General features: G+C 40.8%; 45 protein-coding genes and 4 pseudogenes. 24 read left to right on the forward strand and 25 right to left on the reverse strand.

What is annotated here, in order from left to right; translation table 11 throughout:
• Positions 1–475: 475 nt before the first annotated feature.
• The 10 genes from LI241_RS10465 (at position 476) to LI241_RS10510 (ending at position 14,107) form a co-directional block, all read left to right on the forward strand.
• Complete coding sequence (locus tag LI241_RS10465) at positions 476–1,510, forward strand: hypothetical protein (RefSeq protein WP_227151268.1); 1,035 nt, start codon at positions 476–478, stop codon at positions 1,508–1,510.
• A 34-nt stretch (positions 1,511–1,544) separates the two neighbouring features.
• Positions 1,545–2,579 (forward strand): GGDEF domain-containing protein, encoded by a 1,035-nt coding sequence (locus LI241_RS10470; protein ID WP_227151269.1) that lies wholly within the window; start codon positions 1,545–1,547, stop codon positions 2,577–2,579.
• A gap of 58 nt (positions 2,580–2,637) precedes the next feature.
• Positions 2,638–3,198 carry an aminoacyl-tRNA hydrolase gene (gene pth / locus LI241_RS10475; RefSeq protein WP_008690251.1) on the forward strand — a complete coding sequence of 187 codons (561 nt, stop codon included), beginning with the start codon at positions 2,638–2,640 and terminating at the stop codon, positions 3,196–3,198.
• Positions 3,199–3,239: 41 nt separating this feature from the next.
• A complete protein-coding gene (gene mfd, locus LI241_RS10480; protein WP_017144730.1) occupies positions 3,240–6,689 on the forward strand; it encodes a transcription-repair coupling factor in 3,450 nt (1,149 codons plus the stop codon).
• A gap of 181 nt (positions 6,690–6,870) precedes the next feature.
• Complete coding sequence (locus LI241_RS10485) at positions 6,871–7,722, forward strand: hypothetical protein (protein WP_008690253.1); 852 nt, start codon at positions 6,871–6,873, stop codon at positions 7,720–7,722.
• A 268-nt stretch (positions 7,723–7,990) separates the two neighbouring features.
• Complete coding sequence (metK, locus tag LI241_RS10490) at positions 7,991–9,169, forward strand: methionine adenosyltransferase (protein WP_008690254.1); 1,179 nt, start codon at positions 7,991–7,993, stop codon at positions 9,167–9,169.
• A gap of 296 nt (positions 9,170–9,465) precedes the next feature.
• Positions 9,466–10,134, forward strand: a complete 669-nt coding sequence (locus LI241_RS10495; protein WP_026006745.1) for a response regulator transcription factor — start codon at positions 9,466–9,468, stop codon at positions 10,132–10,134.
• The gene (locus tag LI241_RS10500) at positions 10,131–11,090 is read left to right on the forward strand and encodes a HAMP domain-containing sensor histidine kinase (RefSeq protein WP_008690256.1); all 960 of its coding nucleotides are present in this window, start codon (positions 10,131–10,133) and stop codon (positions 11,088–11,090) included. The genes LI241_RS10495 and LI241_RS10500 overlap by 4 nt, the downstream gene beginning before the upstream one ends.
• Before the next feature lie 280 nt (positions 11,091–11,370).
• Positions 11,371–12,138, forward strand: a complete 768-nt coding sequence (locus LI241_RS10505; RefSeq protein WP_008690257.1) for an ABC transporter ATP-binding protein — start codon at positions 11,371–11,373, stop codon at positions 12,136–12,138.
• Complete coding sequence (locus LI241_RS10510; protein ID WP_008690258.1) at positions 12,128–14,107, forward strand: FtsX-like permease family protein; 1,980 nt, start codon at positions 12,128–12,130, stop codon at positions 14,105–14,107. The genes LI241_RS10505 and LI241_RS10510 overlap by 11 nt, the downstream gene beginning before the upstream one ends.
• A gap of 167 nt (positions 14,108–14,274) precedes the next feature.
• Here the strand turns inward: LI241_RS10510 and LI241_RS10515 are convergent.
• From LI241_RS10515 to LI241_RS10525, 3 genes and pseudogenes are all read right to left on the reverse strand, one after another.
• A pseudogene (locus LI241_RS10515) lies at positions 14,275–14,478 on the reverse strand (manganese catalase family protein); the annotation flags it as partial.
• 324 nt (positions 14,479–14,802) lie between these two features.
• The gene (locus tag LI241_RS10520; protein ID WP_008690260.1) at positions 14,803–16,500 is read right to left on the reverse strand and encodes a methyl-accepting chemotaxis protein; all 1,698 of its coding nucleotides are present in this window, start codon (positions 16,498–16,500) and stop codon (positions 14,803–14,805) included.
• Positions 16,501–17,056: 556 nt separating this feature from the next.
• Positions 17,057–18,460 (reverse strand): GntR family transcriptional regulator, encoded by a 1,404-nt coding sequence (locus LI241_RS10525; RefSeq protein ID WP_008690261.1) that lies wholly within the window; start codon positions 18,458–18,460, stop codon positions 17,057–17,059.
• A 497-nt stretch (positions 18,461–18,957) separates the two neighbouring features.
• Between LI241_RS10525 and LI241_RS10530 the strand changes: the two genes are divergently transcribed.
• The 3 genes from LI241_RS10530 to LI241_RS10540 all read left to right on the forward strand — a co-directional run bounded on the left by LI241_RS10530 (position 18,958) and on the right by LI241_RS10540 (position 19,795).
• Complete coding sequence (locus LI241_RS10530) at positions 18,958–19,104, forward strand: hypothetical protein (RefSeq protein WP_008690262.1); 147 nt, start codon at positions 18,958–18,960, stop codon at positions 19,102–19,104.
• Between the two features lie 78 nt (positions 19,105–19,182).
• Positions 19,183–19,440, forward strand: a complete 258-nt coding sequence (locus LI241_RS10535) for a hypothetical protein (protein WP_227151271.1) — start codon at positions 19,183–19,185, stop codon at positions 19,438–19,440.
• Positions 19,424–19,795, forward strand: a complete 372-nt coding sequence (locus tag LI241_RS10540; protein WP_071431004.1) for a TnpV protein — start codon at positions 19,424–19,426, stop codon at positions 19,793–19,795. Before LI241_RS10535 ends, LI241_RS10540 begins: the two co-directional genes overlap by 17 nt.
• Positions 19,796–19,843: 48 nt before the next feature.
• Here LI241_RS10540 and LI241_RS10545 read toward each other — a convergent pair whose 3' ends face one another.
• The 3 genes from LI241_RS10545 to LI241_RS10555 are packed head-to-tail and all read right to left on the reverse strand — an operon-like array spanning position 19,844 to position 22,778.
• On the reverse strand, positions 19,844–20,869 hold the full coding sequence (locus LI241_RS10545; protein WP_071431002.1) for a virulence RhuM family protein: 1,026 nt from the start codon (positions 20,867–20,869) through the stop codon (positions 19,844–19,846).
• 11 nt (positions 20,870–20,880) lie between these two features.
• Entirely contained in the window at positions 20,881–21,789 is a 909-nt protein-coding gene (locus LI241_RS10550; protein WP_071431000.1) for a hypothetical protein, read from the reverse strand.
• A 56-nt stretch (positions 21,790–21,845) separates the two neighbouring features.
• Complete coding sequence (locus LI241_RS10555; RefSeq protein ID WP_071430998.1) at positions 21,846–22,778, reverse strand: hypothetical protein; 933 nt, start codon at positions 22,776–22,778, stop codon at positions 21,846–21,848.
• Positions 22,779–22,932: 154 nt separating this feature from the next.
• Between LI241_RS10555 and LI241_RS10560 the strand changes: the two genes are divergently transcribed.
• From LI241_RS10560 to mobQ, 7 genes are all read left to right on the forward strand, one after another.
• Positions 22,933–23,241: a transposon-encoded TnpW family protein gene (locus tag LI241_RS10560; protein WP_180956844.1), complete on the forward strand. Its 309-nt coding sequence runs from the start codon at positions 22,933–22,935 to the stop codon at positions 23,239–23,241.
• Positions 23,232–25,289: a recombinase family protein gene (locus tag LI241_RS10565; RefSeq protein ID WP_101692893.1), complete on the forward strand. Its 2,058-nt coding sequence runs from the start codon at positions 23,232–23,234 to the stop codon at positions 25,287–25,289. Before LI241_RS10560 ends, LI241_RS10565 begins: the two co-directional genes overlap by 10 nt.
• A gap of 70 nt (positions 25,290–25,359) precedes the next feature.
• Positions 25,360–25,989 (forward strand): CHC2 zinc finger domain-containing protein, encoded by a 630-nt coding sequence (locus LI241_RS10570; protein WP_101693965.1) that lies wholly within the window; start codon positions 25,360–25,362, stop codon positions 25,987–25,989.
• On the forward strand, positions 25,961–27,262 hold the full coding sequence (locus tag LI241_RS10575) for a phage/plasmid primase, P4 family (protein ID WP_227151273.1): 1,302 nt from the start codon (positions 25,961–25,963) through the stop codon (positions 27,260–27,262). Before LI241_RS10570 ends, LI241_RS10575 begins: the two co-directional genes overlap by 29 nt.
• Before the next feature lie 516 nt (positions 27,263–27,778).
• Positions 27,779–27,994 carry a DUF6471 domain-containing protein gene (locus LI241_RS10580; protein ID WP_227151274.1) on the forward strand — a complete coding sequence of 72 codons (216 nt, stop codon included), beginning with the start codon at positions 27,779–27,781 and terminating at the stop codon, positions 27,992–27,994.
• Between the two features lie 12 nt (positions 27,995–28,006).
• On the forward strand, positions 28,007–28,213 hold the full coding sequence (locus LI241_RS10585) for a DUF3847 domain-containing protein (protein WP_227151275.1): 207 nt from the start codon (positions 28,007–28,009) through the stop codon (positions 28,211–28,213).
• Between the two features lie 350 nt (positions 28,214–28,563).
• Positions 28,564–30,258, forward strand: a complete 1,695-nt coding sequence (gene mobQ / locus LI241_RS10590; protein WP_008978057.1) for a MobQ family relaxase — start codon at positions 28,564–28,566, stop codon at positions 30,256–30,258.
• Between the two features lie 270 nt (positions 30,259–30,528).
• Here the strand turns inward: mobQ and LI241_RS10595 are convergent, their stop codons facing one another.
• The 11 genes and pseudogenes from LI241_RS10595 to LI241_RS10645 all read right to left on the reverse strand — a co-directional run bounded on the left by LI241_RS10595 (position 30,529) and on the right by LI241_RS10645 (position 39,451).
• Positions 30,529–30,702, reverse strand: coding sequence for a hypothetical protein (locus LI241_RS10595; RefSeq protein WP_008978056.1), 174 nt, complete (start codon positions 30,700–30,702; stop codon positions 30,529–30,531).
• Between the two features lie 323 nt (positions 30,703–31,025).
• Positions 31,026–32,015 (reverse strand): choloylglycine hydrolase, encoded by a 990-nt coding sequence (gene bsh, locus LI241_RS10600; protein WP_009295645.1) that lies wholly within the window; start codon positions 32,013–32,015, stop codon positions 31,026–31,028.
• A 122-nt stretch (positions 32,016–32,137) separates the two neighbouring features.
• Positions 32,138–32,262: pseudogene (locus tag LI241_RS10605) on the reverse strand (CDP-alcohol phosphatidyltransferase family protein); the annotation flags it as partial.
• Positions 32,252–33,316, reverse strand: coding sequence for an FUSC family protein (locus LI241_RS10610; RefSeq protein ID WP_005946426.1), 1,065 nt, complete (start codon positions 33,314–33,316; stop codon positions 32,252–32,254). The gene LI241_RS10610 and the pseudogene LI241_RS10605, both read right to left, overlap by 11 nt.
• A gap of 33 nt (positions 33,317–33,349) precedes the next feature.
• Positions 33,350–33,799: pseudogene (locus LI241_RS10615) on the reverse strand (sensor histidine kinase); the annotation flags it as partial.
• A 43-nt stretch (positions 33,800–33,842) separates the two neighbouring features.
• Positions 33,843–34,997 carry an AI-2E family transporter gene (locus LI241_RS10620; protein WP_071430986.1) on the reverse strand — a complete coding sequence of 385 codons (1,155 nt, stop codon included), beginning with the start codon at positions 34,995–34,997 and terminating at the stop codon, positions 33,843–33,845.
• Positions 34,998–34,999: 2 nt separating this feature from the next.
• Positions 35,000–35,719 (reverse strand): phosphatase PAP2 family protein, encoded by a 720-nt coding sequence (locus LI241_RS10625; RefSeq protein WP_227151276.1) that lies wholly within the window; start codon positions 35,717–35,719, stop codon positions 35,000–35,002.
• Complete coding sequence (locus tag LI241_RS10630) at positions 35,691–36,809, reverse strand: glycosyltransferase (RefSeq protein ID WP_227151277.1); 1,119 nt, start codon at positions 36,807–36,809, stop codon at positions 35,691–35,693. Before LI241_RS10630 ends, LI241_RS10625 begins: the two co-directional genes overlap by 29 nt.
• A 9-nt stretch (positions 36,810–36,818) precedes the next feature.
• Entirely contained in the window at positions 36,819–37,280 is a 462-nt protein-coding gene (locus tag LI241_RS10635) for a hypothetical protein (protein ID WP_009295644.1), read from the reverse strand.
• A 7-nt stretch (positions 37,281–37,287) separates the two neighbouring features.
• A complete protein-coding gene (gene cls / locus LI241_RS10640) occupies positions 37,288–38,805 on the reverse strand; it encodes a cardiolipin synthase (RefSeq protein ID WP_227151278.1) in 1,518 nt (505 codons plus the stop codon).
• 19 nt (positions 38,806–38,824) lie between these two features.
• Positions 38,825–39,451 (reverse strand): TetR/AcrR family transcriptional regulator, encoded by a 627-nt coding sequence (locus tag LI241_RS10645; protein WP_227160456.1) that lies wholly within the window; start codon positions 39,449–39,451, stop codon positions 38,825–38,827.
• 62 nt (positions 39,452–39,513) lie between these two features.
• On the opposite strand from LI241_RS10645, the gene LI241_RS10650 reads away from it, so the two are divergent.
• Together LI241_RS10650 and LI241_RS10655 are read left to right on the forward strand one after the other, a co-directional pair.
• Positions 39,514–39,762, forward strand: coding sequence for a hypothetical protein (locus tag LI241_RS10650; RefSeq protein ID WP_227151280.1), 249 nt, complete (start codon positions 39,514–39,516; stop codon positions 39,760–39,762).
• A 56-nt stretch (positions 39,763–39,818) separates the two neighbouring features.
• Entirely contained in the window at positions 39,819–41,300 is a 1,482-nt protein-coding gene (locus LI241_RS10655) for a recombinase family protein (protein ID WP_256176670.1), read from the forward strand.
• 73 nt (positions 41,301–41,373) lie between these two features.
• On the opposite strand, the pseudogene LI241_RS10660 reads toward LI241_RS10655, so the two are convergent.
• The 4 genes and pseudogenes from LI241_RS10660 to LI241_RS10675 all read right to left on the reverse strand — a co-directional run.
• A pseudogene (locus LI241_RS10660) lies at positions 41,374–41,790 on the reverse strand (manganese catalase family protein); the annotation flags it as partial.
• Positions 41,791–41,792: 2 nt separating this feature from the next.
• Positions 41,793–42,035 (reverse strand): spore coat protein CotJB, encoded by a 243-nt coding sequence (locus LI241_RS10665; protein WP_008690265.1) that lies wholly within the window; start codon positions 42,033–42,035, stop codon positions 41,793–41,795.
• Positions 42,036–42,054: 19 nt separating this feature from the next.
• Positions 42,055–42,243 carry a spore coat associated protein CotJA gene (locus tag LI241_RS10670; RefSeq protein ID WP_008690267.1) on the reverse strand — a complete coding sequence of 63 codons (189 nt, stop codon included), beginning with the start codon at positions 42,241–42,243 and terminating at the stop codon, positions 42,055–42,057.
• Positions 42,244–42,410: 167 nt separating this feature from the next.
• Positions 42,411–42,653, reverse strand: coding sequence for a helix-turn-helix domain-containing protein (locus tag LI241_RS10675; RefSeq protein WP_008690268.1), 243 nt, complete (start codon positions 42,651–42,653; stop codon positions 42,411–42,413).
• 174 nt (positions 42,654–42,827) lie between these two features.
• Here LI241_RS10675 and LI241_RS10680 point away from each other — a divergent pair, with 174 nt between their 5' ends.
• Positions 42,828–43,322: an AbrB/MazE/SpoVT family DNA-binding domain-containing protein gene (locus LI241_RS10680; RefSeq protein WP_008690269.1), complete on the forward strand. Its 495-nt coding sequence runs from the start codon at positions 42,828–42,830 to the stop codon at positions 43,320–43,322.
• Between the two features lie 32 nt (positions 43,323–43,354).
• Entirely contained in the window at positions 43,355–43,633 is a 279-nt protein-coding gene (locus tag LI241_RS10685) for an RNA-binding S4 domain-containing protein (RefSeq protein WP_008690270.1), read from the forward strand.
• 681 nt (positions 43,634–44,314) lie between these two features.
• Here LI241_RS10685 and LI241_RS10690 read toward each other — a convergent pair.
• From LI241_RS10690 to LI241_RS10705, 4 genes are all read right to left on the reverse strand, one after another.
• Positions 44,315–44,965: an ATP-binding cassette domain-containing protein gene (locus LI241_RS10690; RefSeq protein WP_009243732.1), complete on the reverse strand. Its 651-nt coding sequence runs from the start codon at positions 44,963–44,965 to the stop codon at positions 44,315–44,317.
• A 2-nt stretch (positions 44,966–44,967) separates the two neighbouring features.
• Positions 44,968–46,923: a hypothetical protein gene (locus LI241_RS10695; protein ID WP_227078323.1), complete on the reverse strand. Its 1,956-nt coding sequence runs from the start codon at positions 46,921–46,923 to the stop codon at positions 44,968–44,970.
• Between the two features lie 81 nt (positions 46,924–47,004).
• Positions 47,005–47,376 carry a hypothetical protein gene (locus tag LI241_RS10700; protein WP_227078324.1) on the reverse strand — a complete coding sequence of 124 codons (372 nt, stop codon included), beginning with the start codon at positions 47,374–47,376 and terminating at the stop codon, positions 47,005–47,007.
• Positions 47,377–47,714: 338 nt separating this feature from the next.
• Positions 47,715–48,350 (reverse strand): helix-turn-helix domain-containing protein, encoded by a 636-nt coding sequence (locus LI241_RS10705; protein ID WP_101629280.1) that lies wholly within the window; start codon positions 48,348–48,350, stop codon positions 47,715–47,717.
• Positions 48,351–48,748: the final 398 nt, after the last annotated feature.

The following is a 48,748-nucleotide window of genomic DNA, read 5'->3' on the forward strand; positions in this document are numbered from 1 at the left end:
CTCTATGATAATTTAGAGGTATCGCTTATCCCTACGATAATTTAGATATCCAAAACTATTAGAAAGTCTGTGAAAAGCAGACTTTTCTTTTTGCACAATAAGAAATTCTTGTTAGTAAGATGTCTTCATTTATTTGATATGAAAGGTACATGTTATTTACTGATTAGTTATAGGATGGAGAACCTTTAGCTAATTGTAAATCACGAGTATGTAATGTGCTAGATAATTTTTTATTTAAAATGCTAAATGAATTTCGAAAAAGATATTTGTTAATCTATCGTAAATAGGAAAGTAAGAAGACTGTTTTTATTTATGGTGGTATAAAAAAGAAATTTAAAAAGTTCTAAATAGTGTATATTACGGAAGGTTTATAATTTTTATATCTTATATTTATCACATATAAGTAAATTTTCTAAGATTCCATATACTGCTCAAAATATTTATGCTAAAATAGCGATAAAGGAAGATGAGCACAATGACAGAAACAATCTTTGAAACTTTATTGAAAGAGATGGAAGAACAACAAAAACTACATCATCTGCCAATTGTAGAGAAAAAGGCGAAGCAATTATTAAAATTAGCTGAAAAAGAGCAAAATCATTATTATGAAAGTATTGCCTGGTATTTTATATCTTTATTATCTTTTTATAATGAAGATAAACAAAAAGCTATGAAAGCATGCGGTCAAGGTTTAAAACTATGTGAATCAGCGGATAATGTACGCTATGAAATACGTTTAATGAATCTTGCCGGCATTTTATATGCAGATAGTAGTAATGAATTAACAGCGCTTCATCATTTTATTAATGCTTATTTCCTGTCAAAAGAACATCCGGAATATGGATTCATGCAATTGATTTTAAAAAATATGGGAACATTATTTTTTAGTATCGGTATGTATCAGGAAGCTTTGCAATACTATACAGAAGCATTTGACTATATGTTGCTCGATAAGTTTGAAAAGGGAGATTTACAAATTGTTATTTCTCATATCATGTTTACACTTGCCAGAATGAATGAGCAGGAAGAAGTAAGGATTTGGAAAAAGAAATATGACGAATTAGATAATGAATTAGCTAAAATACCAGAAGAATATGTACTTAGTGAACTATATCTGGATGTCTGTGCGCATACTACATCAAAGGTGCCTGAAAAAATGGAGCAGGTATTAAAAAATTTATATCAGGAAGAGGACTATTCCCATATTAAAAACTGTATGTTTTTTATGCTTGAAATGAGTTTGCATATGAAAAATGATTCGCTGTTTATTAAATTATATCAAACAGCAAAGAAATTATTTAAAGATATGAAAAATCCATATTTTGAAGAAGAACTTTCACAAATCTATATACAATATCTTAAAGAATTTCATAAAGATAATTTAAAAGATGAAATTTATCATCATTACGAAATATATCAGAAAGCTCAATCTTTTAATTTAGAGAATCGTAAGATCAGTATGAAAGTTAAAATGGATTTAGAAAATACGTTGTATAAACAACGTAAATAAACAACGTAAAATCATTGAAAACAATCAGAAACTTATGCAGTACACAGAATTAGATGACTTTACCGGCGTTTTGAAAAAAACAGCTTTCCGCAAACAGACGATAGAAAAACTTCAGCGTCGAAATAAGGATCAGAAAGCATTTTTCTTGATGATGGATATAGATAATTTTAAACATATCAATGACAGTTATGGACATATGATCGGCGATCGTGTCATAAAAGAAATAGTAGCAATCATTAAAAATAATGTTGATCAAAATACCCTTATAGGAAGAGTAGGTGGTGATGAATTTGCCATTTATGCAGATCATATATATGAATTATATAAGATAGAAAATTGTGTAGAAAAGATAAAAAATGATGTACAAGATATTAAAATTAGAAATGTTAAAAAAAGAATAAGTATCAGTATAGGAATATGTGAAGCATCGGATGATGATTCATATGATATTATTTATAAAAAAGCAGATCATGCATTGTATGAGGCAAAATTGAGTGGAAGAAATCAATATGTAGTTTATGAAGAAGATAACGTTCAGGAAGAAAGCTTATTACCAATGCATAGTAATGAATTTTCTAAATTATCGATCTCTGCAGTTCTTCCAAAGGTATTTATGATTTTAAATACGGAAAAGAAAAGCAATACGATTTTAGACAGAGCCATTTGTTATTTAGGGAGAACCTTACATATAGAAGACTTATTTTTACTTTATTTTATAGACCGAAAAAAAGAACAAGGATATTTAAAAGTGTTTAACTTAAATGATAAAAGTATTCGCAGTCAAGCCATTTACCATATAGAGGAAGGGTATTTTAACGAATTTGATGAAACAGGTTTATTTCAAAATCATAATCTGAATCATTGTGATTTTCCATATGAAACAAAGTATAAAGAAAATCATATTATGTCTACCATACAGAAAAAAATTGAATATGATGGTCATTTTTATGGTATTGTGGGTATGAATAAAAAGAGTCGTCAAGTTTGGAATATAAAAGATGTTCTCTTAATTGAAAATATGGCCTGTGCATTTTCTACATATTTTGAAAGTTGGCGAAAACAGGATTGATTTCCTGTTTTTCTATGGAATTTTCATGTATAATAAGAAAGCTGATTGAGGTGATAAAATGAAATTAATAGCCGGTTTAGGAAATCCAGGGAAAGAATATGAAAATACAAGACACAACTCAGGTTTTTGTGTCATGGATGCGATTGCTAAGGAATTGCATGTTGATATCACACAAAAGAAATTTAAATCACTCATTTGTATGACAAGAATACAAGGAGAACAAGTATTATTAATGAAACCGCAAACCTATATGAATAATTCTGGGGAAGCTATTATTGAGGCTGTCAAGTTTTATCATATTGATGTAAAAGACATTTTGATTATTTATGATGATTTAGATTTGCCTGTTGGAAAGATACGATTACGTGAAAAAGGAAGTGCAGGTGGTCAAAATGGTATGAAAAACATTATTGCACATTTGCATACACAAGAGTTTAAAAGAATTCGCGTAGGGATCGGAAAGGATTCACGAGTACCTGTCATTGATTGGGTATTAGGGAAAATCAGAAAAGAAGATCGTGAAGATTATGAAAAAGCAATAGCACTGGCAAAGGATGCAGCTATTTATAGCGTTACGCATACCTTTATGGATACGATGAGCCATTTTAATGTGAAATAAAGCTTTTTCATGATAATACATGCAGAAAATAAGGTGATAAAGTGAAAATACTTCTTCAGGAATTCATGCAGAATGCAGCGGTTACTTCCATTGTTGAAGGTAAAAGTCAGCTGGGTAATTTATCATTAAGTGAAGAAGCCCTGCTGTTAGCAGCGGCATATCGCAAAAAACCGCAAAGTATGTTTATTATTAAGAATAACGCATATACGGCACAAAAACTCTATGATCGCTTAGAATGTCTATTAGAGGATGATGTGCTGCTTTTCAGCGTGGAAGAATCATTACGGGTGGAAGCTATTGCTGCTTCACCGGAAAGCAAAGCAGCACAGATGGAAACAATGGCAAAGCTTTTAGATAAGCATCCTTATATTTGCGTCATGAATGCAGCGGCTGCGATTCGTTTTCAACCATCTGTAGATATTTTTCAACAACACTTTATTCATATTCGGCAAGATGATGTGTTGGATTATGAACAACTGAAACAACTGTTATTTGAAGCTGGCTATGCCTATGTAAATCGTGTTGATCAACCATTATGTTATGCGGCAAGAGGTGGTATCATCGATGTATATTCGATGAATTATGAGCATCCGATTCGTATAGAATTTTTTGATAATCTTGTCGAAAGTGTACGATTTTTCGATATTTCCACGCAAAGAACAATTGAACTGATAAAAGAAGTGACAATCATTCCTGCTAATAATCTTTTGTTTACGGATGAAGAAATCGGTTGTATCGTTGAACGTGCAAACCAAGAATTAGCTATACAGCAGAAACAGTTATCATTATCTTTTCGTGATCAGTTGATATCACAAGTGAATGAAGATTTAGACTTATTGGCAAATCGACATGCAGAAAATCATTTATATCGTTATTATGCGTTTCTTGATCAGGCAAATACGATTTGCGATTATGTGAAAGATGCTAGTATTGTTGTTTCTAGTAAGGAAGAAGTTAACGATACAATCCGTCATCTACAGGAAGAAAATATTGCCTATTTACAAGAATTATTTCAAGAAGGAAGTGCTTTGTATAAGTTTGGTGTATTTGAAGATTTATCCAAAATATTAGGCAAACATAAAGTTATTGAATTTGGCATGTTTGTGGATTATAAAAAACCGATTACATCACAAATCATGAGCATGTCATTAGGTGATATTAATTTAGAACGGACTATCCAGGAAATCATTTCAGCATCGCATCGTCACAGAGTTTTATTATGTTTAGATCATCATGAGATTTCACAAGTCCGTAAACTGCTTGAAGAACAGCATGTAGCTACACGCATCGTTCATGAGGATGATGTATTAACTGAAGGCGTCTCTATTTTAGAGAAGAAAATGGTTGAAGGATTCAGCTGTTTAACAGAAGGAATCAGCGTTTACACGAGCAAGGAATTATTTCATAAATCCCGTAAATCCACGCGTTATTCCAATAAGTTTAAAGAAGCTGAAGTTTTGCATGATTATCAAGAACTGCATATCGGAGATTATGTCGTACATAATCAGCATGGTATTGGTAAATATTTAGGTATCGTCAATAAAGAGGTAGATGGTATCCACAAGGATTTTTTGCATATTGCCTATAAAGGTGATGATGTTTTATTAGTACCATTAGAGCAATTTCAATTGATTCGTAAATTCGTATCAAAAGAAGGAGCAGCTCCTAAACTAAATAAATTAGGCAGTGGTGAATGGGAAAAGACGAAGAAAAAAGTCAGTGCAAAAATAGCAGAATTAGCAGATCGTTTAATTCATTTATATGCCAATCGTGATGAGCATATCGGGCATGCATTCGCAAAAGATACGGCGATGCAAAAAGAATTTGAAGATGATTTTGATTATGAATTAACAATTGATCAGGCAAAAGCAGTAAAAGAGATAAAAAGTGATATGGAATCCAGTAAGCCAATGGATCGATTGTTATGTGGAGATGTCGGATTTGGCAAGACAGAAGTTGCCGCAAGAGCTGCTTTTAAAGCAGTGAGTGATAATAAACAGGTTGCCTTTCTATGTCCGACAACCATTTTATCTTTACAACATTTTAAAACTTTTCAACATCGTTTTCGCAATTTTCCAGTAAATATTGCGGTCGTAAATCGCTTTATTAAACCACAGGATCAAAAACAGATCATCAAAGATCTAAAAGAAGGTAATCTGGATATCCTGATTGGAACACATCGTTTATTATCTAAGGATATACAATTTAAAGATCTTGGATTATTAGTGATTGATGAGGAACAGCGTTTCGGTGTAGAACATAAAGAAAAGATAAAAGAGTTAAAAAACAGTGTTGATGTTTTATCACTTAGTGCTACACCAATTCCAAGAACATTGCAAATGTCTTTGATAGGCATACGTTCACTTTCACAATTAGAGACACCACCATTAAACCGCATGCCGGTACAGACATATGTAATTGAGAAAAATTTTTCAATGATCAAGGAAATTATTCAAAGAGAACTGGCACGCAATGGGCAGGTTTTCTATCTTTATAACAATGTGAAAGAGATTTATAATGTCGCAAGAAAATTACGAGAAGCATTACCGGATGTGGAAATTGGTGTCGCTCATGGACAAATGAGCCGTGATGATATTGAAGATGTCATGATGCAATTTACGGATAATCAATATCAGGTATTGGTTTGCACGACGATTATTGAAACAGGGATTGATATACCAAATGCGAATACCATTCTCATTGAAGATGCTGACCATTTTGGTTTAAGTCAGTTATATCAAATAAAAGGAAGAGTTGGTAGAAGTGATCGTTTGGCATATGCGTATTTGATGTATTCTCCGCAGCGTCAGTTGAGTGAAGTAGCAATGAAACGACTCAAGTCAATCAAAGAATTTACACAACTTGGCAGCGGATATAAGATTGCCATGCGGGATTTAACGATTCGTGGTGCCGGGGATATGTTAGGTCCTCAACAAGCTGGTTTTATTGATACAGTAGGTATTGATATGTATATCGAGATGTTGAATAGTGCGATTATGGAGAAAAAAGGCATTAAAAAAGTTGAAAAGCCAGTTATGAAAAAAGCAAACATAAAAGTAGATGCCTATATACCAGGACAGTTTGCCAATGAGGATTATGAGAAAATTACATTGTATCAGCGTATTGAAAAGATAGAAACGAAACAAGAATTAAAGGCAATGTTAGAAGAGATTAAGGATAATTATGGAAAATTACCTAAGGCGGTTCAGTTATTGTTTGAAAAGAAACGTTTGGATATTCTCATAAATGAACCTTATGTAGAGAATTTTCAGGAACAGCCAAAAAGAATTAGTATGTCATTTACCGAAACCTGGTCAAATGCAATTGATGGTGTGAAATTATTTGAATTCATGACGTGTATTTCTAAGGATATTCAATTACGGTATGTCAATCGTAAAATCACTTTGCAATTTGCAAAGCGAAAAGATTGGTTGATTACGGTTATTGAAATTTTAGAGAGTTGTGAAAAACTTGAAAGAAAAGAAGCTTAATGATACATCCACCTTTGTGATGAAGGTGGGTGTTTTCTTTTTTGAACGTTTTATTGAAACTGTTTATAAAAAAGAAACAAACAATGAAAAATGAAATGGTTTTAAGAAAATTATACACATAAAAATGTAACTTATATCAAAAAGAATGCTATACTTTAAGTAAGAAAAGAGGGATGTTGTTATGAAAAAAACGAGTCGCGTATGCTGTGCAATCTTATGTTTCTTTTTATTAACTGCTTGTTCATCCAATGATAAAACAAAGCAGCCATCAAATGCCACAAAAGTAAAAGAACAAACAACACTCAGTAATGAAACAAAAGAACTATTCACTTATTTGGATGCAACTTTAAAAGCAAAAAGTTTGCATTTGCAATCACAACAAGATTATGAAAGAGATCAACGCTATTATCAAAATAATACGGAAATTAAAAAAGATGGGAATGGTGGAAGTGTGATTTCCACTGGTGATATCGATAATGCAAATCCAAAGCAAGCACATTATATGGTGAAACAAATAACAGAAGATAGTACCGTGGTATATGGTGAAGAAAATGGTTATATGTATAACTATCTGAAACAAGAAAATGGTACCTACAACTTAAGTCAAAAAGAAGCAACGACATCATCAGATATTGAAAATAGTTTTTTATATTATTATTTGAACTATGATTTATTAAAACTTACACAACAAAGTTTTACATGTGTAAAAGATAAGGAAGGTAATGATATCTTATATACATTGACGATAAAAGATCCTGATTCTTACATAAAAATTTATAATCAAAAAAATAAAGAGGATAAAATAGAGAATGCCGATATCTCAAAACTTCATTCTTATAAACTTGTATTCTGTATTCGTGATGATTTGGTTAAATCTATAACAAGTGATATGGATTATGAAATCAGTATTCCACAAAAGGAAGATAATACCGAGTATGATACGTATGTTGAGCAGACAAAATTGCATCATTATACGGAATTCAGTAAAATTAATGAAACAGTGAAGATTCATCTGGAAAATTTCAAAGGTTAAACAGTGTTTTAAGAGAATGTTTGAAATGCCCTTTGTTAATTAGTTGTTCAATTAACGAGGTTTATGTCATTGCATTCTCTTTTTATATATGAATCATGTTATAGTTAACGCTTTTTAACCATAACCAGCTTATCCAATACACTCTTATCTGCATGTGTCAAGATGTAGAGAATCAGCTTTGAAGAAAGATGGAGTAAACCTTGTTTCATAAATAAAAATGCGTTACAATAAAAGAGCTGAAAAAGATAATAAAAAGAGAGGAATACATATGTTAAATAAACAGTTTTTCACTTCTGAATCGGTAACAGAAGGACATCCTGATAAAATCTGTGATCAAATCAGTGACGCGGTGTTAGATGCTATCATTGAACAAGATCCCAATGCGCGTGTAGCATGTGAAACCTGCTGTACGACTGGTATGGTCATGATCATGGGTGAAATTTCGACAAACTGCTATGTCGATATTCCAAGTATTGCACGTAATGTAGTACTGGAAATCGGCTATGACAGAGCAAAATATGGTTTTGATGGTACAACTTGTTCCGTATTAACTTCGATTGATGAGCAATCCAGTGATATCGCTATGGGTGTTGATCATTCTTTAGAAACAAAAGAAGGTAAGGAAGAAGATAATAATGGTGCTGGTGATCAGGGAATGATGTTTGGTTATGCTTGTGATGAAACACCAGAATTGATGCCATTATCAATTTCTTTGGCTCATCGTTTAGCAAAACAACTGACTGCAGTCAGAAAAGATGGTACATTGGATTATCTTCGCCCAGATGGTAAGACGCAGGTTACGATTGAATATGAAAATGATGTTCCGAAACGTGTAGATACAATTGTTATTTCAACGCAACATTCGGATACAGTAGAGTTGGAAACCATTCGCAAGGACCTGAAAAAATATGTTATTGATGTTATTATTGATCCGACAATGATGGATGAAAATACGAAAATTTATATCAATCCAACAGGTCGTTTTGTAATTGGTGGTCCTCAGGGTGATAGTGGGTTGACTGGCCGCAAGATTATTGTAGATACATATGGTGGAATGGCACGTCATGGCGGCGGTGCTTTCTCTGGTAAAGATCCAACGAAGGTAGACCGTAGTGCTGCTTATGCTAGCCGTTATGTGGCAAAAAATATTGTAGCTGCAGGACTTGCAAAACGTTGTGAAGTACAATTGGCATATGCCATCGGTATTGCTCATCCCGTGAGTGTTTTGGTTGATACATTTGGCACTGGTAGATTACCTGATGAAGAAATTGCTGAAATTGTGCAAAAAGAATTTGATTTGCGTCCTACCAGCATCATTAAGACATTAGATTTGCGTAAACCTATTTATCGCAAATTAGCTGCGTACGGGCATATGGGTAGAGAAGATTTGGGTGTGAAATGGGAAGATACGACACCTGCGGAATCATTAAAAAAATATTTGAGATAAAGAAAACGTAGTAATTCAGTTTTCGCAACGCTAGTTTTATAAATCATTCGCCCTTACTATCCTATGGATAGGAGGGCTTTTTTCTGACATCTGTGTAAGGTTAGAGCGTTTTTCGATGAAGTTGTGTATAATTAAGAGGAGAAGAAAACAAGAAGCTTTCACTTGTGCATTAGATGAAATGGATAAAGTACAAATTTATGGTCAGTAGGAAGATAAGCAGTAAGCGAAGATAAATAAAGAAGATACGTTGAGTTAAGATAAGTTAAAAAAGATGGTCTATGTTGGAAGGTGAAGATATGGTAAAAGTTGCGATTGTTGAAGATGATGAAATTATACTTGAAGAGTTAAGTAATTGTTTAAAGGAATGGAATTTTGAGGTCAATAAAGTAGATGTGGCAAAAGATATTTTACAACAGCTCACGACTGTAAATTGTGATATCGTATTGCTGGATGTTCATCTACCCAATATAAACGGTATCAGTGTTTGCCGTCAATTTCGAAAGTTTAGTAATGCACCGGTAATTTTTATATCCAGTGATGCAGATCGTATGAGCATGGTAAGTGCCTATGAATATGGTGGAGATGATTATATCGTTAAACCATTTGATAAGATGGTTCTCATCGCTAAATTGAATGCATTTATCAGAAGGATGCAGCAAGAAGCAGATAAGGAAGTTTTAGTATGGCGTGGTGTTGAATTAAATCTGCGAACCTATCAATTAAAATATCAAGGAAAGATGATGGAAATTACGAAGAATGAGATGAAAATATTAGAATTGTTGATGAGCAATCCACATGTAGTAATATCACGCAGTGATATGATGATGGCTTTGTGGAACAGTGATTGTTATGTAGATGATAACACCTTAAGTGTTAATGTTGGAAGATTGCGGAAAAAACTGGAAGATGTCTTTCGCATAGATGATTTTATTCATACAAAGAAAGGCACAGGTTATTATATATGAAACTACTACATGATTTATCAGGATCTGTATGTTTACTTTTAACGATGGTGATCGTACAAGTCATTTGTTTATGGACATTTGAAATAGAGAAAGAAATCATTGAATACATCTTGTTTATGGAAATCAGTATGTTATTGTGTTATATCGGTATTGCTTGGGTAAAACGAAGAGCTGAAATAAAACAATTACAAGAATGCAATCATGTCTCTTTTTTAGAAAGAAAGGCATTAACTGCTAAAGACAAAGAAATACAGCGTATCATCAAGGAATTGGAAGAGGAATATTATTCACAGAAACAATCTTATCAGAAAGAGAAAAAAGAACGGGAACAGTATTTTCAATTATGGATACATCAAATAAAGACACCCATTTTTGCTATGCATATGTTGAATGAACATATGCAGGATGAAAAAAGAAAAAAACAAATCCGTGCTGAGTTATTCAAGATCGAGCGTTATACGCAGATGGCATTGTCTTATCAGCGTATAGATGATGATTATATTATGGAAAAGTGTTGTTTACATACAATAGTACAAGAAGCATTACGAACTTATAGCACATTGTTTATTGAAAAAGGTTTGTGTCTTGATTTCTCATATGATGAGGATGATGAAATTTATACGGATCGCAAATGGTTGTGTTTTGTCATTGAGCAACTATTAGATAATGCTATAAAATATACCCAACATGGTACCATTCATGTACGTTGTAGTAAGGACGAAGTAAGCATTGAGGATGAGGGTTGCGGTATTGCTAGCGAAGATATTGTATTAATCAAACAAAAGGGATATACTGGTAAACTTGGCAGAGAGAAAAAACAAGCAACCGGCATGGGATTATATTTCGTTAAAGAAATTTGTGAACGTCTGCATATCAAATGGCAAATATCTTCACAATGGCAGCATGGTACTAAGGTATCTTTGTATCCGGTGAAGGAAAGATTAATGGATAGATAATATGGGAGCAATGTTTTTACGTAAAAAATTATGTACGATTTCTTTCTATTAAAATGAGTCTATACTACAAAGACAATGGTTTTTAGCATGATGAAAAGATTGTTAAGCAATACCTAACATGATGTTATAAACAATGATTTTAAGAAAGATTGAACGACAACGAAATCTTTGATAGAAAAGGGTGAAAAGAAAGATGACATAGATGTTAGATATCCGTCATCTTAAGTTAAGGCAGAAAATGGAAATGCTTGTTATACTTTAGATCAAGGAGGAAATATCTATGACAATATTAGCATTAGAAAATGTGCATAAAGTATATACATCTCGTTTAAAAAGTCAACATACGCATGCTTTGGACGGGGTGAGTATGGAATTAGAAAAAGGTGAATTTGTCGCTATCATGGGCGAAAGTGGTTCGGGGAAGAGTACACTGTTAAATCTATTGGCTTGTTTTGATGATACAAGTGAAGGAGCTATCTATATTCAGGATAAAAACATTGTAGCAATGAAGGAAGAAGAAAAGGCATTATATCGTAGAGAACACATCGGTTTTGTGTTTCAAGATTTTTCATTGCTTGACTCTTTAAGTGCAGAAGATAATATTTTATTACCATGCATCCTTTCTCAAAAAGATTTAAAGGAAAAGCGAAAATACTTGCAAAAGCTTTGTCATACTTTGCATATTGAAGATTTATTAAAACGTTTTCCTTATGAGTTAAGTGGAGGTCAGCAACAACGTGTGGCAATAGCAAGAGCCTTGATCAATGAACCAGATATTTTATTGGCAGATGAGCCAAGTGGCGCTTTAGACTCAAAAAGCAGCATGCAGCTATTAGAACTGCTGTGTGCATTACAAAAACAAGGACAATCGATTTTAATGGTGACACATAGCCCACTAGCAGCATCCTATGCACAACGTGTCGCTTTCCTAAAAGATGGCAAAATTATTCAAGAAATCTATAGTGGAGAAGATAATCGTGAAACTTTTTATAATCGTATCGTGCATATGCTGAGTGTTCAAGAAAGCAGGGATCTGCATGAATATTAAATATTATTTCACCTTGGCATGGAGTGATATTCGAAACATGAAGGATATTTATCTTCCTTATGGTGGAATGATGTCCATGTGTTTTTGTTTCTTATATATAATCGCATACTTAGGTACGCATGGTAATTTTTATTCCTTAACAAAAGGTTCCATTATGACGCTAGACTTACTAACATGTGGTGGTGTCATCTTATGTGTATTAATTTTTATCTTATGTTGGACGTTTTCATTGACGATACGCCGTCAGATATCCACGCGTCAGGGATTATATCGTGTGTTGGGTTTTTCCCGAAAGAATTTATTATTACTAAATGCCTGTGTGATGATAATTATCAGTGTGTTAGCACTCATTGGAGGTATGATATTCTGTATTGTATTCGGTAAGTTGCTTATCATGAGTGCAGAACGTTTTGCAAGACAAACACTGATACAAGGAATTACCGTTGATATGCGACTGATGTTATGGATAAGCTTATTTATGCTTTCTGTCGGACTTGTTTTGCTCGTTCGTGATTCAGTATATATTGTTACGCATAACCCTTTAACAATGTTACGTAAAGAAAAAATGCAAGAACAGCCAAAAGCAAAAAAATTGACAACCATATTTGGTATTGTATTTTTAGGCGTTGGTTATGGTATATCTTTATCCGTAAATGATATTGGTGATGATTTAGAAAAAATTGTTTTTGCCATTCTTCTTGTGATTTTTGGCACATATTGTGTTTTTAAAGGAACAGGGATTATGTTGTTGAAGCTGCTGCAACGAAATGAGAAACTATATTATCATAAAAAACATATGATTACCCTATCAAATCTATTATTTCGTTTGCGTAGTTATGCTGTTTCAATGGCAAGTATTACGATCTTACTGACGATGCTGATATTAACTGCATCCATGTGTATATCACTGTATACAGGGGTAGAAGATAGTGTAAAGCAACGCTTTCCTGAGTATAAATTTATCATTAATGGTATAAATGATGATCAACAGCTCCAACAAATAGTAAAGAAACATCATTTAGCAATTCAAAAAGAAGTCCAGATACCAGTAGTTCATGGTGCTATGCAAGTGGTAGTACGCAATGAAGAATTATGGATTGGAAAAGTGAATGAAACGATTAAAGAAAATGATTCGGTTCCAGCATTAACAGCTATCACATTATCTGGATATCAAAATGCGACAAATACACAAGTTCATTTAAAAAAAGATGAAGTTTTATTATTGAATCGTACATCCCATCCTATTCATACAATGAATATACGCATGGAAAATGATGATCATACCATTTCTATTATGAAGAAAAAGGTAAGATCTTCTGATGTCGATTTTGAAGTTTTCCCTACGGATTTAGTCTTAATCGTACCTGATCAACAAGCAGTTGCTTATTTAGATTATCTATTCGGGGAATATGTACACGATGATCCAGGTTATAGTACGACTTTAAGTATGTATCGCAGTATGAATTTCATTGGTAGTGAAGATAATCAAAAGGCATTAGCTGCAGACTTAAACGCAAACGAGGAAATAACAATAGAGGATTATTATACAGTTTTAGATGAAATGATGAGTGCATATGGAAGTTTTCTGTTTTTAGGCATTCTTTTCTCCATTCTCTTCATCTTCTCAATCTTTATGATCTTGTATTATCGTATGCATGAAGATTTACGCGAGCATGAACATGAGTACAGTATTTTATATCGTATTGGATTAACGAAGAGAGAGTTGAGTTTAGAGTCGGCAAGAGAGAACAGATGGCTGATCTTAGCACCTCCTATATTAGCAATCTTACATTGTCTTATGGCTTATCCGGCTTTTCACCTTTTTGCAAGTTTATTTGGTTTTGGAAAGAATGGTTTTTCGTTTATGCTGATGGGTGAAGGATGTTTGGTCGTTTTATTTGTTTTTATTGTTTATATGTTACTGTTGCAGATGTTAATAAAGAAAAAAATTATGACAAGAAAGGTTTAAGTAGAAATTGTTTGTGAGAAGCGTGTTATAAGTAATGATTTTGTTGTAAAGATAGTAATTTAAATATAAAAATAGGAAGCCTTAACATCAGAAAATGCGTTAAGGCTTCCTTTAAAATACTTTATGCAATAAGCAAGAAGGACTTAGGGGTTCTCAGCAGTGTTGTATTATTTGTCAAAAGCAGGATTATAACGATAATAGTTGTCTGAATCTAATTGTTTTTGAACGTAAGCCAAAGCTTCACCAAATCGTTGGAAATGTACGATTTCTCTTTCGCGTAGGAAAACCAAAGGGGCTATGACATCTGGGTCACAGGCTTCCCGGATAAGGTTGTCATACGTTGTTCTGGCTTTTTGTTCTGCTGCAACCTCATAAGAACAACATAGGCCAAAAGCCTTATAAACACGCTGTTTTTTATTGTACAGGCTTTCCCTAGCTGCGATTGCATAAGGACAAAAAGTACATAATCTATATAATATAGAAGATAAAACAAACTATCCTGCAAAAAATTTCATCGTTCAATCGTATGCAATCCAATCCTTAATATATGCCAAACAATATGACAACACGAATCTGCGATACGGTGGTAAAAGAATAAAAGCCAGTGGGGTTGTCTATTTGCAACAATATTTCGTCTGGTAAGCTCGTATTTGCAAGCTCTACATGGTTGAAACAAGCCATCCTCCTTATACTGCCTACCGTTTTTCATACAACTGAAACTGCCCAATCATATGATCCAACATCTGCGTCTGTGTAGAAAGCTCCTCGCTTGCGGCCGCCAGCTCCTCGGATATCGAGGCATTATTCTGCACCACATCCGAAACCTGGCGCACCTCCGCTGTGATATTAGAAATGGATTTATGTTGATTTTCTGTGGCGGAAGCAATCCTATCCACCATAAAAATCACCTGTTTTGTACACTCGATAACCTGCAGCAGCGAATCGGCCGCCGTGTGGGCAACCTTTTCTCCATTTTTTACTGCTGCCACCGATTCCTTGATCAGAGCTGTCGTGTTCTTGGAGGCCATTGCCGTCTTATCCGCTAGACTGCGTATTTCTCGCGCAATCACCGCAAATCCCGTCCCCAGTTCACCGACCCTTGCCGCCTCTACAGAGGCATTTAAGGCTAGTAAATTCGTTTCGAATGCAATATCCTGAATAGTCTTCACTATCTTGTAAATTTCATCGGACCTTTCACTGATGATGTTCATCGCACTAATCATTTCCTGCATCTGCTGGTTGCTCTCAGAAACCTGTGCGCCCGCACGGTCTGTCTGGTTGCGCGCTTTATCCGCGTTCTCCTTTGTTACCCTGACTTGCTCAGATATTTCATTTACAGCTATGGCAAGTTTTTCAATCGAATCGGCCTGTTCCTCCGCCCCGATCGCAAGGATCTGCGCTCCTGAGGATACTTGTTCACTACCATTCGCCACTTGCCTTGCGGACTGGCTGATCCGCCAGAGGGTATCACTTAGTTTATCCCGCAGTCCCCACATCGACACTAGGATGCGGTCATAATGCCCCATGTAGTATTCATTGACATTGGATTGAACTTTAAAATTTCCCTCGGACATATCGCCAAGGATATCGCTGATATCTTCAATAATCGTCTTTTGATAGCTGATTAAATCCCGTATACTATCCGACATCTTTCCCAGTTCATCTCTCGACGTATAGGAAACGCACACGCCGTCTAACTGACCGTTTGCCAACTGCTGGGCGGCATCCTCAATCTCCTTCACAGGCTTGCGGATGCTGTTGGAAATATAAATGCCAAGCAGTGCCGCAGACACGATACTGAATGTCATGATGATCATGATAACAGTGATTGCCGATGCCTGCGCATATTCCCCTTCCTTCACCATATCCTGGGCGTTATGCGCCGCCACATCCGCGATCTGTTGGAGAAGATCCGCCATCTGATTCAGAACCGGAATATAACTGGACTTCATGACCTCGTATGCCTCATCCGTTTTCCCCGTTTCCACCAAAGCGAATACTTTGTCACGGTAGACGATGGCCTCCTGCAGCCGTTTATCCACCCTATCCACCATCGCGATGTCCCCTTTGAAGGAGTTACGGATTACGGGAAATGTAGCGCGCATGTTTCTGAGGCTTTCCTTCGCCTTATCAATGTACTCCGCGGATTCTTCCACATCAGACTCCAATATGGCATTTAAGATATCCCCTCGTGCAGCCTGCATCTCCCTTTTCGCTAGCCATACATTGATCGTCACTGTATAATTATTACGATAAAAAGAGGAAAGATTATCGCCAATTCTATTCAGCATGAATAGAGCGGCAATACTTGCCGACAGACATATTGCGATTACCATTGCATACGATAATAACAACCTAAACTTTAGTTTCATATTTCGTATTTTCTTCAACATAATTTTCTCCCAACGATGATGATTCACATCACTCCTATAACAGTTTTGATATTTTTCTGTAAAGCACACCCACTTCAATCGGCTTCTTAATATGGCTGTTCATTCCTATCGCTTTCCCTTCGATCATGCCATGAGATAATAGAACCAACGCATACGCCTAAGCACTTTGCGGATCCGCTGAATTACCTCGCTTCCATTAAATACGGTATTTTATTAATCATACATTGAATTACCGATCTTCTAATGGATCTTTAACACTGTTTGTATGGCCATAATGGCCTACTTCGTCGTTGCGATGGGCTTGTCAGTCTCCGCCTTTTCAAGCAGCATATACGCATGGGCGCAGAAGCCTTCATCATCCGCGACCAGCATCTTGAGATTCTCCATGATGCCGCTGTCTGCTCAAATGGGATGAAGATATGTTGCTAGAATGTTTACTCATGCCAATCTCGTTATGCTTCCCTTGAAGACGAGCTTGGCTCTTTCATTTTTGACTGGCATTTAGCCCCAAATTCTCTCTTGTTTTACGTTGCACGAACCTTTTACACCACTGTCCTCATATCTGATCCTTAGGGTTTTCCAATGAAAACCTTGTGCGTAAAAAGTCCAGTCTATCCTCAATAAACGCCTGCCAAGATTGTGCACACGCCGTCCAATGCTCCGCCATCATATCTGTTTCCAGCTGAGCGATAAAATCGTTCAAATCCATATGTGGCTGTTCACCAAAGCCTCTTAACACGGCAGAGAAAATATATCCCCATGCCATCAGCTCCCTCAACTTACCATAGCACTCCCTCAAGAATACAGAGGGAACTTCAGTAGAGATAAACTTTAAGAGGACATCAATACACAGAATATCGTTATTTTTACCGTGAAGTTTGCTGATTTCCTGCAATAAAGCTTCTCTCTTTTCCGCGGTAATTGATTCCAAAGTAAAGAGAGTTACGTTATATATTGTCAAAAAGAGAAACTCCATTCCTTCCTTGTGCAGGGTCAAGTTCTCTTGCATTTCCCGCGTGTTAAGTATATACGGATTGATAGGCTCCATACATACCCGGGTCCCGACCCCCATGTAGGCTTTCGTCACCCCCAGTGAATGTAGTACATCCAGGGTCCGACGTACTGTGCTCAATGACACATGATACCGTTCTGCCATTTTAGGCAGGGACGGCAGATAGCTGCCAACGGGATAGACCTCCCAGAAAATCTCTTGAATAATGGTGGAGGCAAGGGTATAGCGCACCTGCGGCCGTTTTCGATACATCGTCCATGTAAACGGAATCTGCGGCACATTTTTCAAGTGATGTTCCTCGGGAATGGAATCGACAAATGCCTTGACTTCCAGAAAGTTCTGATAGTAGTAAGCATCTGTTTCCGCCTTCATGCGGTTGGCTATCTCAACTGACAAAAGACCATCTTCCATATAATTGACCATGCCGTACTCTTTATTGGGATAAAAATAATTGAGATAACGCAAGAATTGCCAGTATAGACTTTCCATTAAGCCATTGTTGAAAGTTCTCAGGACATCATAATACAATTTTGTTGGTTCCTCACTCAATATCCCAGTTGCATTTGTTTTCTTGTATAAACCTGCAGAGATACTCCGTTCTAAGTTTTTTAACCCCATCTCCCAGACCGTAGAAAATAGCAGAGCCCCTTGTTGGTTAATATCTAGCATTCCATCTCTGCGCGGAACAAAATACTTCATAGCATTTTCTATGAAGGTTTTCTCTGTCCCCTGGTACACGATTATGGCCATCTTCCGCTGTTCTGTTTTTATGTACCCAGCTGCCTCCAATTTGTCCAAAGCAGTCTGCACCGTATTTCGCGCCAGACCAAAGGAAGCACAAATCTGTGAAATTGATCTTAACTGGTCGCCATATTGGTACATGCCAAAAAGAATTCGCGATTCATAGTATTCGTAAATCAGCTCGCTAAGTACATTATCATTTGCCATTTCTGTCCTCCAGCAGGGGGACACCTGCTCTTATGTGTTTACCGTTCCTTGGTGATTTTCAGCGAAGCAATAAATTATTAGTTTATTTTTTATCTCTCTGCTCATATTAGGGTAACCCTGTTCATGTTGGTACTAACTTAAGTATAGCACGCTTTCTACGAGCACGCAATGAATATTTCATTTGTATCTGGGACTTTTAAGGGATCTCATTTCTACCTCTGCGAACATAGAGCAGGGACAAAACGCAAATTATACAATTATAAAATTCGCACTTGGAGTTAAAGCATTTCATATGCTGAAAGAAGATTGCGGCTATGTTCTATATATCAGCATACTGATACACTCGTCTAATACGCATCATCCATCACACTGGAAATGGTGAGCGTCCCATGGAGCTTTCTAAAGCCATCTGATTCCTTCATATGAATGGATAACTTATTTCATTATGTACAAGCATTTTTGGATGCTTTTTAAATATAGTGTAGTGAGGTGGTTTCATGGCAAATGATGTTAAAGTAGTTTGCAAGAATGTTTTTAAAAATAGTGATACAGCGGCTCTGCAGAAAGTGTTTACTATGAAATGGATAGAATTGATAAACCAATTTGAAAAAAGTAAGGGGCACTCTACCCCTGCGAGTTGTTAAACAAGCGATTCTGCAAAGTGTTATCATAACATAAGCAGTGATCGTTTGTTTTGCCATCTTTGAAAAGGAGAACAAAACATGATGAATACGTCAAGGGTTGCGATATATTGCCGCTTATCCGAAGAAGATAGAAACAAACAATCAGAAACAGATGACAGTAACAGTATTCAAAATCAAGAGTTAATATGTAAAGGGTGGTTTCTCCCACCTAATACATATGACTGCGGCTCATTTGTGGTGAATGGAACAGCAGTTGTAGGAAAGGAGAAGAAAAGTCCGTATAACCGCTGGAAATCAACACAAAAAGGAGCTAATTTTTATGAAATCTCTATTTGAGGAAATGGGCGGCACTTACCGTCAGGAGGGCGATTATCTCATTCCAAACCTTGCGCTGCCAGAGGAACCGGAATACCAGATTGGCAAGTATGGACATATGCGCCGCAGCTATCTGAAAGAACATCGCCCTATTTTCTACACAAACCTGCTCACAAACGGAACGCTGCATCGGCACCTTGCCGAGATCGACCAAGCCTGCAACGAGCGCATGGAAATCATCGTTTCTGCAATGGTGAAGCAAGAAGGCGTGACCGAAGCACTCAAAGCTGCCGATCAAATGGAATGGGTACGCCGCATGAACAGCATCCGCAGCCGCGCGGAGGAAATCGTTTTGACCGAGCTTGTATATGAATGACAAATGCCCGTTATCGGTTGCGTGGCCGATAACGGGCATTTTTACACTTTAGTTCTTTTGTTCCGTGCTGGCTACCAGACGGTCAAAGTCGCTCTGATACAGATGATCCTGAATGACGCGGTACTGCTCAAACTCGCTTTCGGCAAAGGCTTTTGCAATGGCAGCGGTGACTTTTCCCTTATTTTGCAGAATCTCTGCATCATTGAATTGCAGAAAAGCGTCCAGCTTGGAGGCCCAATCTGCCATGGTCATGGGAATATGCCGTCTGGCCTGCCGGGTAGCATAGTCCAGATACATGGTGACGATTTCGTTCAGTTCCTGCATTTCATCCATGGATAAGTAATTTTTTGCAACGGACACATCTGCCTTGACAATCTTGCCGTCAGGAGCATTCTTCCATGAGGTCAGCCCCATGTGTTCCTTGGTGTGATCGGCTCGTGCCATAATGACCTCTGCCGCTGTGCCGCCATGGACGGCATAGTGCATCTTATTCTGAACTGTGGCAAAGAAATCCTTTGTGGTCTGGCTATCGAGAGAGTAGTCCACAGCAGTGGCGTAAATATCCGTAATTTTCTGATAGAAGCGCCGTTCGCTGGCCCGAATCTCCTGAATCTCGGAAATCAGGTGATCGAAGTAGTCCTCATCAAAAATCTGCCCATTGATGAGCCTGCTCTTGTCCAGCACATACCCCTGCTTGGTGAAGGTGTCCAGCACCTTGGTTGCCCACTGGCGGAACTGCGTGGCTCTGCCGGAATTGATCCGATAGCCTACGGCTATGATGGCGGACAGAGAGTAGAACTTATAGTGATAGGTTTTTCCGTTATCCGCAACTTGTGCAAAATTTGCACAAGTTGCATCTTCGGACAATTCACCGCTTTCATATACATTTTTCAGATGCTTTGTCACAACGCTCCGGTCTACATCAAAAAGCCGTGCAATGGCCTTTTGGGTCAGCCAAACGTCGTGATCCTGTACCCGTACCTCAATGCCATCCTCATGGGCATCTTTCGTGAACACAAGGAAATCCACTGTGCTGTTGCGGATTTGCAGTTTATCCTTCTTGGCGTCTGCCATGTCGTTTCACCTCAATCTTCTTCGCTGGTTTTCTTCCCACGGCTCTTATAGACATTATACTGATTCTTGCAGCGGGGACTGCAAAAAGCGGAATTGGAGCGGCTGCTCAGGAACACCTTCTGGCAGTGCTTGCACAGCCGCAGGGGCTTCTCTCCGTCCACCAGCAGGAAGCTGAACATCATCTGGATGCCCAGCAGCAGCGAATGGAAGTCCCAATAGATGGTCGGTTTGTCCAGCAGCTCAATATGATAGCTGGGCGCAATGCCGCCGAAAGCAGCCATGCCTTTGCGATACAGATTCCGGGTATCCTCATCGATCAGGTCATAATCGTTGTAGTACAGAATAGATGTGGTCAGCGTAAAGGCCCAGTCCTTGAACTGCTGCGCCACCCAGTCATAGGCTTCAGCATACTCTCGCTGGAAGCTCATGGTTTTCGCCATGGGTTCACTCGCAAAGGTCATGGTCAGCGCCACCATCATGTTGTCGCCGGACACGCTCCATCTGGACTCAATGCCCTTCTTGACCAGATCCAGCTGGTCAAAGGGATAGAATAGCGCCAGATAGTCCTCGGTTTCCATGGATTCTGCCTTGATGAAGTGGTTTTTCGGCAGATAGACCGCCTCATAATCCATGAAGGACGGCGTGGTGGGCAGCGCTGTCATCAGGCCCAGCAGACCGTAATGGGTTACAAATTCCAGAATGGCCTTCTGCACCTCGTCCTCCGGGCTGCGGTTCATCATCAGCATTCCCACATTCAGCGCATCCAGCACGATTCCCGGCGCTTCCTTCAAGGGATTATATATGTCGGGCTTGGCATTCTTCCCCGGCGTGATATACCGCTTGCCGTCTGCGGCTGTTTTCAGTTCATAGCGGTCATACCGTACCCAATGGGAACGGGACTGCTCAAAGAGATTCTTCATGGCGCTGTTCCTCTCAACTCGTAATCCAACTATATATTAACCGTATTACTATTGTATCAACCGTCCTTGTCATCGTCAAGGGCGGCTTTCTTTTTTCTCGGTTTGGTTTTGTTTTCCCGGCGGATCACGGCATCTTTGCCCATGGTTTGCAGCAGTGCTTCATATTCCTCTACGAACTCGCGCTCCCGCAGAGTAATGCTGTAGTCCCTTTCCAGCTTTTCACTCAGATGCTCATACATCCGCCTTTGCAGCTTTTTCTGAATGGTCATACGCAACTTTCGGATATTCCGGTCGGACTGCCCACGGATGGCAGCAAGCCTTGTGGTGCTGTATTGCTTGACGAACAGGTAATACAGTACCTCCTTCTGTTCATCACTGAGGGTGAAGAAGAGCTTGGAGAGAAAACGGTTTGCTGTCAGCTCATGCAGCTCGTAGGGACAGGAGAAGATGATGTCGAGAAAATTTCCCTGACAGAGCTGGCGGAACCTTGGCAGATTCATCCAGAGGGGAGCAATTCTCGGCTCTGGCACGGCCTGAAACTCCAACGGCACATCCCCGCGCAGGTTTTCGTGGTCACGCTCCCGGCGTTCCCGATTTCTGTCCAGCTTGTTCCACTCGTCTACCACAGTCAAAAAATCCGATTCCGTCCGGGCTGCTTCCTCCAGCCGCCGCACAGCCTCTGCGCGAATTTCCCGCTTGAGCCGTTTTTCGCTGGTGGGCGCGGCTTCCTCTTCCTCGTCCTCCAGCTCGGCGGCATAGTTTCTGGGATGCTCGTCCTGCTCCAGCTCGCTTTCCAGCTCCAGCGTGCGTTCCTCTGCAAGCGCTTCCTCCAGCGATTCGTTCTCCGGCGCACCGTCCGACGCATCCTCCCAATCGGCAAAGCTATCCTCATCCATTTCAAGGTCGGCTTCCTCTATTTGCTCCTCGGTATCTTCTTCCTCATCGGAAAAATCATCATCCCACAGCAGTTCATCCTCCCATGGTTCCACGACAGCTTCACCTCCTCGAAAAAATATTTTTCTTTTTCTCAAAAAACAGTTCCGATTTACACCCCGTTTTTCTCCTATTAGTGAAAGGGTAATCTAAACGCAAGTTACTAAGGTTACTATCTTAAACACAGAGGGTAGAAAGGAGAAAAAGAACATGGAAAACCAGCATAAAGACATGATTGGCTTACAGCCAACGGAACCGGACTTATTATACCAAAAACCAACAAATTACGCAAGGAGGAAGCCTATGGAGCAAACGAAACAGGAACAGTTCATCATTCGGCGCATCGGCGGCACCACCTATAAGGTAAGGGTCGCATTCAGCGAAACAGCGGTGGAGACCATGGAGGAAAAGATTCTGCGGATGATCCGCAATGAAGGGGTTACAAATGACGGCACTTGTGCTATAATGGAAGCACCACAAATGAGCCGTCAGTCTGAAAGGAGCGCCGAATGCGCATGAAACAGACTGAGGAAAAGATCACCGCTCTGTATGAGCGGCTAAGCCGTGACGATGACAATGCCGGTGATAGCAACTCCATCGTGAATCAGAAAAAATACCTCGAAAGCTATGCCCAGCAGAGAGGCTACACCAACTGCCGCCACTATACTGATGATGGATGGAGCGGCGGCAATTTCGAGCGTCCGGCATGGAAACAGCTGGTGGCGGACATTGAAGCAGGCAAGGTGGCCCATGTCATTGTCAAGGATATGAGCCGGGCGGGGCGTGACTATCTGCAAACCGGCTTTTACACAGAGGTATTCTTCCGGCAGCATGGCGTCCACTTTGTTGCCATTGCCAACGGCGTGGACAGTGATGACCAGAACAGCAACGAGTTTGCGCCCTTCCTCAACATCATGAACGAGTGGTATCTGCGCGACCTGAGCCGCAAGCAGAAAACCGCCATTCGGGTCAAGGGGGAATCCGGCAAGCCAACCACCAACTGTGCCATCTACGGCTATAAGAAAGACCCGGAGAACAAATACCACTGGCTGATCGACGAGGAAGCGGCTGCCGTGGTGCGGCGTATCTTCCAGCTGACCATTGAGGGCAAAGGCCCCTACGACATCGCCCGCATCCTGTTTGATGACAAGATCAACACGCCTGCGGTCTACTTCGGCAAACAGAATAAGGGCATCTGGAAAAGCAAGGAGGAGTTCCCCAACCCCTATAACTGGAGCGGCTACATCGTTGGGCAGATTCTCTCCAAGCCGGAGTATATGGGGCATACGGTGAATTTCCGTTCCCACAAGCAGTCCTATAAGGATAAAAACGCCGTGATGAATCCCAAGGAAGATTGGCTGATCTTCGAGAACACCCATGAAGCCATCGTGGATGCAGAAACATGGGAGCTGGCACAGAAGCTGCGGAAAACACCACGGCGGCATGATACGCTGGGCGAGGCCAATCCGCTGACGGGGCTTGTATTCTGCGCGGACTGCGGTGCAAAGATGATGAACCATCGCTCAAGAGGCGGCACGGAGAATAATCCTTATCCGTCGGACTTTTACGATTGTTCCACCTATACGCTGGCACATCAGAAGCGCACCCATGCTTGCAGCGGACACTATATCCGCAGCAAGGTGCTGCGGGAGCTGATTCTGGAAACCATCCGGGCAGCCAGCACCTTTGCCATCTCCGACCGGGACGCCTTTCTGGAGAAGGTGCGCTCTGCCTCCCAACTGCGGCAGGCAGAAGCGGCCAAGGAAACCAAGCGGAGGCTGAACAAGGAGAAAAAGCGGATTTCCGAACTGGATACCATCATCAAGAAGCTCTATGAATCCTTTGCCGTCGGGCGCATTACCGGTGAACGCTTTGACAGTCTGCTGGCAGATTACGAAAATGAGCAGAAAGCGCTGACAGCGTCCGTCTCCGAAATGGAAACGCAGATGTCCGCCTTTGCGGAGGACACCGACCGGGCCAAGCAGTTTCTGGAGCTGGCAAAGAAGTACACGGATTTTTCCGAGCTGACCACGCCCATGATCAACGAGTTCGTGGAGAAAATCATCGTACACGCTCCAGAAAAGATCGACGGTGACCGGGTGCAGGAAGTGGATATCCACCTTCGCTTTATCGGGCAGTTTGAGCTTCCCGCACCGGAGCTGACCGAGGAAGAAATCAAGCGGCAGGAGCAGCTCAAACGGCACCGCATCAAGAGCCGGGAGCGGTATCAGAAAATCAAGGCCGGTGAACACGCTGTCGGACAGCCCTTCATGCTGACCTGCAAATGCTGCGGACAGGAATTCGCCTCCAAGCGGACAAACACCCTGTTCTGCGGTCCCAACTGCCGCTCCAAATTTTACCGGCAGGAGGCGGCGGAGAGCCGCAGCCGGGAGTGTACCTGCGAAAACTGCGGCAAGGTGTTTACCACAACGAGGTCAGATGTCAAATACTGCGGTGACGATTGCCGTTATCAGGCACAGATCAAGCGACAGGGCGTGCGGAAGAAAGCCTTGCGAGGGGCGAAGATCGAACCGGCAGTGCCGGAGAAAGAAACAAAAACAGCATAAGATAAGACGCAAATGGCGGCTTGCCCCTTAATGGGCAGGCCGCCGTTTTTTGCGCAGAAATGGAGGAACAATGAATCTTTTCGAAATTGTAAAATACGGCGTAGGCTGCCGGGAGGCGGCGGAGCGGTACGGCGTGGAGGTCAACCATTACGGCATGGCCCTTTGCCCGTTCCACAATGACCGGCATCCCAGCCTGTATGTGGCAGATGACCACTACCATTGCTTCGCTTGCGGGGAACACGGCGATGTGATCGACTTTGCCGCAAAGCTGTTCGGTTTGCCGCTCTATGAGGCGGCACAGAAGCTGGCAGCGGACTTTCACCTTACCCCGGACAAGCCGCCCAGCGCAGCGGCGCTCCACGCAAAACGCATTCAGACGGAAGCACAGCAGCTCAGGGAAAACGAGCGGCTGTGCTTTTCTGTTTTATCCGATTACGCCCATGTGCTGCGGGACTGGAAGGTGCAGTATGCGCCGCAGTCACCTGACGAGCCTGTTCACGCACGGTTCGTGGAAGCCTGCCGTAACCTCGACCGGACAGAATACTACTTAGATATTCTGTGCGCCGGGGATTCCCACGAACGTGCCGAAGTAATTCAGCAGCAGATGGCGGACGAAAAGCTGGACGGGCTGCGACGGAGGTTAGAGAAAATTCACAAGGAGGAATTGGAAGATGGATATGACACCGCAGACGTGGCCTGAGTGGTACGACGGCAGGCACATCAACGAGGTGCTGTTCTGCCAGCAGTTTTTGGAGAAACACCCCATGAAATGTGTGCGTGGGCGGCTTTTCACCGTGGACGGACTGATCGAGGATGAGGGGCAGATCGGCAATCTCATTCTGGAGGAAATCTCCGGTGTGCTGACCGCCAATCTCTCCAAGACGGTTGCGAATCTGCTGGCCAGCATCAAACTGCAAGCCTATTCGCCGCCGCTGCCCATTGAGACGGACCGCATCCACGTTGCCAACGGGACGTATTTTATGAACGGTAGCTTTACCGCCGATAAGAGCTACTGCAACAACCGGCTGACGGTCGCCTACAACCCTGACGCACCCACTCCGAAAAAGTGGCTGCAATTCCTATCAGAGCTGCTGCAACCGGAGGACATTCCAACCTTGCAGGAATTTCTCGGTTACTGCCTGCTGCCTACCACCAAGGGGCAAAAAATGCTCATGCTCATCGGCAAGGGCGGCGAGGGCAAAAGCCGCATCGGTCTGGTCATACGCTCCCTGCTGGGCGACAGCATGAACACCACCAGCATCCAGAAGGTGGAGAGCAACCGGTTCAGCCGTGCAGACTTGGAAAACAAGCTCCTGATGGTGGATGACGATATGGATATGAGCGCCCTGCCCAAGACCAATTATATCAAATCCATCGTGACCTCTGAGTGCAAGATGGACATGGAGCGCAAAGGCGTCCAGAGCTATCAGAGCCAGCTCTATGTTCGCTTCCTCTGTTTCGGCAACGGTGCGCTGACTGCCCTGCACGACAAATCCGACGGCTTCTTTCGCCGCCAGATCGTTCTGACCACCAAAGACCGGCCCGCAGGCAGAGCAGACGATCCGTTTCTGGTGGACAAGCTGCTGCGGGAAAAGGAGGGTATCTTCCTCTGGTGTCTGGCGGGGCTGCACCGGCTGATCGGGAACAATTATCAGTTCAGCATTTCAGGCAAAGCCAGAGAGAACATGGAAACAGTCAAGCGCAGCAGCAACAATGTGATCGAGTTTCTGCAATCCGAGGGCTATATCCGCTTTCGGGCAGACAGCGAAGCCAGCTCCAAGGCGATCTATGAAGCCTATACAAGATGGTGCGACGACAACGCGCAGAAGCCCATGTCTGCCAACCGCGTCAGCTCCGAGCTTGCACAAAATGAGCGGCTTTACAATGTAGAGGCCACCAACAATGTCCACGTCGGCGGTAAGCGGGTGCGGGGCTTTGTGGGCATTGAGGTGGTCAATCTGCCGCCGTATTGAAAACGAGAAACGGACTTCAAAACAGCCGTACACGCCGTACACTCTGTACGGCTGTTTTTGATTCCATCCTAAAAAACCGCTTTTGCTTGTGCGCACCGTGAAGCATTTCACGGCAGCGTGTAAAATCTGCCGCTGAATCGGCGCCTGGTACGCAAAACAGGCGTACAGAAGTGTACACAAAGAGACTTTGCCGTACCGAGCCGTACACTGGCGGCTCAATTTAGCGGCTTCAAAATCAGTGCTTGTGAAATCCGTGAAGATTTTTGCCGCAGATTGAACGCACTGCACCATCCGGTGATTTACCGGAGCGTGAAGCCGATGCACCTGACGGCGGCATATTCTGCCATTCCGTATGCTCTCACGCAGAACAGTGAAGCCGGTAGGGTGCTGTTACGAATAGGTTATCACGGACGGAAATCTGAGCAGATTTGTTGCACGGCAGATTTTTCACCGCAAAGCGCACACAGTTCACTTACTCAAAAACCAATATCACGAAAATATGGAGGTAAAAAGTTGATGAAATCCAATCTGAGAAATGAAATCAAGTCGTACATTGTCCGTCAGGGAATGACCATGCAGGAAGTGGTCGATCTGCTGCATGACGAGCATGGTTGGAGCGACAGCGTATCCAACCTGTCCAACAAGCTCCAGCGGGAATCCTTGCGCTACACGGAGGCCGTCCAGCTTGCGGATGCGCTGGGGTATGAGATTGTCTGGCGAAAGCGAAAGTGAGGAGGGATTTTTATGACAGAGGCAGAAAAGAAGTTGTTGCAAGCGCAGCATCGTTTAGAGGAAGTGCAGGCACGGAATCGGGTCAAGGAACGAAAGGCCCGTACCCGCAGGCTCATTCAGGAGGGGGCGATTTTGGAGAAAATGCTGCCGGAGGTTCAGTCTGTTGAGTTGTCTGAACTGGAGGGGTATCTTTCACGACAGCTGGAAAAACAAGACTGAGATACGAATGGGAGGTCTCCGGGGAACCGGGGGCTTCCTCTTTTTTCTCCCGTAAGGGCGCACTTACTCACCACCCTAAAGGGCAGTGGTATTTCCTGCGGAAATCGTGCGCTCTGCGAGGCGGATGCGGCTGCTGCGGCAGCCTCCAGACAATGCCACAGCACTTGCAGGGTGCTGCTGTCATCGTCTGCGCAGGTCGCAGTTGTTTCTGCTTTGGAAACAGCTTGCACCCTGCCCGCACAAACCTGCCACCGGCAGCTTTGTTTGCGGCTATGCCCGAAGCTCATCTTCGGGGCATTTTCTCTTTTGCGAAAGAGAAACAGAAAAAGGAAGAACGAGGTGAAGAAGATATGGCGATTTATCATTTGGAAGCGAAGGTGGTCAGCCGGGGCGCAGGCCGCTCCGCAGTAGCTGCTTCTGCCTATTTGAGCTGCTCCCGCCTGTATAACGATTACGACGGGATTCAGCACGACTACACGAAAAAACAAGGGCTTGTCTGGCAGCAGATGTTTCTGCCGGAATATGCCCCACAGGAATGGCAAGACAGAGAAAAACTGTGGAACGCCGTGGAGGAAGTAGAGACAGCAAAAGACAGCAGGCTTGCCCGTGAGTTTGTTGTGGCTCTGCCCATAGAGCTAAACCGGGAACAGCAGATCGAGCTGCTGCAAGACTTTATCCGGGAGCAATTTGTGTCCGATGGAATGTGCGCCGACGCTGCCATCCACGACACCGACGGTCACAATCCCCACGCCCACATTCTCCTGACGGTGCGCCCGCTGGATGAGCAGGGACGCTGGCAGTACAAGACCGAAAAAGAATATCTCTGTATGAGAAACGGTGAAGAACGAGGCTTCACCGCCGCCGAGTTCCGGGCGGCGCAGAACGAGGGCTGGGAGAAGCAATATCCCTACAAGGTCGGCAAAAAGAAGGTCTATATGACACCGTCTGCTGCCGAGGCGCAGGGACTCATCCGGGCTGACAAGCATCCGAAGAGCACCCGCTACGGCAGACAGAACCCCATCTCCGAACGTTGGAATAGTGAGGAGCAACTTGTGACATGGCGGGCTGCATGGGCGGATGTGACCAATCTCTATCTGGAGCGCGCCGGACGGGCGGAGCGAATCGACCACCGCAGCAACGCAGCCAGAGGTCTGGATGAGCAGCCTACCATCCATGAGGGAGTGACCGCACGGGCGCTGGAGCGGAAAGGGATCATTGCTGACCGCTGCGAGATCAACCGGCAGATCAAGGCGGACAATGCCTTGCTGCGGGAGCTGAAAGCTGCGGTCAGGAAGCTGGCACAGGCGGTAAAGAACACCCTCCCGGTTATTGCCGAGGCGATGGAAAAGCTGCGGGCAAATATGATTGTTTTCCGCTATCAGCTGCGGCATATCGGCCGGGGCAGGCAGCGCATGAAAGATTATATCCACGCGGTTCAGCCGAATCTGGTGCGCTATACCGAGCTGGTTCAGGAGATTCGGGGCAAGGGCAAGGAACGCAAGTCTTTGCTTGCCCAAAAGAAGGAGACACCCCTCTATCTCATCCCGAAGCAGTGTGAACTGTCCCGCCATATTGCGGAGCTGACCGAGGAATTGGAAGAGCTGAAATCCGAGAAGGATATGCTGCTGCACTCGCTGGAATGCAGTGACGATGCCGGTATCGCTGCTGTGAAAAAGGACATTTCCACGATGGAAGCCGCACTAAAAAAGCTGTCGCAACAGGAAGAAAAGTACACGGCTGAGCTGAACGACGCTTTGCAGCAGTATGCTGATTTGAAGACGCAATCGGCAGAATTCGACCCAGACGAATTGCAGGACGCAAGGCTCGACCTGCGTCCTGCAATGGAGCGCTCTGTGGTTGACCGTGTGCAGTCTGCTTACGGAGATAAGTACGATTACTTGATGATGTACGACAGCAAGCGGGATGTTGCTGATATACTTCATGAGGAAACGGAAGCTCGCTCCATCCGTGAACATCTGCGTCAGAAACAGCAGGCACAGCAGAAGCAAAACAAGAAGAACAGCAGAGACACTTGGGAACGATAATATATATATGCTACCACATTCTTGCGCTTACCTCTATCCCAACTATTGACATAGAGCCGCACAAATTTAAAGGAGCACGGTCGTGGCTGACCGTGCTCCTTTAGCATCGCTTGCGATGCATAGTCACAGATGGAATCTGTGTCAAAGGGGTTCGAGGATTTTATCCCAGACAGGCGATTTATAAGCCCCTGCTGCGGCAGGGGCTTATAAATTTTGCATGAGTGGGTACCGCCATGCATTGCTCGTTAAGATCGTGCCCAACTTTTTTACTTACGCCGCATCGAATATTTGCGAGATAACAGCCCCTGTATATGCGCCTGCTGCACTGGCAATTAAGTTCACAAGTTCAGATTTTGCTTTTTGCTCACTTAACTTCAACAATTCATCACCACGAGGAGAACAGTCGTATGCGTTAGCACCATGTGGCGAGCCACATTTCGTCATTTCATAGGCTCACTAAAGAAGAGAAACCATTATCTCAGCTTATCGTTTCGATTTCTCCAAGCAAATCATTTTTTCCTGAGTTGCTAATTTTATCTGCAAAATTGACTTATTTATGAGGACTATCATAATCTGCACGCGCTGGAACACAAGAGCAACTTTTTGAAATAACGTACCTTTGAGGAGTCTGGACTGGCTCCTCTTTTTTGTTGCACAAATTGTGCAGGCGGTGCTTGCACAATTATCAACCTAACATCTGCATTCCATACAATCTCGATATTGTCCTCCTGTTGTTCTGCGTTATGCTTTCTCCGTGCATTTTCGTATTATTTATTCTGCCATCTGACTTCGCCCTTGGACAGAAGCGGATAACAGATCAGCTGATCTGAATCCAGATTTTCCGCATGCATGTCAACCGCTGTGATCTGATGATTATCATAAGTCGTATAATAATAAATACCTTTTGCTGTATTACAACAGGACGTGTATATCGTGATCTCATATTTGCCTTCTGTCACCTCACAGCATCCACGCTGCTGATCTACGGATCCTAAGATATGGAAGAACTGGCTTACACTCTCATCCTCTTCTTCACCGGAGATCGAATTTAATTTTGTAAAGGCAACTTTCACAAATCTTGACTGGCTGGAAAGATCTCCAGGTATTCCCATTCCACCCATTCCTCTGCTATATGCATCAAGCTGTAATACTCCTGCAAAAGTACTCTCCGGCTGTTTTCTGGATACTCCGGCATAATTATTCAGTGCAAACATCTGACTCGGGAATGGTGGATTATTGGTAAGCACTCCTACCGGATTATCATATACATGCAGCCCATCTTTCATAGACTCAACAACGATACAGGAGTCTTTGTCTGCAATGATCCAGTGAAGCTGTGCTGTCGGCAGCTGTTCACTGAATGCTGTGCCTGTCAGTCTCATTGCTGCCAGCTTCTCTCTCGCCTCTGCTACAGTAGCACACTGTGTAAGGATCCATGGGATGAACTCGAACTGTGCCACCTGGCTGACTTCTGTTTCATCTTCCGGCAAAGCTTCTTCATATGCCGCATTGCCGACAAAATTAAGACCTGCCATTCCAAGGCCTTTTTCATTAACAGCATCATAATAAAGCGGATAACCTCCTGCAACAAATGCCATTCCGATCAAAGCATAATGGCTTTTTATCTTCCCGGCAAACCGGAAATCAAATTCGTAATTTCTTGGCGTTATCGTGATCTGTTCCCCATAGGAAAATTCATAATCAAGCGTTCTGCCCATATAAAAATCTTTTGTTTTGTAAGTTGCTGCTGTACACATATCGAACACCTCTTCTTTCTGCTATAATAGTCCTGCAAACAATCTCATAAACAACTGTCCGAGCCATAAATATGCACTCCGTCCTGTGCGGTACTTTTCGGTCACTTCCCTGCATTCATTCGAGGATTTTTCTTTACACAATAACTCCATATAATTACCGGAATCAGACAAAGCCGAAAAAAGAAAGAAGATTAGGAACCGTAATAATTCTATTCAAATTTTCTTTCTGATTCACTTCACTCTGCATGTACGGTCACCTCACTTTCCTTTTTTTTAGGCATAAACCAATAAAATATAACACAAAATGCTAAAGCAAACACAACACCAAAAACATTTTGACTCACTCTAAGACTAACCGCTCCTTGTAGTCCATATGTCTCTGCAGCAATGGCTAAAGCACCAAATGTGTTAAATACTGCCTGCCAGCCATATTGTGCTGAAAATCCTACACCGATTCCACCAAGAATTCCTATATATGCATAGATTGACGAAGGAAGCAGAAAATATAATACTGTAAAACATATAACACCTGCAATATTTCCGACAATCCTTTTACGGACTCTGTAGTGCATATCTTCCATAGACGGCAAAATCACGGACATGGCCGCAATACCAGCCCACATTGCACGTGGCATATTACAAAGTTCTGCAATGCAAAGGACAATCGGTACGCATAAAATCTGACATATCTGCCATTTTGTTCTGGAAGAAGTGATATCAAATTCTTGTATCAGATCTTTCAGATTTCTTTTATAAGTTCTGTTTTTATGATTTCGATAAAATACGAAGCAGGTAAGTGCTGCACCTAAAGCCATTCCGACTAATCGCATCTGATAGCTTTTTCCCGTAACATCATAACCATATAGCAGCAGATACCCAAGAACCAATGTAGATTGATTAAACATGGATGGATTATGGCATCCGAACAGAATCAACACAGCCAGTGCCGCAATATTTAACAGCATTCCCAATACCGGTGAAAACTGATTTGCTAAATGCGGACATACAGTCATAATTACAAAGAACAAAGCCAAAAGCATCGTAGATTGTCCGGTGTGGATCCCCAGATCCGCATTCCTAAACACCATGAGACATAATAAGACTACTACACCTACAATGCTGTTCTCATTTCCAAATAGGATGCTGAAAATACTAACAAAGAAAAAACAAAATGCCATTGTAGCAGCTATCTTCACCAGATATACCCACATATGATATAGTTTTTCTTTTAGTGTTTCACTCTTTTTCAACAGGTTTTTAGAACCTGCCTGATTTAACTGCAACTCCTGATAAAATGTCATATAAATACTCCCATCTTCTAATTTATCTTAAAACTAGATAATCTCATCTTTCTGCTTTGGCAGCTCTATAACAAATCTGCATCCACCATATTCACGGTTTTCTGCTTTGATTGTTCCTCCGGCACTATCTACAATCCGTTTTACAAGTGCAAGACCTAGGCCATTTCCTTCTGCTTTATGAGATCCATCTACCTGATAGAACTTGTCAAATATTCTGGATTTTACATCATCCTCTATTCCTGGTCCTTCATCTTCCAGAATGAACTTAACAGAATCCTGTTCTTGTTTCAGAAACATCGTAATTGTCCCCTTTGAAGGGCTGAACTTAATCGCATTATCTAAAAGATTTATCCAGATATGCATAAAAAGTCCTTCATTCGCAGTATATTTAACTTCCTCCAATTCTACCTGAAAACCAATTTCTTTTTCTGTCCATTTTGTTTCCAATGAAAGAACTGCCTGGCGGATCTGTTCATCCAGACGATTATCGTCAATAAACGCACAAACTATTCGAACGCCTGCTACATCATTGAGATATGTCTGTATTCTCGTCTGAGTTGCTTTGTACATTGGACAGCTCCGGTTTGCGGGTATGCAGCCGCCGTTCGATTGATTCGTGTAGAAGCTGAGATACAAGAGCCATTAACGGAATAAAGAAAATCATGCCAAGGACACCGAACAGTTTACCGCCCAGCAAAACCGCCAACAACGTCCAGAACGGGGATAGCCCTACACTGTTTCCCACGACGTGCGGATAGATGAACTGATTTTCAACAAACTGAGTTGCCTGATAGACGATCAAGCATAGGAGCGCCTTGTTCGGAGCCGCCAATAAAGTAAATAAAATGCCGAAAGCGCAGGAGAGAAATCCTCCAATATAAGGAACGAATGCAAAGGCGGCAGTTAAAACGGCTGTTAGCCCCGCATATGGAATCCCTGCAACAGAAAACGAAAGAAAGATCAATGTTCCAAGAATCATAACCTCGACACACTGACCAGAAAGAAACTTCGCATAGGTGTCATGTGCAAGTTTCGAAATATGGCAAATTCTATCTGCAACGGATTCCTTACAGTAGGCATACAGTGCCCGTTTGCTTTGACTGCTCAATTCACGCCATCCAATTAGCACATAGAATGTGATCACAAGTGAAATTGCAACATCAGCAATCGCAGATACCGTAGAGCCAGCAACATTGGCAACTGAGGAAATCACTGTGTTCATTTCGCTCGAAATGCTTTGCAGAATAGATTTCCAATCGAGCGCAGCAAAATGTGCCGACAGTTTCTCTGTGTCAATGCCGTATCTTTGCAATAAGCCGACCCAGTCAGGCCATTTTTCTTGAACAAGAGCAGCAATGCTTTTTACAGATGCAGTGAGCTGTGGAATCGCAATTACACACAGAAGAGCAATAATCGCAATAACACATATCAGCGTCAGTAACAGGCTTATCATGTCTATTTGCCGATCTGTAGCTTTAGTCAGCTTTCGTCGAAGCCTCTTTGCCAGTCCGCGCACGGGTACACTCAGAACAAAGGCCAGCAAAAGGCCTGATAAAATCGGAGCGAGCAAGCCAATACACGATTTTAGAAAGTTGGCAACATAGTTTAGATTGTTGAATGCCGCAAATAAGATCACCCCAAACGTGATTAGTAGAAGCGGCTTTTTGTAGGATTTATCCATGATTACATCCTCGTAAGAAATCGGTTTGTTTTATTATTGGGGAGTATCTTATAGGCAATCCACCAACCAAAGAAACAGACTGGCAATGCAGCGAGAACATCCATGATAGAATGCTGTTTCATAAAAACGGTGGAGAGACTGATACACACGGCGATTGATGTAGCAGCGATTTTCCATCCGACGCTTTGGAGCGACTTGCAATCCCATAACCCAAACATCGCGGCAACAGAGCCTATTACATGAAGTGAGGGGCAAACATTTGTATTGGTATCGAAACTATAGAATAATTCAATAAAGCGTGTAAGTAGATTATTGCGTACAAATGCTTCTGGCCGCAAATTTTGGCAGGTTGGAAAGAACAGGTAAATCAAAACCGTGATCGTATAGGTGACTATCACAAAATACATCATACGCCGAAATGCAGGTACATCGACGAAAAAAGTATAAACCAACGTACCGATTAGAAAGACAAACCAAAATAGATACGGAATCAACGCCCATTCACAAAATGGTATTATATCATCGAGTCCACAATAGACGGGATAGTAATTTCGTTGCGGTTGCAACCGCTCAAGAAACAAAAACAGCAAGCCGAAAATTGGCCAGTAAAGCAATAGCCTGACGTGAGAAAATTCAGGTGTATTAAGTTTATGGATGCGGAACTCACGGTAATTAACTTCCGGCTTTATATGATTACTTTGCATGACTGTATATCCATTCATAGATTTTATCGGCTGCCGTACATTCCGTCTGCGACCGCATTGCCGCGCGCATTTTAGAAAGAAGCACTGGGGCATTTAGCGTTTTTATTGTGGTGTCTGCGATTGCTTTTGGCGTATTGGCTGTGACGGCCATTCCATTACGCAGAAAAAAATTCAGATTATGTGTCTCGCAGCCAGCCACTGCATCGATAAGCACCATTGGTAACTCTGCCGCCATTGCCTCAGATGTACTTAGACCTCCGGGCTTTGTCAGGAATAGGTCTGAGGCTTGCATGAGCTGCGGCACATTATTGACGGTTCCCAGAACATGAACTTGAGAATACTTTTCTGTCCTTTTTTGGAGTTTTCTGCGTAAATCATCATTTGTGCCGCATACAACACTAAGTTCTTGTTCTGTTGTGAGGTAAGGGCAGAGATACGATATAATCTCCTCCATTGGACCGCAGCCCATGCTACCGCACATCATTAAAATATGTTGATGAGCAGGAGAGATTCCGGCGTTGGCTTTTCCTGCTTCTTGTGACACACGCTGGTAGAATTGCTGCCGCACAGGGATTCCACTGGCGATCAGCTTTTGAGGTTGAAGTCCACATTGTTCAAACTCACCTAACAGCGAAGTGGACGGAATGAAATACCAGTCCAGCGCAGAATCCGCTGTGCAGGGAGCGCAGGTATAGTCTGTAGAAATGTGGCTCGTTACAAGCTGTAAGCATGGGTGCTGTCGGCGCATTTCTGTCAACGCCAAGGCTGGGAATACATGAGTACAGATAATATTATCGTAGCCTGCAGAGCGGATGTATTGATACATCCGCTCTGCGCCGGAGGAAAGTAGCTTATAGATCGGCGTTCCCTCACAAAAAATATCTTCGTGAGATTCCGCACGCTGATACCCAGCATCAAAAAGCCTTGGAGCATGGCGGTAAATTCGGGTATGCCAATTAGAAATAAACGTGGATGCTTTTTCTGAAATAAACTGCAAAGAATCTGTAATATTGCAGATTTCTCCGCGAGAGTGGTAGGCTTCCTGAACTGCTTGCGCACAGGAGTTATGCCCTGCGCCAGTGTTGCAGCTTAGAATTAGTGTTTGCATTTGAATCTCCTATTTTTTCCTTTGCTGCATAGCAAACAGCTTTTGCAGGCGTGGGCGATTATAGCGCTGGACAACAATAAACGGCAAATTACCCAGCACAATGTAGATAATCGTTATACATACCCCGCCAACACCGGACCATATTTTCAGCAGTCCAAGACCGGCGATAGACAACAGAATATGTGTCCACTCTGCCACGCAAGTTTCTTCTATCATGCGCGGCAAGTTCTCATAGTTTTCCTTTGTCAGTTTCTTTTCCGGCATGATTTTAACGAATATGCGGCTCATATCGGGGATCTTTGCCTGCCATTTCCGAACATGAAGCCGCTTCCATAGTTTTTGCTCTGCCGGGTGGCAGACCCAAGGAAAACGATCGGCGTGAAACCAATGCTTCGGGATCAAGCGCCCCACTACAAAGGAGAGAACCCCTAACGCCGCGATATATAGCAGACACATAAGAAAATGCTTCATAAAAACCTCAACATAGCGGTGCGAAAATACGAAGGACACCATCTACGACCCAGCGGCGCGAATAATGTTTCATATCATAGGGCTTTACCTCTTTACATTTTGCCTGTGTAGCGATGAAATCGTCCTTTATTGCTGCAATAATACTGGAACGATAAAAGAACGAATTGTTTTCAAAGTGGAGAAAGAGACTGCGGTAGTCCAGATTGACAGTTCCTATCGTCGCAACTTTGTCGTCTGATACAAAGCTCTTTGCATGAACGAAGCCGGGAGTATACTCATAAATCTTGATGCCGCCAGTCAGCAACACCTGATAAAAGCTCCGAGACATACGGAAAATCAGCTTCTTATCAGGGATGCCGGGCATAATGATCCGCACGTCTACACCACGTTGAGCAGCGGAAATCATTGCATCCATCAAGTCATCGCCAAGCATAAGATACGGTGTAAAAAACCATGCGTAATCCGTGCTTTGAGAAAGCAAGTCAATAAAGAGCTGATTACTGGTAGCTTCATGGTTAAGGGGCGAATCGTAGTAACTAAGCACATAACCATCAAATGTGTGCGGCGGCGCAGGATACCTTTTGGGATATGTGGGCATTGCAAGCTGTCCTGCTTCTTTTTCCAGCGAAAATGCGTTCCAAAAGGTCAAGAACATATGGGTAAAATTTTTTACTGGCTCACCAGTAATCCGAAAGCCTGTGTCCTTCCAGTGTCCATAGGGATGTTCCAAATTGATATACCGATCTGATAAGTTGATACCTCCGCTATAAGCAACTTCGTTGTCAATAATCAGCATTTTGTGATGATCGCGATAGTTTGCAGTTCCTTTTAAGGCAAGGAAAGGATTAAAAGGAATACATGGAATGCCTTTCTTTTTCAGTTCACGGACATTACTGAAATTGAACGAAGAAATACTGCCAAGATCATCGTATATCACACGTACATCAACGCCCTGCTCCATTTTTACTTCCAGTTCGTTCACGATTGCGTCCCACATATGCCCCGGCTCAATAATGAAGTATTCTACGTAAATCGAGTTTCTTGCATTTTTCAAATCGGCAAGCATATCAGGGAACATATTATCGCCCAACGGATAGTAACGAACCTGCTCAACTGCACACATCGGATATTGCGTTTTTTCTTCCAGCCACCGCACTGTTTGCCCCATGCGTTTTTCGCCGTCAAAGGGCGCTTCTTTTATTGGAAGAGGCTGCGGATTGCAACTCTTTTGAACTTGCTGCAAGCGCCTTTTTAGAGGGCGGGCCGTCCGTTTATTTCCAAAGAGCAGATATAGTAACGCTCCTACCAAAGGTAGTGACAGAATAACCAGCAGCCAAAGCAATTTATAAGCGGTTTCATCTCTCTTTATAATAATAAATACCACCAAGAAAAACGCTGCAACGGAAAGCAGTGACACAATAATCGGTGCGTAAGGGGTCAGCCATTTCATCAACAGCAAAAGCCAGAGCGATTGTAAAGCCACCGCTGGAATAATTGTTAGAATGCGTCGAATGATTTTTCCCATATGTTTACCCCCCTCTATGTTATTTCTCCTCCGAAGATGCTTCCCAATCGCAAACTATTTGTGCCATTTCCTGTGGGGTTTCTTTATAGCCTCGTAATACCCACGCATTCATAAGCCCAAACAATCCATATGTAATAAATTGGATAAAGTAGTGCGTTTTGGCATCGGCATTAGCGACAATGGATGCCGCTTCTTGTAAATAGAAGTTTAGAATCACATATTGGCGATCAGCTGAGTAGAGCAGATCACAAATAGGACGAGTGGAAAGGCAAAATTCAAAAAACAGCCTGATGCCGTCATAACTACCAGTGGCGAAGTTGGTAGCACCGTGTTCGTCGGAAAAGCGCTTCCACAGACATGTGATTTTGAAAGACAGAACTTCATCTTTACTTTTGAAATAACAGAAATAAGTGGAGCGACCTACATCTGCCTTGGCAGTCATCTCCTCAATACTGATTTTTTCAATGGGTTTTTCTTTCATTAGTTCCAGCAACGCTGTACCCATACATTCTTTCAGATAGTCTGTTGTAGCCGTTGTCCTTCGCATAAGAAACGTCTCCTTTAATTGCGTATCATTGAAACAAGGATTGTCATTTGTTCCACTTTCGCTCGGACTATTGACAACGCCTGCTTCTGTGATATTCATAGCATCTATGATACTATCGTTTCATTTATACTATCATTTGCTATTTGCCCTGTCAAGCTAAAATGCGAGTACGACGAGCAGAAAGGAAAACTATGGGTACGATTTTTTCCCGTGTAAAACTCAGCGGAAAGCATGTGGCCGCCCTCTTGGCGCTGATGCTGCTCTCCGCTGTGACAGCCATGCTGCTGCCTACTGCCCTGGCCAGTATGATTGACATCGGAGTGGCCGGAGAAAACCGAAACACCATCCTAATCATTGCGGCGGTGATGGCAACCCTGGCCATTCTGCGGCTCTGTGTTTATTATATCTGAGCTATTCACAGTAAAGTTGGACATTTGTATTCAGCGGGAGAAAATAACCTTGACAAATCTCGTCTCAAAAGTCTATGCTGCTTCAATATGCTTTAGAACAAGGGTGGGAGGTCTACAATATTTACAGTGATGATGATTACACTGGCTCTGACCGACGACGACCAGAGTTCAACAAGTTACTGAATGACGCAAAAGACCATAAATTTGATATTGTCTTATGTAAGACGCAATCCAGATTTACCAGGGAGCTTGAATTGGTAGAAAAGTATATCCACGGTCTATTTCCCATTTGGGGTATTCGCTTTATTAGTATAGTTGATAATGCGGATACCGCAAATAAAGGAAATAAGAAATCAAGACAGATCAACGGATTGGTGAATGAATGGTACTTGGAGGATATGTCGGAGAACATCAAGAGTGTGCTGACAGATCTAAGAAAAAACGGTCGTCACATTGGAGCATTTGCTCTCTTTGGTTATAAAAAAGACCCTAATATAAAAGGACACTTGATTATTGATGAAGAAGCTGCACAGGTTGTCAGAGAAGTTTTTACTCTGTTTTCACAAGGCTATGGAAAAACTGCCATTGCCCGCATGCTGAATGATCGAGGTATTCCCAACCCAACGGAATACAAGCGGCTTCATGGTTTACGCTGTCGAACACCCAAAGGCAAGAACAGTACCTTATGGAAATATTATGCTATTTCCGATATGCTGGTAAATGAAGTTTATATTGGCAATATGGTACAGGGCAAATATGGGAGTGTATCCTACAAGACAAAGCAAAATAAGCCACGTCCGAAAAGTGAGTGGTACATTGTCGAAGGTACGCACGAACCGATCATTGACCGTGAATTGTGGGATAAGGTACAGGTGTTGATAGCTCAAAAGGCAAAGCCATTTACAGCAGGTACGATTGGGTTATTTGCCAAAAAAGCCCGCTGTATGAACTGCGGTTATGTTATGCGTTCTAATAAACAGTCTGATGGCAGACGATATTTAGGGTGTTCTAGCCGACACGTTTCTAAGAATGCTTGTGTTGGTTCTTTCATTTCTGTACCTAAGTTGGAACAGGCGGTGATTACAGAAATCAATAAGCTGTCTGCCGCATATCTGGATAAAGATGAACTGGAACAAAGTGTAATCTTTAACAGTGATGTAAGAGGAAAACAGAAGGCTCTGAAAGAGGAAATAGCCGCGTATCAAAGTAAGATTGGAGAATATACCAAAGGTATTCGTGAGTTGTATTTAGATAAGGTTAAGGGTATCTTGTCAGAGCAGGACTATTTGGACTTATCCAAAGACTTCTCAACTCAAAAGAAAAGGTTAGAAAAACTGGTGATTGATACGCAAAAACAGCTTGACATTATGGAAAGAAAGATACAAGCTGGTGATAACAAACGCCAGTTAATTGAGCAATATACCAATCTTGAACATTTAAACAGGGAAATCGTTGATAAGCTGATTGACTATATAGAAGTTGGAAAAAAAGACCCTGTCACAAAAGAAGTACCTATTGAAATACATTGGAATTTCTAAATTCTTATAAGCTGGCAGCGGGTATGCCTGATTATCGCAAACACCACTTATACAGTCAATGTTGATCTTACAAAGCGGCACCATCTGCTGCCATGTCTTCCATCAAGTCTGTGATAGGGTCACCTTTTGATTGGAAGTAAGTTGAAGTAAATGGAGCACCACTAGCTGCTTGTGGCCAGATACCGGTTGTATGATCGACATAGTAAGCATCAAAACCGGCTTTTTTAATTTCATCTACACTAAGATTGCGTGTTAGTTGATAGACGATGGCTGAAACCATTTCCAGATGAGCTAATTCTTCCGTTCCAATATCGGTCAACATCGCTTTCACTCGATCATAAGGCATTGCATATCGCTGATTCAAATAACGCATGGAAGCACTCAATTCACCATCTGGACCTCCAATTTGCGTAATGACAATTTTCGCAAAAGATGGATCCGGATGTTCTATCTGAACAGGAAACTGTAATTTCTTTTCATATACCCACATACTTACTTATCTCCTTCCCATGGCCATTTACCATGTATATATTCCCATGAACAGCTATTATTCTCACGGTTTGTTAATGGGCCATGCAAGGCTTCATATTCTTCTCTCGCCTGTTTACTGCAACATTGCATTGTGCGATAGTACGATAAAGCTTCTTTATCGTGCGGATGAGAATTTAGAAAAAGAGCAGCTTCCTGCAGAGCAAAATCATACATTTGTAACTGTGTTAAAACATCATCATGCATAAAAAGGACCTCCTTTCATTTATGGTCGAAATGGTTTGTTTAAATCATAAAATATTGTGCCGCTGCAAAATCCTTTTTCCAATGGCATTGGCATACTCCATTTTTGCATTGGAACATAAGCCATACCTACCACCTGTCTACGGTGCGTAGATAAATTTGTACATACTTCAGAAGGTAAACCATAATCATTCTGTATATTGTTTTGCATAGATGTCACCTCCTTTCTTTCTATACTATTTCATAAGAGAAAAAACTTGTAGATATATAACCTGTCAAAAGGAAAGCAATAGAATATTAGCAAAAACAGCAGATTAGACTTAATTTTCATGGCAAAAGAAAAAAGATGCAATAGCTTGCATCTCTTCTCTATAAAGACTATTCAATTTCCTGATCTAATTCATTAAACGGTTCATAATCGAAAAATTCTGCTAGTGTGATATCCATACCATCACAAATCTTTTTGATTGTGGAAACAGTTGGATTCTTACTCCTTCCAGAGGTAATATTACTTAGTGTTGATTGTGTCATACCACATAAAATACTAAGTTTATTCATGGAAATGTTGCGCTCATCGCATAATTCCTGAATACGTTGGCAGCATACTTCTTGTAGTGTCATTGGAATCACTCCTTTTCTAATACCTATTCTAAAAGATTCGCTATAGAAAGTTTAACCAATTATAGTTAAATTAACTATATATACAACAAATTTATAAGTATCACGCATTCCCGTTTAAGAAACGAATATTTCAAATGAAAATGCTCATACTACACGTTGTAAAGGAGTGTCGTTATGAAAGCTACTGGAATCGTTAGAAGACTGGATGATTTGGGACGTTTAGTTATCCCTAAAGAAATAAGAAAACAATATCGATTGAAAGAAGGAGATTCTATTGAATTTTTCATTGATAATGATCGCATCGTAATTCAAAAACATGATATCATGTCAAATCATATGGAAGAAATAAATATCATGTGTGAAACTTTACATGCAATGTATCAAAATACTGTTTGGTTTATCCAGGATGAATGGTTAAACAAAAAACAAATTAATTTGCGCGAAAGTTTCTTAGAACAATGTCATGTTCATCGCATGCAAGTTTTTAAAAATACAATGGTCATGAAAAATCAGGATACGGCATATGATGGTATTATCTATCCGATTACCTCTTTTGGCGATTGGTTTGGAGCCTTTGTTATGTTATATGATAAAAGTGTATTAGATAAAGAACAGTTATATGCGTTGGAGGCATTTACACAACTTTTATCTCGCCAACAATCACAATAAATGGTAAACTATACCGTAGAGGTGAAGTTACGATGCGATTAGATAAATATCTGAAAACAGCACGTATTTTAAAACGGCGAACAGTATCAAAAGAATTAGCCGATCAACAACGTGTTTATGTTAACGGAAAAGTAGCAAAACCATCTACGGATGTAAAGATTGGTGATGAAATACGCGTTCTGTTTGGTTATCGAGAATTAAGTGTTCGCGTTTTGATGTTACAGAAACAAGTAAATAAGAATGATGCGGCACTCATGTTTGATGTGTTAGAAGAAAAAATTATCAAGAAGGATGCACCAAATAATAGATGATAGAAACAGGAACATACAATTATAAAAAGGCTGTAATGCGAATTGACACAAGGGAAATGAATCTTAAAGTTTAGATAAATAGTTCATTTCAAAGTCGTCACTCCATTACGTCTTTTTTTTCATTATGGGGAATCATAAAAATGAGGAATCATGAATAGATATTATTAGAATCGATAGAACAAAGAAATTTCTGAATTCGAGTTAACTATATATAATTAAAAGTGGTAAAATAAAGTATACCATCAGTTGCATGTGTTTTGAATGGAGGGCTCATTATTACAGATTCAGAAATCTTTCAAATAATCGTAGATATCATGGAAATATCAAACGAACAAGATGATTTGCATGCGTTATGCTCTTGGATAGATGAAATAGGAATTGATGCAGTGTTTGAAACAATCATTCGTTTACATACAATTTATACGCTGGAATAAAAACGTTAGAATCATTTTGTTAAATCTTAAAAAGTCTTAAACCCTTATTATTTACTAGTGTTTTGATATTGAAACTTGATATAGAAAATCCGATTATCCGCATAAATACAGCATTTAAGGGCTGTTCATCACTTGAAAAAATAAGTGTTTTACCACGAATTTACCATAATTGAATATGAGTCTTGATATGACGAAATATAAAGGGAGATTGCACGTATAATAAAACCGCGTATCTCCCTTTAACAAACTATCTAAAGTTTTCTACATTTATAACTCTGGAAAAACAATCGCACAAATTCATGTTGTGAGTGACCATGATTATAGTAATGCCCTTTTCATTTAATTCTTTCAAAAGTTTCATCACTATCAATTCGTTCTCTTTATCAAGTCCAGAAGTTGGTTCATCAGCTAATATAATCTGACTTCCTTGCAAAATCAATTTAATAATTGCAATTCGCTGTTGCTCTCCACCGCTTAACTGATATACTTTTTTGTTAAGCATGTCACTTAGCTCAAATTGCTTTAAATACTTATTGATTAGTTTCAGTTTTTCTTCTTTTTTTACTTTTTTATATTCAAGAGCTAATTTTAAATTCCACAACACGCTTTCATCTTCTATTAGTCCATAATTTTGAAATAGATAGCCTATTGTATATCTTCTCAAAATCATAGCATTTTTACCGTTCATGGACAAATTTTTATGACTATCAATAGTGATTGTTCCCTCGGATATATCAGTAATCAATCCTATTATATTTAAAAGTGTCGTTTTACCTGCCCCGCTTTTCCCTACAAGCCCCACAAATTCGCCTTTTTCTATTTCTAAAGATAAATTTTCAAATAGAACCTGATTTTTCCCATATTCTTTTTTGACGTTCTTTAATGTAATCAATGACATACTTATGCCCCCTTTTCAATCTCATATAAAGCGTTTGAGATATAAATTCTATAAAGCAATTCGCAGAATATGTAGTCAATAAGTATAATCGCAAAAAGGCAAGCAAAATAATAATTTATAGCAGTTAATACGCCTGATATAATTATTTCGATTCCCCAAAAAATATACCGATTTTTCAGTGTCCTAAAATGAGAGAATCCTAAAATCTCTTTTGCCGCATATCTCTTTCGATTTACAAAAATGTCCACATAATTTGAAATATACAAAATAAACAGTAAAGACACTATAAAGACAATCGTAAACATAGTGAGTGTTTTAAGAACGAATGTCACATTTTCAAGTTGCATTAAATAAGGTGTAAGTAATGTTCCAGCTGTAACTAATTGCTCTAAATCATATTCTGATAACAAAGAAGAAAAATCTTCTCTTGACTCCATTTGAAAAAATAAACACCTTGTATTTAAAGAATCCAAATAGTAAAGTCCTGCAAAATTGCCCGTATCAACAATGATAACAGGATTAGCCATATCCGAAAAACCATTTTCTGTATTGACTTTTATCGTAGAATCATCGTCTATATAAACAACATTAAATTTATCAATAGTTTTTTCTTCTCCCGGTATTCCATAAAATTGATTGTAATTCATCAATCGGAAATATTCTTGCTTAATATATTCGCTAATAGAATTTTCATCATTCTTATATTTATGTGGAACTAATACTGTTGGTTCACTAAATATATCTTCTCCCAATGGTTTTCCACTGAGCTGGATATTTGAAAATTCATTCAGATAATTTCTATTTGCAATAACAAGCTGTTGTTCATAATAGGGGCGTGATGTCTGCAAACCACCGTCTGTCCTAAAATCACATAGTAGTGAATGGTTATGATTATACATCTCTAATGTTTGTTCAGAATATTTTTCTAATATGTCTGTGTTTGCTAACGCATAATCATACTCCGATGAATTAAAACCATTAGCGGTATAATATCCGTCCAGATACTTATAATCTAAAACAGCTTGTTGGCTTTGTCTAAATGAGTTCCCCTGATTCAGCAATGAAATAATAGTGATAGCGATTATTACCGAAAAAATTATTTTTATAGCCTGAACTACAATATTTGTGCCGCTATTTAAAGTCTTATTTTTTATCATTGCCTCTAAAGAAACAAACTTAATTAAAATACTTGTAATTAAAACACAAAGTATATTTATAGCTAAAACACCAATAAAGAACAGTACACTTGTTGCTAAATAAGAAAAATCATATCTGTTTGTTAATGCGTAATATAAATTTAACAAGACCAGTAATACGAAACATATTACAGCAAAATATTTTATTACACTGGTAATTTGCTCCTTTAAAATATGTATAGTAGAAAAGCCCATGCTTTTTTTAATACCTATTTTTTTCAAACTATAAGACGTATAAATACAGTATATGATTTGAAGTACAATAAATAAGATTACAAAATTCAGAAGATTCAATTCTAATACCATACTATACGGAATAGCGTCATTTTCAAAGTTATTTATTGCGACGGACAGTTGAGAAGCTATCTCTTTAATTGCGTTAGCTGGTAAATCTGTATAGAATACACCAACACTATCTAAAAAATCTTCCTTTTGCAATTCATGATATTGAAACAAAATAGAGGAAGATATAGGCTGTTTTTGTGTAAACTCATTTAATGGATAGCAATATAAATCATAAACAGATTTATCTGTGGAAGTGAGCGTATTGTTAATGAGTTCTAATTTATTTTGAGAATATTCTTCTGTAAATATTGTATAAAATTTGTCGAGAATTTCTGGCGATGTTTCTTCTAAAACATACCCTTTTAAATTCTCAGTAGCAATGTTATTCTTTTCATAAATGTTGTAAATAGAAGTATTAAAAATATATGCAAAGAGTATGACTTCAAGGAAAATAAAAATCTTTAAAAATTTTTTCATAACATACGCCCCTTTCTTTGAAGAAATGTATAAAATAGGGCGGGTCAAATAGCCCCGCCCTAGGTGTTTGAACTATTTTACTTAATATGGATAATAATCATAATAAGATGTTTCGTTCGCCCACCAAACTCTCTTTGCATCTTTGTAAGCGTAGTTTGACTTGAATCCACTGGTATATGTATCTCCGCCGACCTTTACAGTTGCCTTTACCATGTAGTTGCGACTAATACCTGCTTTACGCCCAATTTCGGAATATACAATGGTGTCTGTTTGCCCTCCATTGTAGTACAAATCTCCACCCGCTACATCAATAGCCCACGCTGTAAGTGGAGCGCCGACAACCATAACTGCTGCTACAAGACCAACTTCTTTGCTCTCATTCGATAAACCTCCTTTCTCTTTTTTACTTTTTGATAGTTTTATGTCACGTACTGTTTTTACTAACCTCAACATAACATATATTTCATTAAATGTCAAGTTATTTTTGTTTCTATTTTATATATGACCTCTTTGTTGCTATCATATTTTGTGCATAATGCACAAAATCAAAGTGCCAATATTAGTGCTTTCCACGATTGTACTTTTACAATGAAAAGACGAAGTACCTGTGATAAATTCATTGCTCTAAAATTATTAGAGAAACTATACAATATAGCTATCCTTTTTTCTCTTGTCTGCCATAAACAGAAAAGAAAAAGCCCTGTCAAGAGCCTGCCACTTCTTTAGAAGTGGTGCTTGCACTCTTGATCTGGGCTTTTTGTTTGCTGTATCTTTTTGCAAGAGGAAAAAGGCTACTCGTCCCCGTTGTCAAAATGGCTGTCCTTTAAGACTTCCCGCAACAGCTCCATATCTTCTTTTGAGTTGGGATTTATCCTCTTTACAACCTGATAAGGTGTACCGTACTTGTGTCCGTCTGTGCTTTCCCCGAACATATCCATGCTGTATAAATCATCATAACGGTCTAATACTTTCTGAAATTTCAAGTGCTGGATAAATGTTTTGATAGGGTAAAGGTCGGACGCTTGTATGTCCTCTCCCTTGATATAGTCTGTGATGTATTTCCGCAACTGCTCCAACTCATACTCTAGCCATTCTTCTTCACTGTCAAAGAAGTTATCATAGTGTCCGTGTTTCAGTTCTGCATTTAGGCGTTCTTCCGTCCGTAAAAACTTGCATACCTCTTTTTCCGCCTGTTGGACAAACTTCCATTCTCCCGACAACAATTCATTCGGTGTTACTTCCAGTACGTCCATTATCTTTTCCAGCGTGTCAAAGGTGGGATAGTTTACCCCTCGTTCAATCTTAGAAAGGCTCTGCATATTGATACCGATGGCGTCCGCAAGCTCCTGCTGTTTCATTTTCCTGTGTTTTCTTATGGTCTGTATGTTCTCCCCTAAAAAATTTATTTTCTTTGTGTCATGCTCCATAACTTCTTATATCTTTTCCTTTCCCGGCTTTTTCGTTCCTTTATAAGCCTATCATACTTATTATAGCCGAAAAAGTCAAGAAAAAGTTCTTGACAAGTAATTCTAACGGCGTTATTATCATGGAGGATATAGTGATTAAGCACAATGAGGTCAATCACACGCTTGAGTAGGCATAGAAAAGAGTTATTTTCGCTTTGATAGCATGAATAGGCATGGACTATCCGACCGAAAACGGTGTTTCTTCCTGTGCCTGCCCCGTTTAGCCACGAGCCTCCCAAAGGCTCGTGAGCGTTAAGAACGGGGCTGGTGCAGGAAGAAAAGGAACGCCGTAGGCGTTCCGTACAGGGCGTATATGTAACACCGCCCTGCGTATACATGTCATAGTACCTAGAAACTGT

The sequence above is a fragment of the Longicatena sp. 210702-DFI.1.196 genome, from assembly GCF_020563125.1.
In the GTDB taxonomy this organism is placed as follows: domain Bacteria; phylum Bacillota_I; class Bacilli_A; order Erysipelotrichales; family Erysipelotrichaceae; genus Longicatena; species Longicatena caecimuris.

What these genes read in the sequence shown, in the direction of transcription:
- LI241_RS10580 (WP_227151274.1), top strand. Translation starts at nt 27,779, where the DNA reads ATGAAATCCAATCTGAGAAATGAAATCAAGTCGTACATTGTCCGTCAG.
- LI241_RS10485 (WP_008690253.1), top strand. Translation starts at nt 6,871, where the DNA reads ATGAAAAAAACGAGTCGCGTATGCTGTGCAATCTTATGTTTCTTTTTA.
- LI241_RS10500 (WP_008690256.1), top strand. Translation starts at nt 10,131, where the DNA reads ATGAAACTACTACATGATTTATCAGGATCTGTATGTTTACTTTTAACG.
- LI241_RS10510 (WP_008690258.1), top strand. Translation starts at nt 12,128, where the DNA reads ATGAATATTAAATATTATTTCACCTTGGCATGGAGTGATATTCGAAAC.
- bsh (WP_009295645.1), bottom strand. Translation starts at nt 32,015, where the DNA reads ATGTGTACAGCAGCAACTTACAAAACAAAAGATTTTTATATGGGCAGA.
- LI241_RS10505 (WP_008690257.1), top strand. Translation starts at nt 11,371, where the DNA reads ATGACAATATTAGCATTAGAAAATGTGCATAAAGTATATACATCTCGT.
- LI241_RS10665 (WP_008690265.1), bottom strand. Translation starts at nt 42,035, where the DNA reads ATGCATGATGATGTTTTAACACAGTTACAAATGTATGATTTTGCTCTG.
- LI241_RS10650 (WP_227151280.1), top strand. Translation starts at nt 39,514, where the DNA reads ATGCGAGTACGACGAGCAGAAAGGAAAACTATGGGTACGATTTTTTCC.
- LI241_RS10595 (WP_008978056.1), bottom strand. Translation starts at nt 30,702, where the DNA reads ATGACGAAATGTGGCTCGCCACATGGTGCTAACGCATACGACTGTTCT.
- LI241_RS10575 (WP_227151273.1), top strand. Translation starts at nt 25,961, where the DNA reads ATGGATATGACACCGCAGACGTGGCCTGAGTGGTACGACGGCAGGCAC.
- LI241_RS10670 (WP_008690267.1), bottom strand. Translation starts at nt 42,243, where the DNA reads ATGCAAAACAATATACAGAATGATTATGGTTTACCTTCTGAAGTATGT.
- LI241_RS10530 (WP_008690262.1), top strand. Translation starts at nt 18,958, where the DNA reads ATGGCAAATGATGTTAAAGTAGTTTGCAAGAATGTTTTTAAAAATAGT.
- LI241_RS10525 (WP_008690261.1), bottom strand. Translation starts at nt 18,460, where the DNA reads ATGGCAAATGATAATGTACTTAGCGAGCTGATTTACGAATACTATGAA.
- metK (WP_008690254.1), top strand. Translation starts at nt 7,991, where the DNA reads ATGTTAAATAAACAGTTTTTCACTTCTGAATCGGTAACAGAAGGACAT.
- LI241_RS10680 (WP_008690269.1), top strand. Translation starts at nt 42,828, where the DNA reads ATGAAAGCTACTGGAATCGTTAGAAGACTGGATGATTTGGGACGTTTA.
- LI241_RS10465 (WP_227151268.1), top strand. Translation starts at nt 476, where the DNA reads ATGACAGAAACAATCTTTGAAACTTTATTGAAAGAGATGGAAGAACAA.
- LI241_RS10610 (WP_005946426.1), bottom strand. Translation starts at nt 33,316, where the DNA reads ATGACATTTTATCAGGAGTTGCAGTTAAATCAGGCAGGTTCTAAAAAC.
- LI241_RS10520 (WP_008690260.1), bottom strand. Translation starts at nt 16,500, where the DNA reads ATGTTGAAGAAAATACGAAATATGAAACTAAAGTTTAGGTTGTTATTA.
- LI241_RS10585 (WP_227151275.1), top strand. Translation starts at nt 28,007, where the DNA reads ATGACAGAGGCAGAAAAGAAGTTGTTGCAAGCGCAGCATCGTTTAGAG.
- LI241_RS10625 (WP_227151276.1), bottom strand. Translation starts at nt 35,719, where the DNA reads ATGAATGGATATACAGTCATGCAAAGTAATCATATAAAGCCGGAAGTT.
- LI241_RS10620 (WP_071430986.1), bottom strand. Translation starts at nt 34,997, where the DNA reads ATGGATAAATCCTACAAAAAGCCGCTTCTACTAATCACGTTTGGGGTG.
- LI241_RS10630 (WP_227151277.1), bottom strand. Translation starts at nt 36,809, where the DNA reads ATGCAAACACTAATTCTAAGCTGCAACACTGGCGCAGGGCATAACTCC.
- LI241_RS10550 (WP_071431000.1), bottom strand. Translation starts at nt 21,789, where the DNA reads ATGAAGAATCTCTTTGAGCAGTCCCGTTCCCATTGGGTACGGTATGAC.
- LI241_RS10560 (WP_180956844.1), top strand. Translation starts at nt 22,933, where the DNA reads ATGGAAAACCAGCATAAAGACATGATTGGCTTACAGCCAACGGAACCG.
- LI241_RS10495 (WP_026006745.1), top strand. Translation starts at nt 9,466, where the DNA reads ATGGTAAAAGTTGCGATTGTTGAAGATGATGAAATTATACTTGAAGAG.
- mobQ (WP_008978057.1), top strand. Translation starts at nt 28,564, where the DNA reads ATGGCGATTTATCATTTGGAAGCGAAGGTGGTCAGCCGGGGCGCAGGC.
- LI241_RS10685 (WP_008690270.1), top strand. Translation starts at nt 43,355, where the DNA reads ATGCGATTAGATAAATATCTGAAAACAGCACGTATTTTAAAACGGCGA.
- LI241_RS10690 (WP_009243732.1), bottom strand. Translation starts at nt 44,965, where the DNA reads ATGTCATTGATTACATTAAAGAACGTCAAAAAAGAATATGGGAAAAAT.
- LI241_RS10635 (WP_009295644.1), bottom strand. Translation starts at nt 37,280, where the DNA reads ATGAAGCATTTTCTTATGTGTCTGCTATATATCGCGGCGTTAGGGGTT.
- LI241_RS10565 (WP_101692893.1), top strand. Translation starts at nt 23,232, where the DNA reads ATGCGCATGAAACAGACTGAGGAAAAGATCACCGCTCTGTATGAGCGG.
- LI241_RS10705 (WP_101629280.1), bottom strand. Translation starts at nt 48,350, where the DNA reads ATGGAGCATGACACAAAGAAAATAAATTTTTTAGGGGAGAACATACAG.
- LI241_RS10570 (WP_101693965.1), top strand. Translation starts at nt 25,360, where the DNA reads ATGAATCTTTTCGAAATTGTAAAATACGGCGTAGGCTGCCGGGAGGCG.
- LI241_RS10695 (WP_227078323.1), bottom strand. Translation starts at nt 46,923, where the DNA reads ATGAAAAAATTTTTAAAGATTTTTATTTTCCTTGAAGTCATACTCTTT.
- LI241_RS10540 (WP_071431004.1), top strand. Translation starts at nt 19,424, where the DNA reads ATGAAATCTCTATTTGAGGAAATGGGCGGCACTTACCGTCAGGAGGGC.
- LI241_RS10535 (WP_227151271.1), top strand. Translation starts at nt 19,183, where the DNA reads ATGATGAATACGTCAAGGGTTGCGATATATTGCCGCTTATCCGAAGAA.
- pth (WP_008690251.1), top strand. Translation starts at nt 2,638, where the DNA reads ATGAAATTAATAGCCGGTTTAGGAAATCCAGGGAAAGAATATGAAAAT.
- LI241_RS10675 (WP_008690268.1), bottom strand. Translation starts at nt 42,653, where the DNA reads ATGACACTACAAGAAGTATGCTGCCAACGTATTCAGGAATTATGCGAT.
- cls (WP_227151278.1), bottom strand. Translation starts at nt 38,805, where the DNA reads ATGGGAAAAATCATTCGACGCATTCTAACAATTATTCCAGCGGTGGCT.
- LI241_RS10645 (WP_227160456.1), bottom strand. Translation starts at nt 39,451, where the DNA reads ATGAATATCACAGAAGCAGGCGTTGTCAATAGTCCGAGCGAAAGTGGA.
- LI241_RS10545 (WP_071431002.1), bottom strand. Translation starts at nt 20,869, where the DNA reads ATGGCAGACGCCAAGAAGGATAAACTGCAAATCCGCAACAGCACAGTG.
- LI241_RS10470 (WP_227151269.1), top strand. Translation starts at nt 1,545, where the DNA reads ATGCAGTACACAGAATTAGATGACTTTACCGGCGTTTTGAAAAAAACA.
- LI241_RS10700 (WP_227078324.1), bottom strand. Translation starts at nt 47,376, where the DNA reads ATGTTGAGGTTAGTAAAAACAGTACGTGACATAAAACTATCAAAAAGT.